Origin of the sequence: Heyndrickxia shackletonii (assembly GCF_001420715.1) — a bacterium.
Classification (GTDB): domain Bacteria; phylum Bacillota; class Bacilli; order Bacillales; family Bacillaceae_C; genus Margalitia; species Margalitia shackletonii.
In genome coordinates this window covers 2,501,527-2,559,197 of record NZ_LJJC01000004.1, presented here as the reverse complement: position 1 = coordinate 2,559,197, position 57,671 = coordinate 2,501,527, and the positions used below count along the sequence as shown (strand labels likewise).

Annotated in this window: 53 protein-coding genes, 4 pseudogenes and 1 riboswitch (2 of these 58 only partly in view); of the genes and pseudogenes, 43 read left to right on the top strand and 14 right to left on the bottom strand. The window is 35.3% G+C overall.

All coding sequences use genetic code 11. The features are described 5' to 3' along the window. The 15 genes and pseudogenes from AN964_RS12155 to AN964_RS12100 form a co-directional block, all read left to right on the top strand. Positions 1-590: the 3' portion of a metallophosphoesterase family protein gene (locus AN964_RS12155; RefSeq protein ID WP_055739932.1), read on the top strand. 133 nt of this gene lie to the left of the window's left edge; only the last 590 of its 723 coding nucleotides appear in the window; its start codon lies off the left edge, out of view; its stop codon occupies positions 588-590. A gap of 397 nt (positions 591-987) precedes the next feature. Then, positions 988-1,086, top strand: a complete 99-nt coding sequence (locus AN964_RS25545; RefSeq protein ID WP_083489328.1) for a putative holin-like toxin — start codon at positions 988-990, stop codon at positions 1,084-1,086. A 308-nt stretch (positions 1,087-1,394) separates the two neighbouring features. Next, positions 1,395-4,546: pseudogene (locus AN964_RS12150) on the top strand (DEAD/DEAH box helicase). A 240-nt stretch (positions 4,547-4,786) separates the two neighbouring features. Beyond that, the gene (locus AN964_RS12145) at positions 4,787-6,211 is read left to right on the top strand and encodes an ApeA N-terminal domain 1-containing protein (RefSeq protein WP_055739931.1); all 1,425 of its coding nucleotides are present in this window, start codon (positions 4,787-4,789) and stop codon (positions 6,209-6,211) included. Between the two features lie 33 nt (positions 6,212-6,244). Then, entirely contained in the window at positions 6,245-6,376 is a 132-nt protein-coding gene (locus AN964_RS27280; RefSeq protein ID WP_268888332.1) for a hypothetical protein, read from the top strand. Positions 6,377-6,712: 336 nt separating this feature from the next. After that, on the top strand, positions 6,713-7,402 hold the full coding sequence (locus AN964_RS12140) for a nuclease-related domain-containing protein (protein ID WP_055739930.1): 690 nt from the start codon (positions 6,713-6,715) through the stop codon (positions 7,400-7,402). Between the two features lie 200 nt (positions 7,403-7,602). Beyond that, positions 7,603-7,677, top strand: a complete 75-nt coding sequence (locus AN964_RS27490; protein ID WP_220096211.1) for a putative holin-like toxin — start codon at positions 7,603-7,605, stop codon at positions 7,675-7,677. A gap of 257 nt (positions 7,678-7,934) precedes the next feature. Next, positions 7,935-9,449: a BglG family transcription antiterminator gene (locus AN964_RS12135; RefSeq protein WP_055739929.1), complete on the top strand. Its 1,515-nt coding sequence runs from the start codon at positions 7,935-7,937 to the stop codon at positions 9,447-9,449. 22 nt (positions 9,450-9,471) lie between these two features. Next, positions 9,472-9,945, top strand: coding sequence for a PTS sugar transporter subunit IIA (locus tag AN964_RS12130; RefSeq protein ID WP_152982421.1), 474 nt, complete (start codon positions 9,472-9,474; stop codon positions 9,943-9,945). 11 nt (positions 9,946-9,956) lie between these two features. Then, positions 9,957-10,274, top strand: coding sequence for a PTS fructose transporter subunit IIB (locus AN964_RS12125; RefSeq protein WP_055739927.1), 318 nt, complete (start codon positions 9,957-9,959; stop codon positions 10,272-10,274). 12 nt (positions 10,275-10,286) lie between these two features. Continuing rightward, a complete protein-coding gene (locus AN964_RS12120) occupies positions 10,287-11,381 on the top strand; it encodes a PTS fructose transporter subunit IIC (protein ID WP_055739926.1) in 1,095 nt (364 codons plus the stop codon). Between the two features lie 27 nt (positions 11,382-11,408). Continuing rightward, positions 11,409-12,260, top strand: a complete 852-nt coding sequence (locus AN964_RS12115) for a class II fructose-bisphosphate aldolase (protein ID WP_055739925.1) — start codon at positions 11,409-11,411, stop codon at positions 12,258-12,260. A 26-nt stretch (positions 12,261-12,286) separates the two neighbouring features. Continuing rightward, entirely contained in the window at positions 12,287-13,201 is a 915-nt protein-coding gene (locus AN964_RS12110; protein WP_055739924.1) for a ketose-bisphosphate aldolase, read from the top strand. A gap of 863 nt (positions 13,202-14,064) precedes the next feature. After that, entirely contained in the window at positions 14,065-14,553 is a 489-nt protein-coding gene (locus AN964_RS12105) for a hypothetical protein (protein WP_055739923.1), read from the top strand. A 2-nt stretch (positions 14,554-14,555) separates the two neighbouring features. Continuing rightward, positions 14,556-15,191: a DUF6518 family protein gene (locus tag AN964_RS12100; protein WP_055739922.1), complete on the top strand. Its 636-nt coding sequence runs from the start codon at positions 14,556-14,558 to the stop codon at positions 15,189-15,191. Positions 15,192-15,655: 464 nt separating this feature from the next. On the opposite strand, the pseudogene AN964_RS12095 reads toward AN964_RS12100, so the two are convergent. Further along, positions 15,656-15,874: pseudogene (locus tag AN964_RS12095) on the bottom strand (recombinase family protein); the annotation flags it as partial. A gap of 3 nt (positions 15,875-15,877) precedes the next feature. Between AN964_RS12095 and AN964_RS26935 the strand changes: the two are divergent. Both AN964_RS26935 and AN964_RS12090 read left to right on the top strand, forming a co-directional pair. After that, entirely contained in the window at positions 15,878-15,976 is a 99-nt protein-coding gene (locus AN964_RS26935; protein ID WP_220096208.1) for an IS110 family transposase, read from the top strand. A gap of 701 nt (positions 15,977-16,677) precedes the next feature. Next, positions 16,678-20,328 carry a S8 family serine peptidase gene (locus AN964_RS12090; protein WP_055739921.1) on the top strand — a complete coding sequence of 1,217 codons (3,651 nt, stop codon included), beginning with the start codon at positions 16,678-16,680 and terminating at the stop codon, positions 20,326-20,328. A gap of 50 nt (positions 20,329-20,378) precedes the next feature. Here AN964_RS12090 and AN964_RS12085 read toward each other — a convergent pair whose 3' ends face one another. Both AN964_RS12085 and AN964_RS27060 read right to left on the bottom strand, forming a co-directional pair. Then, complete coding sequence (locus AN964_RS12085; RefSeq protein ID WP_055741230.1) at positions 20,379-20,753, bottom strand: protease inhibitor I9 family protein; 375 nt, start codon at positions 20,751-20,753, stop codon at positions 20,379-20,381. Between the two features lie 342 nt (positions 20,754-21,095). After that, positions 21,096-21,205, bottom strand: a pseudogene (locus AN964_RS27060) (S-ribosylhomocysteine lyase); the annotation flags it as partial. 817 nt (positions 21,206-22,022) lie between these two features. On the opposite strand from AN964_RS27060, the gene AN964_RS12080 reads away from it, so the two are divergent. The 3 genes from AN964_RS12080 (at position 22,023) to AN964_RS26040 (ending at position 23,995) form a co-directional block, all read left to right on the top strand. Further along, on the top strand, positions 22,023-22,739 hold the full coding sequence (locus tag AN964_RS12080; RefSeq protein WP_055739920.1) for a hypothetical protein: 717 nt from the start codon (positions 22,023-22,025) through the stop codon (positions 22,737-22,739). Between the two features lie 317 nt (positions 22,740-23,056). Beyond that, on the top strand, positions 23,057-23,749 hold the full coding sequence (locus tag AN964_RS12075) for a DUF2726 domain-containing protein (protein ID WP_055739919.1): 693 nt from the start codon (positions 23,057-23,059) through the stop codon (positions 23,747-23,749). A 57-nt stretch (positions 23,750-23,806) separates the two neighbouring features. After that, on the top strand, positions 23,807-23,995 hold the full coding sequence (locus AN964_RS26040; RefSeq protein WP_152982380.1) for a hypothetical protein: 189 nt from the start codon (positions 23,807-23,809) through the stop codon (positions 23,993-23,995). 232 nt (positions 23,996-24,227) lie between these two features. Here the strand turns inward: AN964_RS26040 and AN964_RS12070 are convergent, their stop codons facing one another. Next, on the bottom strand, positions 24,228-25,049 hold the full coding sequence (locus tag AN964_RS12070; protein ID WP_055739918.1) for a DUF3888 domain-containing protein: 822 nt from the start codon (positions 25,047-25,049) through the stop codon (positions 24,228-24,230). A gap of 188 nt (positions 25,050-25,237) precedes the next feature. On the opposite strand from AN964_RS12070, the gene AN964_RS12065 reads away from it, so the two are divergent. Next, a complete protein-coding gene (locus AN964_RS12065) occupies positions 25,238-26,710 on the top strand; it encodes a protein adenylyltransferase SelO (RefSeq protein ID WP_055739917.1) in 1,473 nt (490 codons plus the stop codon). A 584-nt stretch (positions 26,711-27,294) separates the two neighbouring features. Next, positions 27,295-27,693 (top strand): hypothetical protein, encoded by a 399-nt coding sequence (locus AN964_RS12060; protein ID WP_055739916.1) that lies wholly within the window; start codon positions 27,295-27,297, stop codon positions 27,691-27,693. Positions 27,694-28,071: 378 nt separating this feature from the next. On the opposite strand, the gene AN964_RS26035 is transcribed toward AN964_RS12060, so the two are convergent. After that, positions 28,072-28,365, bottom strand: coding sequence for a hypothetical protein (locus AN964_RS26035; protein ID WP_152982379.1), 294 nt, complete (start codon positions 28,363-28,365; stop codon positions 28,072-28,074). 408 nt (positions 28,366-28,773) lie between these two features. On the opposite strand from AN964_RS26035, the gene AN964_RS12055 reads away from it, so the two are divergent. The 5 genes from AN964_RS12055 to AN964_RS12035 all read left to right on the top strand — a co-directional run bounded on the left by AN964_RS12055 (position 28,774) and on the right by AN964_RS12035 (position 34,265). Then, positions 28,774-29,475 (top strand): response regulator transcription factor, encoded by a 702-nt coding sequence (locus AN964_RS12055; protein WP_055739915.1) that lies wholly within the window; start codon positions 28,774-28,776, stop codon positions 29,473-29,475. Next, on the top strand, positions 29,459-30,958 hold the full coding sequence (locus AN964_RS12050) for a HAMP domain-containing sensor histidine kinase (RefSeq protein ID WP_055739914.1): 1,500 nt from the start codon (positions 29,459-29,461) through the stop codon (positions 30,956-30,958). Before AN964_RS12055 ends, AN964_RS12050 begins: the two co-directional genes overlap by 17 nt. Positions 30,959-31,186: 228 nt before the next feature. Next, positions 31,187-31,549, top strand: a complete 363-nt coding sequence (locus tag AN964_RS12045) for a YxeA family protein (RefSeq protein WP_055739913.1) — start codon at positions 31,187-31,189, stop codon at positions 31,547-31,549. 94 nt (positions 31,550-31,643) lie between these two features. Next, complete coding sequence (locus AN964_RS12040) at positions 31,644-32,405, top strand: ABC transporter ATP-binding protein (RefSeq protein ID WP_055739912.1); 762 nt, start codon at positions 31,644-31,646, stop codon at positions 32,403-32,405. A gap of 15 nt (positions 32,406-32,420) precedes the next feature. Continuing rightward, positions 32,421-34,265 carry an FtsX-like permease family protein gene (locus AN964_RS12035; protein WP_055739911.1) on the top strand — a complete coding sequence of 615 codons (1,845 nt, stop codon included), beginning with the start codon at positions 32,421-32,423 and terminating at the stop codon, positions 34,263-34,265. 273 nt (positions 34,266-34,538) lie between these two features. Here the strand turns inward: AN964_RS12035 and AN964_RS12030 are convergent, their stop codons facing one another. Beyond that, positions 34,539-34,934 carry a (deoxy)nucleoside triphosphate pyrophosphohydrolase gene (locus AN964_RS12030; protein WP_055739910.1) on the bottom strand — a complete coding sequence of 132 codons (396 nt, stop codon included), beginning with the start codon at positions 34,932-34,934 and terminating at the stop codon, positions 34,539-34,541. A gap of 284 nt (positions 34,935-35,218) precedes the next feature. On the opposite strand from AN964_RS12030, the gene AN964_RS12025 reads away from it, so the two are divergent. Then, positions 35,219-36,313, top strand: coding sequence for an NADH-dependent flavin oxidoreductase (locus AN964_RS12025; protein ID WP_055739909.1), 1,095 nt, complete (start codon positions 35,219-35,221; stop codon positions 36,311-36,313). Positions 36,314-36,467: 154 nt separating this feature from the next. On the opposite strand, the gene AN964_RS12020 is transcribed toward AN964_RS12025, so the two are convergent. After that, complete coding sequence (locus AN964_RS12020) at positions 36,468-37,706, bottom strand: Bcr/CflA family multidrug efflux MFS transporter (protein WP_055739908.1); 1,239 nt, start codon at positions 37,704-37,706, stop codon at positions 36,468-36,470. Between the two features lie 554 nt (positions 37,707-38,260). Here AN964_RS12020 and AN964_RS26365 point away from each other — a divergent pair. Continuing rightward, entirely contained in the window at positions 38,261-38,398 is a 138-nt protein-coding gene (locus AN964_RS26365; RefSeq protein ID WP_161809242.1) for a hypothetical protein, read from the top strand. A gap of 678 nt (positions 38,399-39,076) precedes the next feature. Here AN964_RS26365 and AN964_RS12015 read toward each other — a convergent pair. Next, complete coding sequence (locus AN964_RS12015) at positions 39,077-39,553, bottom strand: hypothetical protein (RefSeq protein ID WP_055739907.1); 477 nt, start codon at positions 39,551-39,553, stop codon at positions 39,077-39,079. 652 nt (positions 39,554-40,205) lie between these two features. Between AN964_RS12015 and AN964_RS12010 the strand changes: the two genes are divergently transcribed. The 9 genes from AN964_RS12010 (at position 40,206) to folE (ending at position 48,181) form a co-directional block, all read left to right on the top strand. Next, positions 40,206-40,898, top strand: a complete 693-nt coding sequence (locus AN964_RS12010; protein ID WP_055739906.1) for a response regulator transcription factor — start codon at positions 40,206-40,208, stop codon at positions 40,896-40,898. Continuing rightward, the gene (locus AN964_RS12005) at positions 40,895-42,364 is read left to right on the top strand and encodes a sensor histidine kinase (RefSeq protein ID WP_055739905.1); all 1,470 of its coding nucleotides are present in this window, start codon (positions 40,895-40,897) and stop codon (positions 42,362-42,364) included. The genes AN964_RS12010 and AN964_RS12005 overlap by 4 nt, the downstream gene beginning before the upstream one ends. A gap of 46 nt (positions 42,365-42,410) precedes the next feature. Next, positions 42,411-43,475, top strand: a complete 1,065-nt coding sequence (locus tag AN964_RS12000; protein ID WP_055739904.1) for a TolB family protein — start codon at positions 42,411-42,413, stop codon at positions 43,473-43,475. 188 nt (positions 43,476-43,663) lie between these two features. Beyond that, on the top strand, positions 43,664-44,470 hold the full coding sequence (locus tag AN964_RS11995; protein WP_055739903.1) for a M15 family metallopeptidase: 807 nt from the start codon (positions 43,664-43,666) through the stop codon (positions 44,468-44,470). A 425-nt stretch (positions 44,471-44,895) separates the two neighbouring features. Further along, on the top strand, positions 44,896-45,492 hold the full coding sequence (locus AN964_RS11990) for a GNAT family N-acetyltransferase (protein ID WP_235950569.1): 597 nt from the start codon (positions 44,896-44,898) through the stop codon (positions 45,490-45,492). Between the two features lie 157 nt (positions 45,493-45,649). Further along, positions 45,650-45,692, top strand: a riboswitch (PreQ1 riboswitch). Between the two features lie 52 nt (positions 45,693-45,744). After that, positions 45,745-46,401, top strand: a complete 657-nt coding sequence (queC, locus tag AN964_RS11985) for a 7-cyano-7-deazaguanine synthase QueC (RefSeq protein WP_055739902.1) — start codon at positions 45,745-45,747, stop codon at positions 46,399-46,401. A 21-nt stretch (positions 46,402-46,422) separates the two neighbouring features. Beyond that, positions 46,423-46,863, top strand: a complete 441-nt coding sequence (gene queD, locus AN964_RS11980) for a 6-carboxytetrahydropterin synthase QueD (RefSeq protein ID WP_055739901.1) — start codon at positions 46,423-46,425, stop codon at positions 46,861-46,863. Further along, positions 46,856-47,575 (top strand): 7-carboxy-7-deazaguanine synthase QueE, encoded by a 720-nt coding sequence (gene queE, locus AN964_RS11975; protein ID WP_055739900.1) that lies wholly within the window; start codon positions 46,856-46,858, stop codon positions 47,573-47,575. Before queD ends, queE begins: the two co-directional genes overlap by 8 nt. 3 nt (positions 47,576-47,578) lie before the next feature. After that, positions 47,579-48,181: a GTP cyclohydrolase I gene (gene folE / locus AN964_RS11970; RefSeq protein ID WP_055739899.1), complete on the top strand. Its 603-nt coding sequence runs from the start codon at positions 47,579-47,581 to the stop codon at positions 48,179-48,181. Positions 48,182-48,570: 389 nt separating this feature from the next. Here folE and AN964_RS11965 read toward each other — a convergent pair whose 3' ends face one another. Further along, positions 48,571-48,864 carry a hypothetical protein gene (locus AN964_RS11965; protein WP_055739898.1) on the bottom strand — a complete coding sequence of 98 codons (294 nt, stop codon included), beginning with the start codon at positions 48,862-48,864 and terminating at the stop codon, positions 48,571-48,573. A gap of 62 nt (positions 48,865-48,926) precedes the next feature. Between AN964_RS11965 and AN964_RS11960 the strand changes: the two genes are divergently transcribed. From AN964_RS11960 to AN964_RS11945, 4 genes and pseudogenes are all read left to right on the top strand, one after another. After that, positions 48,927-49,493: a CGNR zinc finger domain-containing protein gene (locus AN964_RS11960; protein ID WP_235950570.1), complete on the top strand. Its 567-nt coding sequence runs from the start codon at positions 48,927-48,929 to the stop codon at positions 49,491-49,493. Between the two features lie 32 nt (positions 49,494-49,525). Further along, on the top strand, positions 49,526-49,816 hold the full coding sequence (locus AN964_RS11955) for a hypothetical protein (RefSeq protein ID WP_152982377.1): 291 nt from the start codon (positions 49,526-49,528) through the stop codon (positions 49,814-49,816). A 293-nt stretch (positions 49,817-50,109) separates the two neighbouring features. Next, a complete protein-coding gene (locus AN964_RS11950) occupies positions 50,110-50,604 on the top strand; it encodes a hypothetical protein (RefSeq protein WP_055739895.1) in 495 nt (164 codons plus the stop codon). A gap of 334 nt (positions 50,605-50,938) precedes the next feature. Next, positions 50,939-51,562 (top strand): annotated as a pseudogene (locus AN964_RS11945) (TerD family protein); the annotation flags it as partial. Between the two features lie 260 nt (positions 51,563-51,822). On the opposite strand, the gene AN964_RS11940 reads toward AN964_RS11945, so the two are convergent. The 3 genes from AN964_RS11940 to AN964_RS11930 form a co-directional block, all read right to left on the bottom strand. After that, the gene (locus AN964_RS11940; RefSeq protein WP_055739893.1) at positions 51,823-52,287 is read right to left on the bottom strand and encodes a DUF2269 family protein; all 465 of its coding nucleotides are present in this window, start codon (positions 52,285-52,287) and stop codon (positions 51,823-51,825) included. Next, positions 52,287-53,009 (bottom strand): NAD(P)-dependent oxidoreductase, encoded by a 723-nt coding sequence (locus AN964_RS11935; protein ID WP_055739892.1) that lies wholly within the window; start codon positions 53,007-53,009, stop codon positions 52,287-52,289. Before AN964_RS11935 ends, AN964_RS11940 begins: the two co-directional genes overlap by 1 nt. A 300-nt stretch (positions 53,010-53,309) precedes the next feature. Next, positions 53,310-53,642, bottom strand: a complete 333-nt coding sequence (locus AN964_RS11930) for a winged helix-turn-helix transcriptional regulator (protein WP_055739891.1) — start codon at positions 53,640-53,642, stop codon at positions 53,310-53,312. Positions 53,643-54,172: 530 nt separating this feature from the next. On the opposite strand from AN964_RS11930, the gene AN964_RS11925 reads away from it, so the two are divergent. Next, positions 54,173-54,955: an ABC transporter substrate-binding protein gene (locus AN964_RS11925; RefSeq protein WP_152982376.1), complete on the top strand. Its 783-nt coding sequence runs from the start codon at positions 54,173-54,175 to the stop codon at positions 54,953-54,955. Positions 54,956-55,768: 813 nt separating this feature from the next. Here AN964_RS11925 and AN964_RS11920 read toward each other — a convergent pair. Continuing rightward, positions 55,769-56,452: an ABC transporter permease gene (locus AN964_RS11920; RefSeq protein WP_055739890.1), complete on the bottom strand. Its 684-nt coding sequence runs from the start codon at positions 56,450-56,452 to the stop codon at positions 55,769-55,771. A gap of 913 nt (positions 56,453-57,365) precedes the next feature. Then, positions 57,366-57,671, bottom strand: partial view of an osmoprotectant ABC transporter substrate-binding protein gene (locus AN964_RS11915; RefSeq protein ID WP_055739889.1) — the final stretch only. It continues 606 nt past the right edge of the window; only the last 306 of its 912 coding nucleotides appear in the window; the start codon falls outside the window, past its right edge; its stop codon occupies positions 57,366-57,368.

The window sequence follows — 57,671 nt, the reverse complement described above, 5'->3', positions numbered from 1 at the left end:
GATCGGAATGTATTGAACTAGTTAAAAAGCATTGTGATAAAGTCATTCGTGGGAATTGGGATGTGTTTATCCAAGAGGAGACAGATAATGAAATTGTTAAGTGGTTTCAAAACCAGCTAACGGAGGAAGATTTTAACTACTTAGCTTCCTTGCCTTTTTATATAGAATTTGAGTTAAACGGAAAGCTAATTCGTTGCTTTCATGCTTCGCCGAGGAGTGTCTTTGAGCGAATTGCACCTGAGTATCATCCAAAAGAAAAGTGTTTGTCTCTATTTGAGAATAGTGAAGAAACGGAATCCCTTCACTCGAAACGTACTCCAGATATTGTGTTTTATGGCGATATTCACATGACTTTATTAAGAAGTTATGAAACTGGTATCCTTTGCAATGTAGGAAGTGTGGGTTTAGATTTAATTGATGCTACGTATGTTATTGTTGATGGTTCGTATGGCACTAATTCGATTAACTTTGTGCGGGTTCCATATGATAGGAAAGCAGAGCTTAGAGCTGCAAGGGAACTAGGAATGGTAGGTTATGAAGAATACTATAAAGAGATTATGTACGATCAATTTATGGAAATGAAAAAGTAATGATGGGCAAAGTAGTGGAAATGATGAATAATACCAAACAGTGGTTTCTAAAGGGGTATTCTCCTAACTAATTATTTAAACAAGAAAAGGATGCATTACGTCTATTACCTAAAGAGAAGAACAACCTTATAAACATGAAAACGAAAAAGAAAATAGGAAGAAATGATCCATGTGGAAGTGGTGAAAAATTCAAGAAATACTGTGGAAAATTGAGATGGTTCTCCCAATTTTATATTTGAAAACGATGTAATTTTGGTTGCTGAATAAACGGCTAATACATAATCCTCGTAACGTAATTTTAATAATTATTTTTCGTACGAACATTTGTGCCATAATTAATTTAGCACAGCTTGCAGGGTGGCAGTAGTCACTTCCCAAAGAAGGGAGGTGATTGCTGATGATCACTGTTTACGAAACGTTATCCCTGATGATCATGTTTGGATCATTCATCGTAACTGTGATTGCAGTCGTTATTTCTCTTGTTAAACGGAAATAACCCACCCTGCCTCTGCCATGGTTGGGGTGAGTTATTCCTAGCCTCGGGATACTGCACTTCTTGCAGTAAGCTGTACTGGGAACATTGGTTGCACCCAATGTTCCTTTTTATTATATTCTGTTAATTTTAAGTATATACAAACTATAGGGTGTTATCAAATGAATTGTTCTTAACAAGGATACAACAAGTATGTTGAATTATGGATATGCTTTTTATTCTATTTCCCTTTCACAATATAGTCTGTTAATTTTAATATATAGTACATTTTGTTTAAAAAATATTTTCCCATAGTATAAGAGGTGACCCAAGTGCTCAAACAAGGTATATACGAAGAAATCATCACGCACAAATTAAAGACAGAACTTGAAAAAATACATAATGAGTCATTCGAAATCGGAAAGGAAAAGTTGGATGTAGAGGAAGCAAGGAAAATGCTATCCAGTTATATTTCCCATGTTACACGGAGAGCTTTGAAGTTTGTAAGGGATAATGAAAAGGATGATAAAGTTGCATTGTTAAATCAAATTAACCTCTGCAATGAATTTATCACGATTTTAAGTGAAACTTTTGGTGACCAGGAGTTTGAGGCGCTAAAAATATCTGAAGAGGCAGAAGTTTTGACTTCTATCTATTCAAAAATCAATACGACCGCAAGTATTCAAAAAACCCCTGTCATTAGACCTGTTACACCTATTTCCCAAAGTTCTCTTTTTACAGGGTCCAATTATGAACCGAATATGCTTGGTGAATTGAAAAAGGAGATTGTTAGTTCGGATGCAATGGATATGCTTGTTTCTTTTATAAAATGGAGCGGATTAAGATGTATTATCGAAGAGTTAAAAACCTTTACGGATAAAGGTGGAAAACTCCGGGTAATTACGACTTCCTATATGGAGGCAACCGATTTGAAAGCGATTCAAGAACTTAGTAGTCTCTCTAATACGCAGGTGAAGATTTCCTATGACGTGGAAAGAACTCGCCTTCATGCAAAAGCATATCTCTTTAAAAGAGAGACAGGTTTTAGCACGGCTTACATAGGATCATCCAATTTATCTAATCCAGCTTTAACTTCTGGCTTGGAATGGAACTTGAAAGTAACAGAGAAAGATTCGTTCGATATTATCAAAAAGTTTGAAACAACTTTTGAAAGTTATTGGAACGATCGTGAGTTTAAAAAATATGATCCTACTAATAAAGAAGACCATCAAATGTTAAAAACAGCTTTATCAAAATCAAAGCATCAAAATGAAAACATTATCCATTTTGCTTTTGATATCCAGCCATATTTTTATCAAAAAGAGATGTTAGAAAAGCTGCAAGTAGAGCGGGATATTTATGGTAGAACGAAGAACTTGTTAGTAGCCGCGACTGGTGTTGGGAAAACAGTTATTTCGGCATTTGATTATCGGCGATTTAAACGAGAGCATCAACGTCAAGCACGACTATTATTTGTTGCACATCGCGAGGAAATTTTAAAACAAAGCTTAGATACTTTTCGTGCTATTTTAAAAGATTTTAATTTCGGGGATCTTTTAGTAGGTAATCACGAACCCAATTCATTGGATCATTTATTTGTAAGTATACAAAGCTTTAATAGTAAAAAATTGTACGAAATACAACTAGTGATTTTTATGATTTTATCATTATTGATGAGTTTCATCATGCTGCAGCGGATTCTTATCAAAAGTTATTGGATCACTATAAACCTCAAATATTATTGGGTTTGACGGCAACGCCAGAACGAATGGACGGTAAAAATATACTATCGTATTTTGATGAGACGATTGCTGCGGAAATGAGGTTAACAGAAGCTATTAACCAAAAACTACTAAGTCCTTTCCAATATTTTTGTGTCAGTGATGTTGTTGATCTATCTAAGTTAAAGTGGAGTAGAAGGGGATATGAAATTAGAGAATTGGAAAATGTCTATACTTCTAATACATTAAGAAGCAATAATATTATTAAAAGTGTCTATAAATATGTGACAGATATTAATCAAGTAAAAGGGCTTGGATTCTGTGTTTCAATTGATCATGCTAAGTATATGGCTGCTTTTTTTAATGAATCTGGAATACCTTCTGTTGCGTTGTACGGAAATGTAAATGCAACAATGAGAGCGGAAGCTCAGGAAAAGCTTGTGACGGGTGAGATTAAATTCATTTTTGTAGTGGATCTTTACAATGAAGGAATTGATATTCCGGAAGTTAATACGATTCTGTTTCTACGACCAACCGAAAGTTTAACCGTCTTTTTACAGCAGCTTGGACGAGGGCTCCGGTTACATGATGGGAAGGAATGTTTAACCGTATTGGATTTTGTTGGACAAGCACATCAAAATTATAATTTTGAAGAGAAATTTAAAGCATTAATTGGGAAAACAAAACACTCTGTACAGTACTATGTTGAGAACGGGTTTTTTAATTTACCTAAAGGGTGTTTTGTTCAACTGGAAAAGCTTGCTAAGGATTATATCCTGCGAAATTTTAGAAGCAGTGCAAATACGAAAAGTAATCTTATAGCCAAAATGAAGTATTTTACGGAGGATACTGGTAAATCGTTAACCTTATCGACCTTTTTACATCATTACCATCTATCCTTATATGATTTTTATGGAAAAAACGGGGACCGAAGTTTTAGTAGAATGTTAGTAGAGGCGGGGATTAGCCAGGATTTCGAATGTGATAATGAAAAATTTATCACAAGTCGGCTTCCATCGTTATTTCATATAAATTCTCCAACATTCATTTGTTTTATGCTTTCCTATTTGAAACAAGGGGAGATAAACGGTCATGAAGAAACTTTAATGCTTTCCATGTTATATTATACTTTTTACAAGTCTTATCCTGAAAAAGAAGGGCTATCTTCTATTGAGGATGGGATTCAAAACATTATTTCTGTACCTGAGTTTAAAGCAGAAATTATGGCGATTCTCGAATACTTATATCAGTCTATTGAAACAATGGAGATCCAAAATGATTTTTCATTTCCATGCCCCTTACAAGTACATTGTAAGTATACAACCTCGCAAATAATGGCTGCATTTGATTATTATAACGAGGAGAAAACTCCAGCTTTTCGAGAAGGAGTAAAGCACTTCGAGGATAAAAATGTCGATATATTCTTTATTACATTGAATAAATCAGATAAAGAATTTTCTCCATCAACCTTATATGATGATTATGCGATAAACGAACGGTTATTTCATTGGCAAACGCAGAGTAGAGTATCAGAAACTAGTGAAACGGCCAAGCGATATATTCAACATCGCAAAAGAGAACATCAAATCGCATTATTCGTTAGGGAGTATAAAAAGGAAAATGGGTATACCTCGCCATTTGTGTTCTTAGGAACAGCTGATTACTTGAAACATTCTGGGAATAAGCCGATGAGTTTTATATGGAAGTTGAGAGAGGAAATGCCGTCGTATTTGGTGCCAAGGGCAAATAAAAATATTTTGTAATAATGGATAAATCATTCGAATAGACCGTATGTTTCGTTTGTTATTATATGAATAGCTACATAAGCAGGGAGGGCGGTGGCACCTGATTCTTGTTTCTTGTCTTTTGATCATGTTACAGCAAGGAAGGTGCTAGAGAAGACATTGATGTACTGGTTTTGATAAATATAGCAACTCAATAAATCTAGTTCAGCTTTTTAAGGAATACAAAATTTAATCAACGCTATTTGTGGTGGTGAAAAAATGAAAGTAAATTTATCGGCAACGGGTTTTTGGAAGATTAACAATATAGGAAAGAAATATACAGGGGACTTATATTTAAATGAAGATGAAGGTGGCATAGTATTATATATTCGTATACCTAATAATGGTCCTTTCATGAGTTACTTAGAACTTCCACTAGAAATTCCTTTTATTACTGGTTCTACAATTAATGGTACTGAAATTACTATTGTCAACTGCTCAAGGATAAGTACTGAAAGTAGGCTAGGATCAGAAGAAGTATTTGGATATAAAGCTCAATTCATGTTTAATGGCGTAAATTTCAATGAAGAAGAAGATATCAAATTTTCTAAAATGACAATAAGCATACCAGGAATAATTCAATGGGGTGATGTATCAAACTATGTAAAACCTGATTTGGACAAAAAAGAAGATTCTCTTATAGGTTTAAAGATTGTAAAGCCGGTTGAAATATACTCAAATGAAGCCTACAGTATATCCTACTATTTGGACTTTAGTGATCCATTTTATCTCATGAAAGAAGAGATAACATTAAAGCAAACGCCTTATTTTATAATTGAAGCTCAATCTATACAAACAATAGAATGGTTTATACAAATAGCCAACCAAATGAAAAGACTTATAGAGATAGCTATGGGTGTCCCTTTAAGCTATAGCTCGATGATTGTTGAGAGTCCCGAAATTTATTATGAATTTGAAGATAACGAGAAACATATTCGACCGTTAGAAGTTATTCACGCTTATAAACAAGCTGTAAACAGTGAAAATAGCACTAAGCGGTTAATGAAACATGATTACCTTTTTAGCCTGAGTGAACTAAGACAAGCAAATTTCTCACAATGGCAAGAAGTAGCAACTATAATGGAACCTATAATAGAACTCTATATTGACAGTTTATACAATCAAAATTTGTCAGTTAGTCGGCATTTTTTGAACATGGTACAAGCATTGGAAACCTACCATTCTCGAAGAATTGCTTATTCTCTTCATGATTATAAAAAAAGAGTAGAAAAGTTATTAGAAGTGAGACCTGAAGCCTTTCGCGAACAAGATAGGGAATTCTTATTGGATGGTTGCAGAGACTTTGTTATATTAAGAAGTCGTTTGGCCGATTTATTACTAGCAGACTATAGATTCATCTTTCATACGGGAGACTTCAAATTAGTAGAATTCCCTCAGTTAATTGCTAAAACAAGGAATTACTACACACACTATAATCAAAAGCAAGAAGATAAAGCTCTTAACGGTGAAGATTTAATAACTGCTTTCCATATCCTACGGAACATATTAGAATTCTATTTACTTAAAGAATTAGGATTTGATGAAGAATTTATCCATGAAAGAACTAGAGAAAGGATAAAACCAATTATAACTAGTAATGCTATAAGAAAAGCTGATAAGGGAAAAATAATCAATAATTCCTAGCGTCCCTTTTACGTGTATTGATCTAGAGAAGTAATGATAAACGAAGAAGATAGACTATTAAACTTTTGTATATGGGTCGAGGAAGAGAATTTAAATTATGATGAACTCGTTCGCTGGGTCATTGATATTATTGATAAGCAATTAGAAAGTAAAAGAATCAGTTAAAACAAACAGCCATTGGATTTGCAACATTCCAATGGCTATTTATTGTTTGATCTTTACTAACTATTGGCTCTCTTTCCTTGCGCTTACTGGCTCAAACGTCCGCAAACTTTGGCTCGAAACTCCGCACAGATAGCTCACACCTACTGCAATACTCAAATGTTCATAAACAAAAAGTATTACCCTAAAAAAATGGAGAATCCTCACTTGAGTCGTTTATTAAGATTTATATAAGTAAGTTTTGCTATCAAATAAGAATAGAGTAGCAAAGATGAAGGATTTCTCAGAAAAATGGTGAATTTTGTAATATAATGAAATGAAAATTCAGGGGGAGAATTGATGCTGCTACTTGATCTATTATTAATACTTTGTTTAATAGCATTATTTATTATTATTCCATTTTTACAATACCAACAAAGTAACTATCGAAAGGAAACAAATTTTTCTTTTTTGAAAGTGTATTTGGATAAGGGTCTTTTGGGAGAATATTTTACTTATAAAATACTCCAAAAGATACCCGGGAATCACAAGACTGTTGTGAATGCCTACTTGCCAAATAAAAGAGGTGGCACAACAGAGATTGATCTTGTATTCATTCATGAAACAGGGGTATATGTAATTGAATCGAAGAATTATAGTGGTTGGATATTTGGAAAGGAAAATGACCGTAATTGGTGTCAGATGTTACCTAATAAACCAAAGAGCTATTTCTATAATCCTGTAAAGCAAAATCAAACGCACATAAACGCATTAAAAAAAGAATTTCCTTCTATAATAGATAAAAATATAATTTCACTTATAGTCTTTAGTAATCGCTGTCAGTTAAAAAAGGTTTCGGTGGATATTGAAAATGTTCGTATAATAAAGCGGGATCAGTTAGGTGGATTACTAAAAAGGTTTAATGCTAAGTCTCCTAAAATACTCAATCATGAATCTATTTGTAATATTTATAGTAAATTAAAAGAATTTACAAATGTGTCTCAAGAGGATAAAAAGAAGCATATAGAGCACGTTAGCCAATATAAGTAATATGAAGTTCAAAGAAATTCAAGAATTATAGTTGACCAGTAAAATATATCATAATAATCGATATATCATTCATAAAAACGTAAGTTCCTACTAGGGTACTTGGTATTATGATTATAGCTACATATAAAGGGAGGGAGGTGGCACCTGTTATAGTTACTTCTCTTGTGATTACGTCATAGCAAGGAACGGTGGTGCCGTTAATGACAATCTTTGAGGCACTGGTATTGATGATCAGTTTTGCAACTTTGATTGTTATGATGATAAAAGAAAAGTAACCCTCCCTGTCGGTTAATAGGTAGTGAGGGTTACTTTTGCCCCGTTAGCCACCGCACTTCTTGCGGAGTAGCTACTGGAACGCTGATGTTGCAGCATCGGCGTTCTTTTTTATTGTTTTTTATAATTATTAGATAAACGTAGTAATACATCTCATAAATCACTTTAATAAGGACATTAAAATTTACTGAAAATTGTAATTGTGAGTGCGCTTTCACGGAGATAATATAAAGTTAAAGAAAAGAGGTGAATAGTGAGAATGACTATCATAAACGACTTAAATGAACGGCAAAACCAGATTATAGAAATGTTACTAAATAATAGTGATTACGTTACTGCTTCTGATTTATCTGTTCAATTGTCTGTTTCGACTAAAACGATTTATCGGGACATGCAAAGAATATCTAAATATTTAAAAGAATACACGCTCACGAAAAAAGAAAACCTCGGATACCTACTGACTAAACCAAATGCCGGCGTTGAAGGAAAAGAACAAATAATTATTAACGGTACTAAAGAAAGACGCCTTAATTTATTACTACATCTATTGTCGATTTCACCTATGAAAACATCTATTCAAAAGTTATCAGAAAGATATTTTGTAAGCCAAAGTTCTATCATTAATGATTTTAAGTATATTGAGTCAAATTTAGAAGAATACAGTCTTAGGTTACTAAAACTTAATAGCGGTACTTTTATTCATGGACACCAACTTTGGATAAATAGATTATTATCCGTTATCGTACAAAGTTTCTTAAAACAATCTGGAGATCCATTTAGCGAATATCACATACCAAAGTTTATTGAAGAAGTTAGAAATAATTATAAAAGGCTACACGAAATTAAAATATTTCTCCATGATATTCAAGAGGAACATGAAATACTTCTAGACCAACAATTCTATTTAACTTTATTTTGTAGCTTACTCTCTATTATTGAAAAGCACCTAAATTATTCAAACATACAACACGAAGAATCATTTGAATCTTTAAATGAGCAATCTAAAACATATCAAGTTACGTATGAATTAGTAAAAAAAGTAGAGTCATTTTACTCCATTAAATTAGAAAAATATGAATTCAATAAGATTTATTATATTTTAAAGGCTTATAATCTCAATTCTAGATTTCTGTTAGAGCAAGATACAGAAGAAATCATGAATGAAAAGATAAAAATACTTTCAAAACAATTGGTAAAAGCAGTATCAGAAAAGATTGATTATAACTTAGAAGGAGAAGAATTATTAAAGGTTCAGTTAACTTTCCATCTTCACTCCATGGTATATCGCTTAAACCATAATATTTATATTGTAAATCCTATTTTAGAGTCTATTAAAACGAAATTTCGTAGTGCCTTTCAAATAGTGAAACAATGTGTATATGAAGTAAATGAAGATGGAAAATTTGTAAACAATTTCACTGATGAAGAAATTGGATATATCACTTTATACTTTCAAATTTCAATAGAAGAAAGACTTTCAGAAAAAATTCCTGTTTTAATTGAGTGTACTAGTGGAATTGGAACTTCACATCTATTAAGTAAAAAAATAAAGAAAACCTTCCCAAACATTGAGGTTAAAAAAATCGTCGCTCAGCATCGAATCAATAAAAACGACTATGATGATATTGAACTTATCATCTCAACCGTAAAAATAAAAAGCATAATAGATAAACCTACAATTTTGGTTAGTCCTATTTTAAATGATGAAGATAAACAGAAAATAGATCAGTTTATTGGCAATTATTATAAGAGAAAAAGAGCAGAAGTATGTTGAAAGGAAGATCTTGAGAATGAATATACGATTGGAAGATTTAGAAATAAGTAAAGTCATAACAGAGGACTTAATCGATTTAAACTTAAAGGCCACTTCTAAATTGGAAGTTATAGAAGAAATGACACATTTATTGTATAGGAATCATTGTATTGATAGTGAGAAAGGCTTCATTAAGGATGTGTTGTATCGCGAGAGTCAAGGTGTAACAGGACTTGAAAAAGGCATAGCGATTCCACATGGAAAATCAGAGAGTGTGATCAAAACCTCATTGGTTATTGGTCGTACAAAACAGCCATTGGAATGGGAATCCCTAGATGGAAACCCAATCGATATTATTTTTCTATTTGCTGTTAAGACTTCTGATTCAACTACAGTCCATATTAAATTATTACAAAAGGTTGCAACTTTATTAGCAGATGATGAAGTTATTCAGAGTCTACAAAGTGTCAAAACAAAGCAAGAATTAATTAAACTATTGTCAAAAAACTATGATTAGGAGGAAATAGTATGAATATTGTTGGAATTTCTGCCTGTACAGCTGGTATTGCACATACTTATATTGCAAAAGAAAAATTAGTCAAAGTGGGGCAAGAATTAGGACACACAGTGAGTATTGAAACACAAGGGACAATTGGAATTGAGAATGAATTAACAAAGGAAGAAATTGCTGCTGCTGATTTAGTCATTATTGCAGCAGATATTAAGGTAAGTGGAAAGGAGAGATTTCGAGGTAAAAGAATAATTGAAATTCCAACAAATATCGCTATTAAAGCACCTAAACAATTATTTAAAAAAATCGAAGAAGAATTAAATAGTGGCAAATAAGGAGGAGCTGGTATGTTAAAAAGGCTGCAAATAAAAAAGCATGCATTAACTGCTATTTCGTATATGTTACCTCTAGTTGTAGCATCGGGTTTGCTTATTGCAATTGGAAACTTAACGGGCGGAACAGTTATTGAAAATTATAAAGAGAGCTTCTCCATACCATCAGCACTTGTCTCCCTTGGAGTTTTAGGTATGGGTCTATTGGCACCAGTCATTTCTGGTGCAATTGCTTACTCTATTGCTGACCGTCCGGGTATTGCACCGGGTTTATTAATGGGTTTGATTGCAAATACAATAGGTGCAGGGTTTTTAGGGGGAATGTTAGGTGGCTTTATTGTAGGATATTTCGTTTCATTTCTTAAAAACCATTTAAAAGTTCCAAAATGGGCGGAAGGTTTAATGCCAATGATGATTATCCCGCTTATTTCTAGTTTGATAGTAGGATTGTTAATGTTTTTTGTTTTAGGTGTTCCGATAGTTTGGGCAACGGAAAGATTGACCTCTTTCTTAACTAATATGCAAGGATCTATGAAATTCGTCTTTGGTGCAATTTTAGGTGGAATGGCCGCATTTGATTTTGGAGGACCTGTAAATAAAGTAGCTTCATTATTTGCAGATGGCCTATTACTAGAAGGGGTCTATGAACCTGAAGCTGTAAAAATACTTGCCTCAATGGTTCCTCCGTTCGGTGTAACAATTTCATGGATTTTGGCAAAATCGTTTCGGAAGAAGAGATATACCAAGAAAGAAGAAGATAATATTAAAATTGCATTTCCAATGGGTATTTGTATGATTACTGAAGGTGTCATTCCAATCGCTGCCGTTGATTTACTTCGTGTCGTAGCCTCTTGTACTATTGGAGCAGCTGTTGGTGGAGGCTTATCTATGATGTGGGGCGTGGGTTCACCAGTTCCATCAGGAGGAATGTTTATTGTCCCAGCCATGAATCATCCATTGTTATTCACTTTAGCCTTATTTATTGGTTCTGTTGTCACAGGAATAATGCTATTTTTATGGAAAAAAGAGCCGGTTGAAAGTGATGTGGATAGTTATTCATTTGATGAAGAGGAAGAGGAAATGGATTTATCCGGTATAAGAATTTCATAATCAAATAGACTGCATGGGGGATGTAAAATGTATGTTTCTATGAAAGGAATGCTTGAACGAGCAAATAAAGGTAAATATGCGGTGATGGCTATTAATTGTTTTAATCTTGAAACGGCTAAAGCTGTAATACAAGCGGCTCAAGAACTAAGGGCACCAATTATCATCGATTTATTGCAAGAGCATTTAAAGGAGCATTTGGGAAGTCATTTATTAACAAAACCTATTATTCAAATGGCAATTGAATCCAGTGTTGAGGTAGCTATAAATTTGGATCATGGTCAAGATATTGGCTTTGTTAAGAGATGTTTACAAGATGGTTTCTCAAGTGTCATGATGGATGCCTCTGCTTATCCAATTGAAGAAAATATCAAAATAACTAGAAATATGGTGGAATTTGCCCAAACATACAACGCAAGTGTAGAGGCAGAGATAGGGAACATTGGAGCAGCAAGAAATATCATGACAAGCGATAATATGTATACAGACCCTGAACTTGCCATTGTCTTTGTTAAAAAAACTGGTGTCGATGCTTTAGCTATTTCATATGGTTCAAGTCACGGTAACTATCCTGACGGCTTTGTACCTTCATTTCGATTTGATATCCTAGAAAAAATAAAGCGTGAAACAAACATTCCATTGGTATTGCATGGAGGATCTGGCTGTGGTGAAGAAAATATTAGAAAGTCTATTGAATTAGGCATTAATAAGATTAATGTAGGCTCTGATTTTATGAAAGCACAGGTTATGGATATTCAGCATCATCTAGATATGGAACCAACAATTAATTATTTTGATTTGATACACAGTACAGTAGATGCAGGTAAAGAAGCGGTTAAATATTATATCGAACTTTCAAAATCAACTGGTAAATCTCTATAAAAATAAAAGAAAGAAGTGTTTTTATAATGTTATTAACTATGAAGCAATTATTGAAAGTAGCAAATGAAAATAAATTTGCAGTAGGGGCATTTAACGTCGCTGATAGTTCATTTTTAAGAGCAGTTGTTGAAGAAGCAGAGAGTTCCAATTCTCCAGCAATAATAGCAATCCATCCATCTGAATTAGAATTTTTGACGGATGAATTTTTTTCATATGTAAGGCACCGTGTGTATGAAAGTCATGTGCCATTTGTTATTCATTTGGATCACGGTGGTTCTATTGAGGATGTATTAAGAGCTATTCGGTGCGGTTTTACTTCAGTAATGATTGACGGTTCGTTACTTCCATATAAAGAAAATGTGGAATTAACAAAGAAAGCAGCTGAAATTGCTCATGCGGTAGGGGTGTCGATTGAAGGCGAGTTAGGTACCATTGGAAGCACAGGAAACTCAGTTGAAGGTGGGGTTACTGAGGTTACATATACAAACCCTGCGGAAGCAAAAGACTTTGTGGAGCGAACAGGTGTAGATTCATTAGCAGTTGCAATCGGAACAGCTCATGGGATATATCCAAAGAATATCAAACCACAATTACAAATGGATATTTTAGAAGAAATTAATAAGCTTGTAAGTATTCCATTAGTACTACATGGGGGTTCCTCTAACCCGGACAGTGAAGTTGCTCAGTCCATAACACTTGGAGTAAGTAAAATAAATATTTCTAGTGATATGAAATATGCTTATTTTGCAAAGGCTCGGGATATTCTTAGCACTACTGAGTATTGGGATCCAAATGTAATTTATCCAGATTGTATTATGGCTGCACGTAAAGTGATTAACCAAAAAATGAACCTATTCAATTCTGTAGGTAAAGCAAAATTATATGAAAAAGCTTCGAGAAAACAAGAAGATTTGGTTACAACTAGTGGCTTATACAAGTAAAATTTTTGGTGAGACTGAACGGGTAATTTTGTTATCCGTTCAGTACTCTTTATAAGGATCAATTTATTTAAATGAACATGCGTATTATCATGATTAATTCGTTTTAGATATAGTAGAGATATCAGAATGCCCTGCCCATTCTTTTACAAAATGGTACATTAATTTCAATTAAAATGGTAATATACGTATGCGGTAACCAATGGGGAGTAACTTTTTCATTTTTCTTTGCAAGATTGACTGCTTCTTTTACAATTTTGTATAGCGCTTGATTGTTATAATCATAAAAGAAAAGTAAACCTCCCTGTCGGTTAATAGGTAGTATACTGCACCCCAAAAGTTAGAGTAAATATCTAACCTTTGGGGTGTTTATTTATGGCTAAATATAGTAAGAAATTTAAACTGATGGTAGTTAGAGAATATCAAGAAGGAAAACTTGGATATAAGCTCTTTTAACGGCTAAATAGGCCATGAGATTGTACAGGTATACGATGCATCCTTTGTTGATACTTCTTTTTATACCAAGGACTTGTTTGAAGGTAAGGAAGATGACGGAAAAATATTTAAAGTTATGCGATTGCCTACAAGTAAGTTTCAAAGCGGTGAATTACGACTTGTTCCTGAAGGCCTTTTGGAATTGATCAAACAGAACAACGGAATTGTTAAGTAATTAGAAGGAACGGAAATCTTTAGTTAAAAATATTAATTTATTCCGTTATCGGGCGTTTTAACGGAATAAAAGATGTACCACAATAGGGCCATTTTGTTGGATAAATATTTTGTTGGTACTTCGATTTTATGAGAAATTTTCATTCGCTTAGTGGAAGAAATAATAAGAAAAAGCTATATATCGGAGGAGGATCTTCTTGAAAAATAAACGCCTTATTCTCTTTTGTTCTGTTGCTTTCCTATTTATCATTACCCCCATTATTTATTTTGGTCTGAAATATAATGGAACAAACAAAACGTTAACCCCACAACAAGCTATTGAAGAATATAAAAAAGAGGCTGCATCTATTAAATTGGCCCCAGGATGGCAATGGCCAGATAAACCGCCTATCCCTTCTGAAGAATCAGATGGAAGTAAAATTGGATTTGGAAAAGGACATGGAAAAATTCGGGCTGATATGTATTGGTTTTGTTCTTGGGTTGATCGCTCTATAGACTCAAAATTAAACGAAAGTGAACATCAAGAGGCTCTTGAAAATGCCTTTACCGTTCATTCAAAGTATTTCTATACTAGTTCTCTTACCCCCGATTCTAAACTGGGTTCTGATCAAATGCTTCAAAATGCTAAGCATGGGAATATGGATGAAATGAAACAATATTTTGAGCTTAACTGTAAGGGACAATAAAAATGAACTATTATCGGACATCATTACCGACTCTATTATTTATTGTTTTTCTTATAGGCGCTTGTTTGGGTGTTTTTGCTCAATTAATATGGCAGTTGCCTGACCCCCTAATGACACTAGGAGGTTCGACCGCACCTTGGGTGATGGTAGGTTACTTTCTTGCGGCTTTCATATCAAAAGAAGAAAAAAAGCCTAGGAAGGCAATAGTTATAGGAATCATTTCTATCTATGTTTATCTTATTACGTGGCTCTTTTTCTATTATTTCTTATTCATTTTACAAAAAAATTTACCTATTGAAGCAGGTTGGCGACAAACCGTACCTTGGCTAATTGCTGCTCTCCCAATTTCCCCTGTCCTCGGTGTAATTGCGGCTATGACACATAAGCCGGGAATATTCGGAGATACATGTCTCGTTGCACCAATCGCTTGGTTACTGCCAGAGGCACTTAAAATTGAAAGAATCGGGCAAGGCGGCTGGTTGGAGCATTCCGTTGTTGTGATTCCTGTAATCGTTTTGGTCACACTAATGATTCGTATGGAGAAATCGGGACGTAGGGTGTATGCGATCACATTACTAGTAGTAGCTATTATGCTGGCGTTATTGGGCGTTGCCTGTATCCAGTCATTCGGAGTCTAATTCCCGATTAACAATATAAAGACATTTATTTCTTCGTTCTAGAAAAGGGAGCTATTGCGGGAACAAAAAGCAGTCGTTTTTTTTACTAGGCAGATCCGAATTTTTCTAAAAATGATTGGATGTAAATATTAAGAAACCCAGCTAATCTTCTCATGTGAAGATAGCTTGGTTTTTAAAGTTGGATGCGCAAAATAACACTTAAAACCAAAGCAAATTATCTCCTGAAGAGACACACAGCGTATCTTTACTGCTAAACTTATGGTCAGAAGCAAGTTAACCACAACATTTGAACCGAAAGGGCAATGATCCGATGAAATCTTCCTCAACAGGGCTATGTATGTCTTATGACATTCGCGTTGCTCGTTACGCTGATGTGTCCACTACCTTAGCCTTGCTCAGTAATCAACGGCTTCGAGAGCAAGCCTCCTTCTGTTGACTGCTCTATATAAAGAACCTTGAGATATTCAAGTAGCTGAGACTATCTCCTTTATAGAATATTCTTCACTATCATACATCCGCAGCGCAAAAGCAAGCTTTTCTTTATCCAACTTGGGTCTACCTAATGATCTCCCACGTCTTTTACTTGCTTCAAGTCCTTCCTTTACTCTTTCAACAATATGGTTTCTTTCTAATTTAGCAATGACACACATCATTTGGAACATGGCTTTGCCCGTAGAGGTTCTTCTTTGGCAGGACTTACACCACAAAACATTGAAAGTGCCGAAAAGAAAAAATCAGTTCGTATTTCACGAGCCGGTGTTTACATCAAGCCATTACTGGTTTAATGTGCCAATGCGGTTATTCGGAGTAAGACGTGTCCTTACTTCAAAATCGGATATGACCAAATCAAGAAACGAAGAGGACACAAAAAGGCAATTATTGCAGTTGCACATAAACTTAGCGTTTGTATTTACCATATGCTCGATAAAAATGAGCTATTTAACGAGGAGCTATATAATATTGAATCATAAGCAAAAACCAACCTATATTTCACAGAACACAGAAGAAATGGCTATACGATACCTGGAAACCCTAGGCTATCAAATCCTCGATAAGCGTAAACATACTTGATACTTTAACTCTAATTTTTAAAATCTGCTTATCAGTAGTTTTATTTTGTTATGCCTATTTATACGTATGACGATAATCAGTGCACTTTCAAACTACTAACTAACTAAAGTCCTATTAATAGATTTGATAAATGAATTAATATTAGGACAATTTAATCAATTTGGTATATTCAGATTTACGTGACGATCGAAAAAGGATAAATTTATTTCATATAGGTGGATATTTCCTATATTGTACTTTTTTATAAAAAAAGGGGGGTAGGTTCGAAACTTATAAATTCTGGGCATAATGCTATTTTTTACTCTCTTTAACTAGAAGATATTATTTTTCTATTAATATAATTCTACGAAAAGTCGGAGTATGAACGTAGCTTATATGAATTATGTCGCAAAACTAAAACATTGGGGGGAAGAATGTGAAAAGTTTTAAGAAAACAAAGAGAATCGTATTTAGTATGCTTGTGCTCTTATTAGCCTTCTCCAACGCATTTTTAGGTGTTAGAGGGGCAAAGGCTGAAGAGAACCATTCATCAGAATTAATAACATCATTGACAAAGTCGTTAGATTTCAAGAAAGTTCCATCTTCTTCTAATGAAACAGACACCTATAAAGATAGTGATAAAGTTCGAGTTATTGTTGAGCTTAAGGAGAAACCTGCAATAGAAACTGCTACTAAACAGGGAGTTCGATATAAAGATTTATCAGAATCTAAAAAAGATTCCCTACAGACAGTAGTAGTGAAAGAACAAAATAATTTTCTTTCTACATTAAAAAGCAAAAAAATAAATCTTTCTATTAAAAATAAATTTACAACTGTAATAAATGGTGTAAGTGGAACAATTGAATATGGTGAAATTAAAGAGCTAGAAAAGCTTCCAAATGTATCAGGTGTTTATCTTGTCAACGAATATGAAGCACCGGTAACACCAAATATGGTGACTAGTAAAGATCAAGTAGGGGCAAGAGAGGCTTGGCAATCACTAGATTTCAAAGGTGAGGGGATGATTGTCGGAATTATCGATTCCGGAATTGACTCAACTCATAAAGATATGATGCTATCGGAAGGAACAAAGCCAAAAATAACAGAAGCATCTCTTTTAGAAGCAAAGTCTAAAGCGAAAGCAGATGAATTACCAGGTAAATACTACACTGCAAAAGTACCGTATGGGTATAACTATTTCGATAAAAATGATGATATTATCGATACCAATCCTAAATTATCCATGCATGGTATGCATGTAGCTGGTACAGTAGCGGCAAACGGTGATGAGGACAATGGCGGTATAAAAGGGATAGCTCCAGAAGCACAATTATTGGCACTTAAAGTCTTTGGGAATAATCCTGAAATATCTACAACAAGCGGAGATGTTTATATTAAAGCGATTGACGACGCCATTATATTAGGTGCCGATGTGTTAAACATGAGTTTAGGTTCTACTGCTGGGTTTGTCGATCCAAATGGCCCTGAACAAATGGCGATTAAAAGAGCGGTAAATAATGGGGTAGTCATGTCCATTTCTGCGGGAAATTCTAATAATTTTGCCGGTAGTTTTGGTAATCCGCTAGCTTCAAACCCTGATATTGGAGTCGTTGGTTCACCAAGTGTAACAAAAGAATCCATTTCTGTGGCTTCTCTTGAAAATACTCATATGATGGTAGATGGATTGACATATGCGATTGATGGTGATGTAAAAGCATCTCTAGGATTTTTATCAGCAAGTCAAACACATCCAAATGATGTCGAGAAAAAATCATTTCAGATTTTAGCGGCAGGACTAGGTAATCCAGGAGAATTTGAAGGACAAGATTTTAAAGGTAAGTATGCATTGGTTCAACGTGGCGATATAGGTTTTGTGGACAAAGCATTGAATGCACAAAAAGCAGGAGCAGCAGGTATCATTATTTACAATAACCAAAGTGGTATCGTGAGTATGGCATCTGACCCGGCTATTACTATACCGCAGTTATTTCTTCAACAAATGGATGGCGGGAAATTAAAAGAAGCCATTGATGCAAAGAAAAAGGTTGAAATTACGTTTACAGGCAAAAAAAGTGAAATGGTGAATCCTAGTGCAGGACAAATGAGTGATTTTACTTCATGGGGATTAACACCAAATTTAGATTTTAAACCAGAAATTACAGCTCCTGGTGGTCAAATCTATTCAACATTAAATAATAATAAGTATGGAATAAAAAGTGGAACATCTATGGCAGCACCGCACGTTTCAGGAGGCTCAGCCCTTGTATTACAAAGAGTGCAAAAAGACTTCCCTGACTTAGATGGTGCTGACAAAGTAAATAGAGCAAAGCTACTGATGATGAATTCAGCCATTCCGGTAAAGGACCGAGCTGATAGATATTATTCTCCACGAAGACAAGGTGCCGGCTTAATGAAGCTGGATGCTGCTGTAGAAACACCAGTATATGTAACGAATAAAGGAACAGATCAAGGAAAAGTAGCACTTAAAGAAATTAGTGCAAACACGGTTTCCTTTACACTAGCGGCAACAAACTTTAGTGATAGGGATGTTACGTATCATGTAGATACAAAACCATTAACAGATGCCGTGACAAATGGCAAAAATCAATTAAGTACACAAGTAATTAAAGATGCAGATGTAAAAATTGATAAACCTGTGTTAACAATCCCAAGCCATGAGTCTGTGGATGTTACAATAACAATTGACCTGTCCAAAGCAGATGCTGCATTATCTGCATTAATGGTAAATGGTTATTTTGTAGAGGGGTTTGTCACATTTACAACTGATGAAGAATCAGGAATACCTAACCTATCTATTCCATATGTAGGATTTAAAGGGGATTGGAATAAAGCTCCGATTCTTGACCCAATGATTTACGATAAGGGATCATTCTATGGAGCCGCAGGGATGATTAATGGATCTACACAATATTTAGGCCAAAATCCAGTAACTAAGACTTTTAATAAAAATAAAATTGCGATTTCTCCAAATGAAGGCAACTCGAATGATAAAGTTGCTCCTGTACTAACTTTCTTAAGAAATAGTACTGTTGTGGAGTACAGTATTTTAGACGCACAAAATAATGAAATTCGTAATTTGTATAAACAGAATTTCAAAAGAAAGAATTATTATGATACTTCTGTTCAAGGCACTAACAATATGTATAATTATAATCTGAAAAATACAGCTTGGGACGGCAAAAATCAAAGCAACCAAGTGGTTCCAGATGGCCAATACTTCTATCAAATTAAAACACAAGTAGATTACCCAGGAAAAGAACCACAAGTAGTAAAAGTACCAGTGATTGTGGATACGAAAGCTCCTGAAATTAGTTATTTAGCTTATAATCCGGAGACTAGTTCTCTTTTATTTAATGCTAGTGACAAAGATGGCAGTGGAATCAACTATTTTACAGTTCTTGTAGATGGTAAGGAAATTGGCTCAATAGCAGCGACCGATGCTACTTCATATACTGTAACAATCCCTGATTTAATCGGTAAAATGGTTAAGATCATAGCTACTGACTATGCAGGGAATGTAACGGAAAAAGAGCTTAAAATTGAAGAAGAACAACAAGAACCACCAAGTAAAAAAGCACCTAAAGCACCAGGTGTAAATCCAGTTTCAGACAATGACACAACAGTAACAGGTACAGCAGAAAAAGGTTCTACCATCGAAGTGTTTGATAAAAAAGTGAATTTAGGATCAGATGTTACAGCTAAAAACGGCACATTTAGCGTAACAATTAGCAAACAAAATGCTGGAACAAAACTAACGGTTACAGCAAGAAATACGGCGGGTGTAAGTAAGGAAACGAAAGTCACAGTTATAGATAAAACTGCACCATCAGCACCAAAAGTTGATCCTGTATCTGAAAAGGATAAAAAAGTAACAGGTACAGCAGAGGCAGACTCAACAGTAACGATTTATAATGATAAAACGGAACTTGGCTTCGGAAAAGCAGACAAACATGGCAACTTTAGTATTCCAATTAAAACGCAAAAAGACGGAACAACATTAACAGTTACAGCAACAGACAAAGCAGGAAATATTAGTGAATCTACTAAACTAACCGTTCAAAAATAATAAACGGGACGAAGGAACAGGGACAGGGAGAGGTGCCTGTCCCCTTGTCCTTACATTGGTTTTAGTGGTGGATCAAGATGGTACTCTTGATTTGCGTAAATTGCGTCTATTTCTTTAGATTGCAGCAATGTTTTTATTGCAGTCCCTGGCAGCTTCATGGAAACTCCGTTAAATGCAGTTGTATAGGTGTAAGTGATAGAATAAGATATCTGGTTTTGATCTAATAGTCTTTTTAAATCTTCCTGAAAACGTGAATGACTCTCTTCTACATCTTTTTGAGCTTGTTCTAATGTTAAAGGAACACCCTTTGCTTCTGCTAATGCAACAGCCGCTTTGGCTGGTTTTGTTTTAAAGTGAATAATAATTGAAACTGTTTTTTCACTATTCATATTAATCTTTGGGTCAATGTATAAAGCTGATGTCATCACTTCTTCCCCCTCGCTTTTATGCCTCAACGTTACATCCTTATGATCTTGAAGATTGGATACTCCACACCCTGCTAGTAATAAAGGAAAAATGAACAATAAAAAATGGTACCTTCTTCTTTCCACAGCTATAATATCCTTTCTTATATAGGATAATTATAGGCTTTCCCTTTTTTATTATTATAAAATATATACTTTGGAAAGTGACAGGATTCCTGCAAGGGTTAATAAATTGAATATAATTACTTATAAGGAAAGAAATTTTAAGTATCCTTCCATTTATTCAAAATCATAGAGTCCATCGTTATGTGTGTTGATTACTTTGAAAATAATCCGTTCCTATTAATCTACAAAAATTTCTTTCCACTCATCTTTTTAGCAAGTAATTCGCGGGCGAGCTCTTGTGCGCCTTCAAGACAGTGACTAGCTGCCCAACCACATTGCACCTCGTTTCAAGAAATAATTCCTCGAAGCACGAGGTCCTCTCCAAACCGGTTTTCACGAATATTTTGGCGTATCGGAGGGTTTTCAATATAAAAAGGACCTTCCTAAGCTTGACTAGTAAGCACACATTTATTTGTATCCTTAAAGCTGTAGCTTAATGTCAGGAAAGTGTTATATTGTTGGTGGAAAATAAATTTTGTTGGGGCAACTGACAATTCTTATTTTGATTTTGTGGATAATGTGTGATTCGCGTGTTTTGCGGAATTTGTGGGTATTGTCGATTTTGCAGCTTAAATTGATTATAGAACATGGATCAACTCTTCTCGGATTAAATTGTTAATATATCATATGACCTCACTTTCTTCTTAGAATACTTAGTTTGGTATGTAAAAAAGGATAAACCAGAATTTAAGTACATTTTTTGCTCATTTATGTTCTTATTGTTAGTGATTGAAAAAATAGATGTAATATTTAAAATAAGCGGAGAATTTCCGGCTAAACTGTAGAATACAGTTTGGTTCGGGGTATATAAGCGGAAAATTTCCGATTAAGCAAAGGAAAATTACCTATTTTCACGTTTTTCGAGTCAATAGTCGGAATTCTTCCGTCTATTTAAGCCATTTTCAGTGCTATTTTCAAATTAAGAGGAAATTTTCCGCTTATTGATCAAACTCGCTTTAGCGTTTAATGAACTACTTTATAAATTATCAGTAAATTAAAATCACATTATTATCAGAAATAATCACTCCTTTTAATTGAGAATTGTTATCAATTATTGTATAGTAGATTGTAACAACACATATAATGGAGTAAGGAGAATAAATAATGCAAATTTACTGGACTAAAATAAATAAGATTATGGAAGAAACGTCTGAGGTTAAAACGTACCTACTCGACTGTCCGGAAGACTTTACATGGGAAGAAGGTTCCCACACCCACTTCGCACTGGAAGGTTTTAATGCCGGAGATAAACCAAACCGCAGCCTGATTCGTCATATGTCCATCTCTACTTTACCGCATGAAAATGCAATCGGTATTACAACACGTATCAGAGAGCAGTGCTCTGAGTTTAAATCGATTTTAAGAAATCTTGAAGTCGGCAATGAAGTTGCCATATTTAAAACTCATTCGAATGTACCGCTTAAAAGAGAAGACAAAAATATTTACCTGCTGTCATCAGGTGTCGGCCTGGCAACTTTCAGACCGCTTGTAATTGAATATTTTGAACGTGCTGACAACGTCAATCAAATTCATTCCCTGAACATCGATTCATCAAAAGATTTCTTATTCACTAATATTTTTAAATCCGCACCTGAGAAGAAGTTCACGGCACAGTTCGTCGATAACCGTAAAGACTACTATGAAGAAGTGAAAAATCTTGCTGCAGATAAGGATGGAATCTTCTATGTTGTCGGCAGCGACGAATTCCTCATGCAGAACATTGAAGTACTTCGTGAGCAGGGCATCAAGCCAGAACAGATTATGCTCGACAAACATGAAAAACAACTGCCTGAGTTTCTATCATTTGATTTGTCCATTTAAGCGAGACAAAATATGTTCTTGAGATATTCCTTTAACGGCCGCAAATGTAGGAAAAATCATAGATAGTTAATGATTAAACTTTTAGAGATAGTAGATCTATTACTCTATCATATATTATGAAAATCCCTTCTGTATCTTTACATCTCAGAAGGGATTTTTATAATCCGATACTCCCATGCTGATGAGACTTTTTATCGAAAAATTTGTAAAAATAAACCTTAATTTGTAGTATAATGTAATTAATGCTTGTATTATGCATTGATTATCTGAATGATTGCTAGAATCCTAATAATAATGAGAGCAAATGGAGGTAATTCATGGCTACCGACAATCCAGGATGTTTAGGCTTTTTGTTCCGAATATTCGGAATTACAAAAAGCGACAAAAATAAAGAAGAAAAATTTCCGTATAAATTAAGAGACGACTTTTTATCGCCGTCTGAATTATCCTTTTTTAACATTCTATCTCAGGTCATTCCAAACCAATTCATTATTTGTCCTAAAGTTTCTTTGCAAGATATATTTTTTGTAAATGAAAAGGATAAAAGCAGCTATTATTCCTATTTAAATAAGATTAGTAGAAAACACGTGGATTTCCTCATTTGCTCGGCTAAAACGCTGCAACCCGTTTGTGGAATCGAATTAGATGACCGTTCTCATGGAAGGGAGGACCGGGTAAAACGAGATGAGTTTGTGAATCAATTATTTAAAACGGCAAAACTAAGTCTCATTAGGTTTACGAATAAAAAGAGTTACACACTTTCCGAAGTAGAAGAAAAACTCCATTCAATTATCTTTCATCATGAAGCAACGGATATAAAAGAAACTCCAATAGAGGAACAATTCAACATGAATCAAACTCCATTATGTCCAAAATGCCAAGCGCCTTTCGTTTTGCGAACGGTAAAAAGCGGATCCAATAAAGGGAAACAGTTTTATGGATGTACGAATTTTCCTCGGTGTAGGGAGATTGCATACATAAACGATGATCAAATTCATACTATAAAGTAAAACAAAGGATCATCCGTATGCTTTTCCAAAAAAATATACTAGACAGGGAGTTTTTCAATGTTTAAGTATTTTATTAACGGTTTAATATGCTTGTTACTAGGATCACAGCTATACTATTTAGCTAAAGGGCTATCCGTAACAGTTTTGCCTGCGCAACTCCTAATAATATTCGGTGTTTTATTGATGATAGGCTCCTTTATTTACTCGGCAAGACAGTCATCAAAGGAAAAAGATTCGGCTAACTAGCAGGATTTTTCCATTTAGCAAAAGAGTGTTTTATCTAAATAGAAAAGCTAACTAAGGAATATATCTTGCACAATATTAGGAGTAACGCAAATACAAAAGGAATCTTAAAACGAAGATGAAATTGAGAGAGGAAATGCCCTACTATATAGTCAGAGGGCAAAAACATCATTTAATATGGAAGAGTCTAATAATCAGTTGTTATTCAACAAAAGATGTTCATTCAGCGACTTGTTTACCGCTCATTCTGTTTAATAATGTCCTGCCAATGCGGAGGAAGTTCATGTGTTTCAAGATGTTCAAATTTCTTTAATTTAATTTGACTAGGAATGATGGTTGGTGCGATTTCAAAAGTCAATCTGTCTTTTCCTACTGAAATATGTGGTCCAACCACGGGGGTAGCTTCTAATGTGATGAAAAAATGAAAGGTACGGTATCCACCAATTCTTTCTATTTTTACGATTTCAATTTGGTAAGGGTAGACCGACGGTGAGTAATTTAAATATTTAGAGTAATAATGGTTCACTGCTTTATCTATTTCCCGACCTAATAAGATCATTAATATATCATGGACCATCATTTCCTTCGTATCTTGAGGGGGCGTCGTACTTTCATGTTTCCACCCTGTCAGAAGCCAGTCAAAAAACTCAACTGATTTCAATCGAGTCTTTTGATTATGGTGGGTAAGGATGACATCCCCATCTACCAGTGCACAAAATTTTGTTTGATGTTGCACATGGCAGTCATATGCGGTTTCTACTATAGCAACATCGCCGTTTTTCATTTTCATTTTTAATATAGCAATCGGAGTTTTTCTATTATCTAATTCCTTTGTTTTCTTTACTGGGGTTGCTGTGTTAATCCACTCCACCACTTTTTGGATTACGAATGCTTCCATACCATCATTTTCATGGAAAGTTCGTGTTTCTCCAGAAGTGCGATTTATTTGCATCGAAGCAACATCCTCCCACTTCATTAAGACATTATTTGCCTTTACAAATGGAATCGGAAGGAAAATTCCTATAAATACCATGAATACTATTATGAACTTTTTCATTACCTTTTCACAACCATTGCAGTGCTCAATTGCTTGTCATTATTTTACCTCCATTGTAAATCTTGATGATTTCCATTATTTTGTAATATAGAAGAAAATAATATAAAATATCAAAGTATGAATGTTTTCATTACGGGTAGTAGTTAAAAGTAGCATATACTAAGTCAAAAAGTAGTAAAGGAGATCCAATGACAAACAACAACACATCAACCAACACAGGATGGAACTTTGACAATAGTTATGCTCGTCTTCCGAAACTATTTTATAGTGCGATGAATCTTAATCCTGTACGATCACCCAAAATGATCATCTTCAATTCTCCATTAGCAGCAACACTTGGATTGAATGAAGAGGCATTGAATAGTCAGGAAGGAGTAGAAGTACTTGCTGGTAATCGGGTTCCAGAGGGCGCATTGCCGATTGCTCAGGCTTATGCAGGTCATCAATTTGAACACTTTACCATACTGGGAGACGGGCGAGCGCTCTTACTTGGAGAACAGATTACTCCTCATGGCGAGCGGGTGGATATACAACTGAAGGGTTCGGGAAGAACACCTTATTCCCGCGGAGGAGATGGCAGGGCAGCACTTGGTCCAATGCTGCGTGAGTATATTATAAGTGAAGCCATGTTTGCATTGGGTATTCCGACTACTCGAAGCCTAGCGGTGGTGACAACCGGTGAGTCGATTATCCGTGACACTGTACTGACGGGTGCCATCATGACACGTGTTGCGGCAAGCCATTTGCGTGTGGGCACCTTTCAATATGCTTTAAGTCGGGGAACGGTTAATGATTTACGAGCTTTGGCTGATTATACGATAGAGCGGCATTTTCCGGAGATAGTTGCTGGTCAGAATAGATATTTATCGTTGTTAAAGGAAGTAATTAGGCGACAGGCGGAACTGATTTCCAAATGGCAGCTGGTTGGTTTTATTCATGGAGTGATGAATACGGATAACATGACCATTAGTGGGGAAACGATTGATTATGGACCTTGTGCTTTTATGGATACTTATGACCTGGCAACGGTATTCAGTTCGATTGACATTCAAGGCCGTTATGCCTATGGGAATCAACCTTATATGGCTGCATGGAATCTCGCAAGATTTGCGGAAACGCTCATACCTCTGTTACATGATGATGAGAAAGAAGCTCTCAAACTTGCCCAGGATGCCATTTCGGATTTTAGTAAATTGTACCAATCCTATTGGCTCACGGGAATGAGAGCGAAACTAGGGTTATTTAACCAAGAGGGGGACGATGAAAGTCTTATTGGAGACCTCCTCACTTTGATGGAAAAGCATAAAGCGGACTATACGAATACTTTCCTTGCACTAACGTTTGATCGGAAGGAAGATACTGATCTTTTTGGTAACAAAGAATTCGAACAGTGGTTTGCGCGCTGGCAGTCCCGACTGAAAAGGCAGGAGGAAACAAAAGCCTCCTCACTAGAGTTGATGCGTAACTCTAATCCAGCTGTCATTCCGCGCAACCATCGGGTTGAGGAAGCATTAGAAGCTGCAGAACATGGAGATTATAGTGTGATGAAAAAGCTTCTTGATGTTTTGGCAAATCCATACGCACACACGGCGGAACAGGTTGAATATGCTAAATTGCCCGAACCATCGTCTTGTCCATACAAAACCTTTTGTGGTACTTGATGTTAGCCATCAAGTGCTTTTTTTCTTAGGTGGCATAAACAACACCGCCATCCTTTTTAGTGCATGGACGATTTCTCTGGTTCGCTTTTACGGGTGTAAAACCAGCGAGAAGATAGAAATCATCCACTCACTTGCGCTATTTATTCCGGTTCCAAATTTGTGAATACATAGAATCGACATGGTATTTTTTCGAAAGGCTTTGTTATAACTCACCGTATATTTCACTGTGATAAAGATAAACGGAAAAATTCCGTTTAAATTGGGAAATACCCACATTTCCCTATAAATAAAAGGAATTTTTCCGCTTATCTTATCCAAATCATTGAATTTTGTCTTATTTTGAGAAGTTAACCGGAAATACTCCGCTTATATCGGCCTCTTAAGCCTTCACTATCTACATTAGTCGGAAATACTCCGCCTATTAATTTCTCATACATATACGCAAATCAACAATGAATAGTAACAAAGCCTTTCGAAAAAAAGGATTTTAACACATAAATAACAAATATACATATAAGAAATAAAAACCTTCTAATTATGGATGGAGTTGAAGGAAAATCAAACTTAAAACAGGGATAATATTAGTGTTAATTGCAATTGCTTTGGTTCTATTTTTTAGTTTCCATGAAATTCTAAGTTTGTGTAATAAAATTTATGTTCATAAGACTAAGGAAGAGTCAACTGTTACAAAAATCTTAACGAAGGATGAATTTCTGCAGCTTAAAGAAAAGCAAGAGGCTATATACGCTGGTAGTTATGATAAATGGTATAGATGGAAAACCCAATGGCTATCCAATGAAGTGAAACAGGCAACAGGGACTATATTGGAGGATTATTATTTTTTGAGGGAGCACCCAGAATACGATTCAGCAAAAATTAAATATAAAGTAACGAAGTACAAAGAGGATGGAAAAACAGTTAAGTATATTAGTAATAGTAAAATCATTCAAGTTCATTCAAAAAACGGTTGGAAAAATAAATGAAACACGGTGGCGGTTCTCCCGTATCCAAATTCGTGAAGAGACATGCACCCGTGTTTCTTATTGATAAACAACTTCTACAGATTTCATATTTAGAGTCATACACAACTCCAATGGCCCTGTGAGCAATTCGACGTGAAAAGCACGCGATTTTTCTCATTAAAAAGGATAAATTTATTAAATGCCCCCCTATGAAGCATCTCTTCCCATCTATCTTTTTCTGCATGGACGTGTTTCCTTTCCGTTAGGTATAACATGAAAATACTCTCGAATCTTTTGTTGATATTTACTTTAACTCGAGACAGTCGGATATCTAATGAAGTTTCTTGTGATAAGCTTAAGCAGTCTCGAATATGTTCAATAGCCTCTATCGGTATGGAGTCACTTTACGGGAATTATCCTAATTTCTGAAATGTTTTCAGCAGCACCATGGCCCTCAGCAAAAATTCTGATCCCCTTGTAAAAGAATGAACAAATTGGGGTTCTTCTGTTGTTGGAGAATAGACTTGATGTAATTCTTTTTACGTGGGTTACGTTTAATTGAGGATACACTGTTCGCTCAATCGATGCCATAACACAAACTCCCTTTATTTTAAGATGTTTAGAATGTTTACTTTTGTAAATATCGGGAAAGAGTAGCCCTCTAATTCCAGTCCTTTCAACAATTTCTTTCACATGAACTCATTTAAAGTCTTTCACCTCTATATAAAAATGTATCATAAACGGTAGTTATAGATTTTAAGTAATGTTTTGAAATATTAAGAGAGTTATTAAATCGTTCAAAATAAAAAAACTCAAAAACTTTCATTTTTGAGAATATCCACTCCACCCCCTTAAGAAAAACTTAAGAAACGACCCCTAATTATTTTAAGAAATACTATTTAAACTATATGCTAGCTTACACAATATAGATGGGGATAGGAATGGCAAAGAAGTACGGGCTTTATTTTGGTGGTATAGTTGTTATAATAATTATTTATTCTATTTATTTAAAGATGAAAAATAAACATATTTGTTTAGAGGGCAATCAATAAGAACATCATTTTTAAGTATCTATTATAGTTAATAAATGGGGGATTTATAATGAATAAAGAAACAATACTCGTTGTGGACGATGAAAAGGAAATTCGAGATTTCATTACTATCTATTTAAGAAATGAGGGGTATGAAGTCTTACAGGCGAGGGATGGAGAAGAAGGCTTAGAACTATTAAAGACAAATGAAGTACATTTAATTTTACTTGATATAATGATGCCAAAAATAGATGGTATCCATATGTGTATGAAAGTAAGAGAAATAGCAGAAATGCCTATTATTATGTTATCCGCAAAAACACAAGATATGGACAAGATATTGGGATTAACGACTGGGGCAGATGATTATGTCACCAAACCTTTTAATCCATTAGAACTAATAGCTCGAATCAAATCACAGCTCCGCAGGTTTACAAAAATGAGTGGAGGCTTTGAAAAAAACGAAAACGAAATCGAGATTGGTGATATTCAAATTAATGTCTCCACACATGAAGTAAAAGTTGGTGGAAAGCAAAAAAATTTAACACCTAGAGAGTTTTCTATTCTAGAACTGCTTGCTCGAAACCGTGGTATTGTTTTCAGTGCTGACCAAATTTACGAAAGAGTATGGAATGAACAGGCTTTTCAATCTGATAATACGGTGATGGTTCATATTCGAAAAATACGTGAAAAAATAGAGGAAAATCCAAGAAAACCACGTTATATAAAAACCGTTTGGGGAGTAGGATATAAAATTGAAAAAGATAGTTAAACCCATTGTATTTATAAAACGACTCATTCAAATAATGAGAACTAGCATCCAAAAAAGTATTAGAATTCAGTTAATTACAACGTTTGTTTTTTGCGTATTCTTAGGATTTTTAGTTACAAGGGTAACAACACCATTATTTGAAGACATGAATAAAAGGGCTATAATCGATTACAGTAGTAGTATGGAACAGATTAACATGGAAGCTAAATCAACAGCAGAAACAACGGCTGAAGAAAATTCAATTGTTGCCATTAATAATATGATTGAAGATGAAAATCAACGTTTAAAAAATGGACAAAATGCATTGAAAGTACTTGTTACTGATGAAACAGGCAAGGTTTTATATAAAACAAAACAAGCGCAGGAAGTTCAAATTAATTTACATGATATGATGAGCAATGTCATGTCATTTGCAATTAACGCACCAGCCGGTAAGGGAGAGGTAGAGTTGTCGCGAAGAGAGTTTATAACGTTTTATCCTGTGACGATTAAAGGGAAAAACTTATATCTTTTCGTAAGCGGAATTCCTGAAGGGGATGTAAGTTATGAGACGAAAAAAGGACCTTTTCCATTTATAATTGGATTTTTGGTGTTTATTTTTACTTTCTTTTATATAACTAAGCGAAAGATGAAGCAGATTGAAGCAATGGCCAGAGGTGTAAAAGAAATTGCAAAAGGGAACTTGGCATATCGTATAGAAATGAAAGGTCAGGATGAAATTGCTTCCTTAACAGGTAATATTAATCATATGGCTGAAGAACTAATGGTGAAAATTGAAAAGGAAAGAAAAGTAGAAAAGCAAAAAAATCAATTGATTACAAACGTATCACATGATTTGCGAACACCATTAACATCCATAATGGGTTATTTGAGCTTGTTACGAGATGGGAAATATGAAAATAATCAACAACATAATGAATATATAAAAATTGCTTATTCAAAGTCCGAACAGCTTCAGAATTTAATAGAAGATTTATTTGAATATACAAAGCTTACTGATGAAAATTTCGTATTAGATTTACAAGAAGTATGTATAAATAAACTCCTAGACCAATTAATCGAAGAATTAGTACCTCAAATAGAAGAACGCAGTCTTACCATTGAAAAAAAATTCTCAGACGAGGATCTATATGCTGTCGTTGATTCTGAGCAAACGGTTCGACTGTTTGACAATTTATTGATGAATGCCATTAAATATAGTAAAGATAACGGAGAAATACTTGTCTCGCTTGAAAAACAACCAAATAACCTTAAAATATCCGTCGCAAATTATAGTGAGGAGTTCACCAAGGAAGAATTGGAGAACTTATTTGAACGTTTCTATAAAAAAGATCAATCAAGGAGTAGAGTAGAGGAAGGTTCTGGACTCGGTCTTGCGATTGCAAAAAGTATTGTAGAACTACAAGGAGGAGAAATTCAGGCAGAATATGAAGATGGAGTAATTCGATTTATCATTTTACTCCCGATTTTAGGTGAAAACTAATTATTATTGAAACAGATTGTGATTATACAAACTTAAGAATAAGTTTTAGAACTCTTATTTTGCAAGAGTTCTTTTTTTATTCTAGCGATATTGGTCATTTCTATTAGTTTGTTAAGAAAACCTTAAGAAGCTTCTCAGATTTTTATTAAGAAATGCTCCTTATACTTAGGGTTAGGTTATATAGTTTCGTTGAAATCCTGAAGATTATCAGTATAGGAGGAAAAAGAAATGAAAAAGTTATTACTTGGAGTTATAGTGCTAATTATTATTGGAGCAGGAATATCAACATATATCGGAAAGGAATATAGAGATAGATTTAATCCACTTGTTAAAGAAAAGGATGTATATGCACTTCTACAAGGCGAAGGAAAACCAAATCCTGATTTCCCGCAACGATATATGTTCATGTTAAACGGTGTGGATGAATTAGGAAAAGAAGATGAGATAAAAGTAACAACTTCTGATAAGGACTTTCCGAAAAACACTTTTATAAAAGTACATGTAAAAGGAAAATATGTTTTCGAATATGAGATTGTAAAAGAAAAGGATGTTCCTGAAAAGGTAAAAGAAAAACTACAAAAACAAAAATAACATAGAAACTACTTTAGGATTTCTGTAACTACTATATAACAAGCTATATAGGTATTCATAAAGAAACAAAAGACACGATAGGTAGGAGATATACATGAACAAACCAGTTGTAAATGTGAAAAATGTGAAAAAAGTTTATGGGAAAAAAGGGGAGAATCAATCTCATGCATTAAAGGGATTAACGTTCTCCATTCAAGAGGGGGAATTTGTTGGAATAATGGGACCATCTGGTTCAGGGAAAACCACATTATTAAATGTAATTTCAACACTTGATAAAGCTACAGACGGCATGATTGAAATAGCAGGTACGGAAATTTCTAAGATGAAGCAAAATGAATTATCCGACTTTCGTGCTCAAAAGTTGGGCTTCATCTTCCAAGACTTTAACTTGCTTGAGAATTTATCCATTTATGAAAATATTGCATTGCCACTTTCACTTCGGGGTACTTCTTCAAGAAAGATTAGCCAAAAGGTCGAGAAGGTAGCAGATATGTTAGGGATCTCCGCAATTCTTCAAAAATACCCTTCGGAAGTTTCAGGTGGACAAAAACAACGTTCCGCAGCAGCACGTGCGCTGGTACATGAACCAGCTATTATTCTCGGGGACGAGCCAACAGGTGCGCTTGATTCTAAAAATGCAACGAGTCTTTTAGAAGCAATGAAAAATTTAAATGAAAAACAAGATATTTCCATTATGTTGGTTACTCATGATCCATATAGTGCTAGTTATTGCCAGCGTATTTTATTCATTCAAGACGGAAAATTGTATAAAGAAATTCACCGTGGTAGTACGCGTGAGGCTTTCTATAAAGAAATTCTGGATGTGCTTGCATACATAGATATACATAAAGAATAGGAAAGGGAGTTCAGCATGTTATTTAAGCTTTCCATGTCAGGACTAAAAAGTAAGTTGAAAGATTACGTCGTCTTACTTATAGGTCTTGTTATGTCGATTTCAATTTTTTACATGTTTCAAACACTTGCATTGAATAAAGCTTTTCTTGAAGCAAATTCGACAATTAAGTCCATTGGATTCGTTTTTCAAACCGGTTCAGTCTTACTAGCAATTATCACTTTCTTCTATATTTTATATGCAAACTCTTTTTTATTATCTCTTCGGCAAAAAGAGTTTGGAATGTATATGATGTTAGGAGCAAAAAAAAATAAGATTACATTGATTATGTTTATAGAGACTATTGTTATCGGAATAGCATCTATAATATTTGGTATTATAGTAGGAATAGGACTTGCACAAGGAATAGGAAAATTGCTTATGAAGCAACTTAATTTTACAGTAAGTGGTTATCAAGGCTTTTATGTACCATCAATGGTAATGACTTGTCTGTTCTTTTTCTCTCTATTTATATTATCCGCCGTTATCAATAGTGTTAAATTATCACGTATCTCGGTTTTGCAGCTTGTTCACGCAGATACTCAAAAAGATAGTGTGGTAATAAAAGGAAAAGCGAGTGGGGTTGTAGCATTCTTTTCAATAATTTTATTAGGGATTGGCTATGCATCCATGATGAATCTGGATAAACTACGAGAATCAGGTATTATGATTTCAATGCTTACGGCAACAGCAGGAACATATATGTTATTTACTTCTGTTTTGCCGTTAATTATAAAAAAACTAAAAGGTAATAAGAAGTATAGGGAAAAAGGCATTAATGCTTTTACATTTGCTCAATTAAACTTCCGTATTAATCATTTGACGAAAGTACTTGCAACAGTAGCAATGTTAGTTGCACTTGGTGCTGGTGCAATATCAGGGGGGTTGGCCTTCAAAAATAATGTAATAAAATCTACGGAACGAATGGAAATATATGATACAGTGATTTACAATCCAACAGCGGAAGAGATGAAAATCCTAAATAGTATTCCTTTTATTGAAAAAAATAAGTATCGTTATAAAGTAGATGATAGGTTTGTATATTATTTAAAAGAAGATCTTGAGAAATATCGCCCACTAATTCATGAAGAGAATAAAAAAGGCTATACAGGTAAGGTAAAACGTGTTACTGAAAACCTTCCAGTAGGAGCTGTTTCAAGTGATAGTCAAAATAATAAAAAGATACTCCCAGATGAATGGGCTTCTGCTTTAAGATCTATTCAGCCTAGCTACCTAAATTACTTTGATAAAGGGTTAAAAATAGTAGATTTAAAAACCTATATTGACATACGAGGTAATAAAGGAATTGTATTTTTCGGGAAAACGGATGATTTTGCTTCACATATAAAAGAATGGAAAAGAATTGACGAATTACAACTAGTTAAATATAAAAATTTAAAAGCTGATGATATGTTAAGTAAATATGAAATATATAATGGATTTTATACTGTTGCCTGTGGGACAGTATTTATGGGCCTCTTTTTAGGCATAGCTTTTTTAGCAATGATGGCCAGTTGTTTAATGTTTAAAATTCTATCCGGTGCAACGAAAGATATTACACGATATGAAATGCTTCGTAAAATAGGTGTTCGCAGTGAGTTATTAACGAAGTCTATTTATAAAGAATTATTTTTAGTTTTTTTATTTCCAGCCATTGTAGGCATTATTCACGTCTTAATTGGGATGAATATGTTCAGATATTTGGTAATTGACCCGTATTTCCGTATTTGGGTACCGATTGTCATATTCATCATCATTTATATGATATATTACTTTATTACAGTTCAATTATATAAGAGAATTGTTCTACCGAATGAAGAGTAAAAAGAGATTCGATGGTTAATAGGAGGAAATGACAAACCATATCCTCCCTACACCACCGAAAGTATAGTTCCGTATACAAAATATGGGTGTTTCAATTGGCTTGAATGTAATTGTTCAAGTCTAGAAGTTTACGCTTACAACCCTTGGTTTAGCTAGTCGAACCGAAAGTTTTTGTAATAGTGCTTTTTGGCGTTTAAGTGCAGTATTGGGCCAATAACACCCATTTAGATGGAAAGCTGGGGGTAGAAAAGGAGGTTGCCTACTTGTTTCAAGTTAAATTCCTTCCATCAATAGTTCAACCGCTGGAACATCCGCCGGAGCCCATTTCAAGGAATCAAGATTTTCTCTTTTAAGCCAAATAAGTGTAGAGTGCTCTTTTGGTATAGGAGTTCCTTCTACAATCTTGCATTTAATAGAGATTAAGTTAATGTTAAAGGTCTCATATTCGTGAAAAATGTCATTATGTATTTCATGCGTTTCAATTTTACAGGTTAATTCTTCCTTAATTTCTCTAACCAGGGCAGTATAAATATCTTCATCCTTCTCAACCTTACCCCCAGGAAATTCCCATCTATTTGGATGATCCATTTTTGGAGAACGAAGTGCACAAAGAATTTCATTTTTGTCATTTTCTATAATGGCTGCTACAACTTTGATTGTTTTTTTCATATTTCCTCCAATCCTTTAATCATGAAATGGCATTTCCTTGTGCAATATTATACATATATTTCTTTTCAAAATACAAAATGGCTAAAGCAATAAAAAAAGGAAAATATATGTTAAGTGAATTAGAATACAACATGGGCAAAAAATAGTAAAATCGCATTGTTATTCCTGTATAGTGAAATCGCCGATTGTGTTTATTTGCTCTTTAAAATTAACTTAGCATGCAAAGCAAAAAAATTGACCAATAAATCTCATTTGTTTACTATGAATTTCGAGGAGTGAAGAAAATGACAAATTATTTAACACCATTTAAATTTCATAACGGCGTCGAGCTACGCAATCGCTATGTGATGGCACCGATGACTACGTATTCTGCTAATCCAGACGATACGGCATCAAATGAAGAATTAGCGTATTATGAAGAGCGTTCCTATGGAGTAGGGGCAGTAATTACGGCATGTACATATGTAATCGCAAACGGTAAAGGATTCCCGGGACAATTTGCGGGGCATACAGATGATTATATGGACAGTTTACGAAGTGTGGCACAAGCGATTCATAAAGGTGGCGCTAAAGCGATTTTACAAATTTATCACGGTGGTCGCCAATCACCTCGTGAACTTGTGCCAAATGGCGATGTTGTTAGTGCTAGTGATACGATAGCGGCAGATGGGGGAAAGGCGCGCGCTTTAACGGTGGAAGAGATTCAAGAAATCGTGAAAGCATTTGGTGAAACAACGCGGCGTGCCATTGAAGCAGGCTATGATGGCGTTGAAATACATGGTGCAAATACATATTTACTGCAACAATTTTTCTCTGGTTTCACAAACAAACGTACAGATGAATACGGTGGTACACTCGAAAAACGAATGCGCTTCCCATTAGAAGTAGTGGCAGAAGTGAATCGCGTAAAGCAACAATACGCAGATGATTCCTTTATCGTAGGCTATCGGTTCAGCCCTGAAGAGCCCGAGGAAGATGGTATTACGCTCGATGATACGGTTCAACTTGTAGATCGTTTAGCGAAAGAGCCACTCGATTATTTACACATTTCACAGATGGATTTCCGTTCAATAGCACGACGTTATGAAGGGGAGAAAGAAAATCGTATTAAAATTATAAAGCGTGTCATTGATGGTCGCATACCGCTTATTGGTGTAGGCTCCATTTATTCGAAAAAAGATGCATTAGAAGCGATGGAAACAGGTGCAGAACTACTAGCATTGGGACGAGAATTATTAATTGAGCCGCATTGGGTAGAAAAAATTGCGGCAGGGGAAGAAGTCATTACTGAAATGGATATGACACGAGAGAATGTCATTCCTAGTCCGTTGATGCGCATGATGCAATCAAATCCTGGCTGGGTACCTGGCGTTAAATAGTACACAAAAGAGGGTTGTCTTTAAATAGCAACACCCCAGAAGTTAGAGTGAAAAACCTAACTTCTGGGGTGTTTTTAAATGGATTGAAAATTCAATTAGAATAGGTGAGAGCTCAAATAAACGGTTACTAACAAAACGTTGCCCAAAAGCACTCCTAATGCAAACTTGTTTCCGTTTCCGTAGATTTCGCCCTTTGTACCCTAATTGTAGCTCTCCTAACTAACACAAAATAGGAAAGGAACGCCAGAATGCTTGAACCGAAGATGGTGATTCCCATTGGAACGCCTGTATTTGATCCGGCGATTCCAACGAGCGGAGCAGATAACGAGCCGAGTACAAATGGCAATAAGCCCAATAATGCGGAGGCACTGCCAGCAATATGTCCTTGTGACTCAATGGCTAATGCAAAAGACGTTGTTCCAATAATACTAATTGATAGGACAAAAAAGAAAATAGGGATAGCGACGGCAATGATTGGTGCTTTTAAAAGAAGGGCGATTAGTAAACACGCTCCCGCTAAGTTAGAGATTCCTAACCCAATCTTTAAGAATGTTCGCTCCGATATTCTGTCTGTAAAGCGCCCAACCGACTGACTCCCAATGATTAATGCTAAACCGTTCACTCCAAATAATAAGCTGAACTGTTGAGGAGTGACATGGTAAATATTTTGATAGACAAATGGAATACCAGATACATAGGCAAAAATTCCGGCAGTGGTAAATCCTTGCGTGAATGCGTATCCCATGAACTCTCGATCCTTGAATAAAGAACCAAAATTGCCCAGAAGTTGAGGCAAGTTACTTGGAACACGTTTTTCTACTGGCAACGTTTCTTTAAGTTTCAATGAAACCGTGAAGATTAAGATGGCGCCAATACAAGCCAAAACAATAAAAACTCCATTCCATTTGGTAAAAGAAAGGATGATTCCTCCGGCAACCGGTGCAACGATAGGGCCTAAGTTACCGACTAACACCATTAGAGTAAAAAACTTGGTTAGTTCCTTACCGCTAAAGAGGTCTCTGACGACAGCTCTGGAAACCACAAGACCGCCCGCTGCAGCAAAACCTTGGATAAAACGAGCCACAATAAGGAAATAGATGTTAGGTGCAAACGAGCAAGTCAAGGAAGCTAATAAGTATAAGCAAAGAAAAAATAGCAATGGTTTGCGGCGGCCTTTGACATCGCTCAACGGGCCAATAAATAATTGTCCCGCCCCAAGTCCTAATAAACATGCAGTTAAACTAATTTGTACCAGTGAAGCAGTTGTATGAAAATCTTTTACAATAGTAGGGAAGGACGGCAAATACGTATCTATTGTAAAAGGTCCTAAAAGTCCAAGTGATCCTAAAAGAATTGCAAGTTGTATTCGTTGTTTTCCACTAGGTGTATTCAATTTTTCCTCACCTTTCGATTAAATTTCTTTTTACACTAGTATCGTTCCTACAGTAATTTCAACAATCCCCCCATTCGAAATCAATCTTCCTTTGACCTAACACAAAATTTCGAAATCCGAAATTACGTAATTTTCATTATAACCTGATTTCATTTGCGGGTAAACATTAAAATATGCTCAGACAACCATATTTAAAATATACATACATAATTGGGAACAATTTTATAAAATTGCCTCTGCTAAATGTTTATATTTGCTAATCGTCCAAATTCTTAATATAATTTGAATAGGAACAAATGTTTGTAGGTGATTAAAACGATTAGCAACTTGTTAAAGTATTTGAAAAAACACTTGCTTTTATAAATGAATATGGAGTTGTGCTATAAGAATAAGGATGGGGACTACATTTAGTTTGGGTTCGTCTTGAGTTTTTATTTACTTATCAACACTTTAAAAATTACAAAAAATAAATAAAATATCTAAGAACATATTTCAAAATCCATCATATACTGCTTTCTGTGAGTAATTTTATGTATATGGGGGTAAGAAGAAAAATGAAAGATATTCAGTTGAAAATATCAAGGGAAAACGCGAGCAAGGATGGGAAAAATGGTTATAAGATTATAGAGGTGAAAGTATCGGATCCAACAGAAAGTTTATTTTCAGTAGTTACTCCGATAAAAAAGCAATAGGTGAAATAAAAAACTATCTTTCAGGTAAGTGTACATAGAAAGATGGTTTATTCGAAGTGTGTTGGTTATTCTATTATTTTCGCAAATGAAGATTTTGCATGTTTATCATGAAAAAGCACAAAACTTTTTTAAGCTTGTGCTGAATTTACCTGCGTAAAAAATAGAATTACTTGGTCTTAAGTGCCTGATTTCTACTATATTATGATAGTGGGGATTAGGCACTTTTGTTGTGCATAATTATAATTTAAATATAGAAAATAAACCAGAACGTATGTTTCTGTTGGGAATTATGATATTCTATAATTAGCTACATAAGCAGGGAGGGCGGTGGCACCTATTTCTTGTTCCGTGGTCATTTCACAACAAGAAAGGAGGTGTTGCCGATGACAATCTTCGAGGCACTGGTTTTGATGATCAGTTTTGCTGCATTGATTGTCATGATCATAGAAGAAAAGTAGCCCTCCCTGTGTGCTAAGGTGTAGGGTTACTCTTGCCTTTAGCCACCGCACTTCTTGCGGAGTAGCTGACTGAACGCTGATGTTACAGCATCGGCGTTCTTTTTTAGTGTATTCTTGTACTTATTATAATATGCGAATAATTAAAATGAAAGTGTTTCATCTTTTCTATTAGTATTGTTCAATCGATACAAAATAGTAACTGCCCATTTCTACTAAACGTTTATCCACCTATGCGGTAACTATAGGAACCCTGTTCTTTATAAATTTTCTCTTCAAATGTTTTACACCAGTTTCTTACTTCATCAATATTATTCGTTTCCAGTACTTTCGTATCCCATGGAATCTTTAAAGAGTTCTTTATATTCCATATTTCTTCACTAAATAATAAATAGTATGGCTCCTTTTCCTTCGAATAATTGGTATTTGTAATTAATTCATCCCAATCGTTATCCCATTTGTCCTGATTCCTATCTATTCTGCAAAATATTTGCCCCGGCTGCAGAAAGGGATATGTTTCAGCAAGTTCCCACAACTTTTCATCTGCTTCATCAAACAAATCTTCGTCTTCATTCTCCATTACAACATAAGTGTATATGTGATATTTCTTCTGCTTTGGATCTTCCCTTTTCTTTTTCGTCGAACTTATAACTATGATGACTACAATTAGTACTGCTAATCCTAGAATTAAATAAAACATTTTGTCACTCCTAACTATAGATTTTATATATGTCTTCGATAAATTCCTTATATTTCCTGCTTTTTAACAAAAACTATGCTACTGGAAAAGTATTAACATACATGAATACTTGGCACTTCAATTAGGGTACGGAAACGATTTGAGGATGGAGGGGCCACTATGGAAAATAACAGGGGAATTTGACGGAACCTATCATTTTGATAGGGTTTTATTTTATTATAAAGATAGAATAATATAATTTGTAGGGAGTGACATGAATTGCCAAGTATTCAGGATACTATATACCCAGGTTTTAGTTGATGGAGAAAGACTTAGAAGAAGTGTACACCCCAACTCGAATGAGCACAGTCTAAGTCTAAAGGAACCATACAGAATCTAGCATTACTGGTATTAAATAAAACTGTCCAAAAGCTTGGATTCTTATCCGTATGTTTGATGTTCCTAAAGCGATTGTCACAAATGTTGTGAAAAAATCAAGTTTGCCTTTGAAAACGAATAGTGAAAAGAGAACGACCAAACGTAATTTTCACTTTATTCGGAATTATCTTCAACTTCGCCAATTTGAGACCTAATTAATATATACAACCTACATAATGGAATAGTCATTCATTATGGTGCCAATAAAAATTCTATAGAAGAGCGAGAGAGACCATTGAAAAAGAAAATATTAATAGTAGATGATGAACAAAGCATTGTGGACGCAGTTGCCTATTCCTTTCGTAGGGAAGGGTATGTGGTCGAAACTGCAAATGACGGGGAAGAAGCTCTTAGACTAGTAGAGTCTTTTCAACCAAATCTTATCATTCTGGATGTAATGATGCCGAAGTTATCAGGGTATGATGTGTGTCGCAAACTGGAGAATCGGAAGGGTATCGGAATTATACTTTTAACGGTTAAGGATGATATTGTCGATAAAGTACTGGGACTTGAACTAGGGGCAGACGATTATGTAACAAAGCCATTTGACTTACGTGAATTATTAGCTAGAAGTAAAGCGCTCATAAGGCGAATGGATGGCCGAGATACTAACATTGTTCAAGAGGAAATTATTGTTCGTAATATTCAATTGAACCTATTTCAGCGAACACTGTATGTAGACAATAATCTTGTTAAGTTAACTCCAAAGGAATTTGATTTATTGGTACTGTTATTCACTAATCTTGAACGAGTATACTCAAGAGAAGATCTTCTAAATATTGTTTGGGGGATGGATTATATAGGGGGGACGAGAACTGTCGATATTCATATACAGCGTCTTCGAAAAAAGATAAATGATTTAGAACAGATTGTACTTCAAACCGTTTATGGTGTGGGTTATAAAGCTTCCTCTGGAGTAAAAAAATGAGAGTAAGTCTTAAACTAAAAATCAGTTTAGCATTGGCCATTATCCTCTTGTTAACTGTGGGAGTACTTAGTAAGTTTGTGCTACATGGAATTGAAAGATATCAGATTCAAACGGTGGAGAAACACCTTTTACAACAAAGTGAAATGGCCCAACGATATATAAGTCAAAATTATTTAACCGAGGATGAGAGAATTCCACCAGGGAATTTTATGCATCAAAGAGGGCAGCGTCTTGCGATGTATCTTTCTATGCTTAGTGGAATGGAGGTTGTTTTGTACGATTCAAAGGGTAGTCTAGTTGGTAATTCGATGCCACTCAGTAATGAAGCGAAAGGTGTTTCGGACACTCTTCATTATGCTATTCAAGGTAAAATAGCCTACCAGACTCTAGGAAATTCACTCACCTATTTTTCACCGCTCCAAATAGAAAATAAAATGATGTGTATCATTGAATTCCACTATTCTCTTAAAAACAACCATGATTTTTTAAATATTACGAAGCATTTATTTTTAACAGTGGGTATTATTGTGTTTATTGTTGGATTTGTTGTTGGCTATATTTATTTTTATAAAATTGCCTTAATCATCTCTAAACTTCAAATAGCATCAAACCATATCCATTCAGGTCATTTTTTGGATAAACCTCCAGTCGTAAGAAGAGATGAATTAGGGGAACTAAGTCAGGACATTTTCAATATGAGCAATTCTATTAAACAAAACTTGAACAATATGAACTTGGAGAAGCAGAAGCTAGAACTCGCTGTTCAAAAGCTCCAGGTATTGGAGCAACAGCAGAAACAATTTATTGGAAATATAAGTCATGAATTTAAAACACCTTTAACATCCATTAAAGCATACGTTGATTTGCTCAGTATGTACCCGGATGATCCAATGTTGATTGAGGATGCTGTTCAGAATATTAGTAAGCAGACGGATCGTCTTTATGAAATGGTTGAAAAAGTACTGCGTCTTTCCGCGTTGGAGAAATATGATTTTGAGCAGCAATCACAGCCAATCGAGATGAAAGATATTTTGACAGACATATGTAACAGTATGCGTGGGAAAGCTGCAAAGTATAATTTGAAGATTCATACTAAATTAGTTTCTGCCGTTATATGGGCAGATAGAGAGAACTTAATTCATATTTTCGTTAATTTAATCGATAATGCTATAAAGTATAATGAACTGAATGGTACTATTTGGATAGATTCTTTTGTGGATAATGATTTCCTCATCATCGATGTAAAAAATACTGGAAATATGGTTTCAAAAGATCTGCAGAAGAAAATATTCGACCCTTTCTTTACAGTAAATATGGAGCGCTCCCGCGAATTTAGTGGAACTGGCCTTGGACTAACTATTGTAAGAAAATTAACGGAAAAACAAAACGGGACCGTTATACTTCATAGATCCGATAGACAAGGAACGGTATTTCGACTACGTTTTCCTATATATCATGCCTTGTAATGGGAGTTGGCGATGTCCATTTAAAAGTACAAAAGGAGATTTATCCGTGAATTTTTTTAAATTAATGAAAGTGTTCATAGTAACTTCAATCCCTATGTTGATTATGACTGCGTGTGATCAACAAAATAGTAGTACCAGGAAAATGATTGAGAAGGATGGAAAAACTATTATGATATTACAGCCTCCTAAACAGCAGGAAAATATTGCCGTGAGCCATATTGAAAATATAGATGATACACTAGCCACTCAATTCTTTTCAGAGACTAAAATTATCCTTAATACACCTAAGAACTTAGGAGCGAATAGTTCTGAAAGCAGCCTTTACATCTATGATATGAATACGAAAACCAAAACACTATTGAAATCCGAATTCAAGTTGCAAAACTATTCATTATTGTCCCCCGACAAAAAACACCTTTTCTTATTCATGGATGACGGTGAACGTATGGTTCGTTATATAATGGATATCCAAACTAAAAAAACAATAAGCCTTGGCAATTCTGATATGGTTAATAATGTCCAATGGTTGGATCATTCACATGTCATATTTAGTACACTTAATGGAGATATCCTAAAAGCAGATTTAGACGGTAATGTAATGAAAATCACTTCAACGAAAGACGCCATCTTATCCATTGGGATATCCAATAAAAAAATTTATTTTGTTGACATCAACTATCATTTATTTTCTGTTGACGGCAATAGCAAGCCATTTCTGATCAAGAATCATATCTCTAGTGTGATTCCATCACCTGATGGTTCTCAATTAGCATTGGTACAAAGAACGAATGATACAACTGAAGAGTTAATCCTTACTGATTTAAAGGGGCGTAACCCCATAAAACTTGCAAGCGGTATTGGAATCTTGGGTACTAACTGGGCTCCAAATGGAAGAAAAATTGCTTTTAATCTATTTTCCGAAGATAACAGTAAGAGGGGCCTATATGTGGTAGACACTTTAACAGGTGAAATGAATCCTATACTCTTGAATGTCCAATATCCTAAATACAATATTCGTATTCCTGTAAGCTGGAGCGAATCCAATAAGAAGATTATGATTACAACATTTGATCAAAACAAAATGATTACGAATATCATCTCACTTAAATAAAATTAGAAGGGCTACTTAGTAGCTCTTTTTTGAAATTCTCGATTCCTCAACTCAAAAGTTTACAAGTTGGAAACAATTTTTTTGCATTCTTGCAATAACTAAGTGAAAAATAGAAACATTAAACAATTATTTTTTATCATGTGGTCTTTAGAAAAGACTTCATTACACTTTGCTTAGGAGGCAACTACATGATAAAAAAAATAGTTACAATGGTACTGTTCACGCTGATTCTAATTATTTCAGGCTGTTCCGGAAATGCACAAAACAAACAACAAAAACAACTTACAGATAATATAGGCAAAAAGGAACAACCATCTCATAGTAACGAGAGTCAACTAGAAACCCCTACAATAAAAGTGGATACTAATGCTACACAATCAGAACCGGGATTACTTACTGTCGCTGATCCTGAAAGTATCACCGTTCTTGTAGACAAAAAATATGCATTTCCGCAAGGTTATGAACCGAAAGATCTCGTTTACCCAAATGTTCCATTTATTTTTAATGAAAAAATAGAAAAAAGAATGATGAGAGCAGAAGCGGCGAAGTATCTTGAAAAAATGTTCCATGCGGCTAATGAACAAAATATACCTCTAGCAGGTGTTTCAGCCTATCGTTCTTATCAAACTCAAACAACCATATTCAATAATTATGTTAAAAAGGATGGAATTGAAAAAGCAAAAACATATAGCGCTGTTCCTGGAACAAGCGAACATCAATCAGGATTAACCATTGACGTTAGCGGATTGGATGGATCTTGTGCAGCAGAAGACTGTTTTGCAAATACAAAAGAGGCAACCTGGCTTAAGAATAACGCCCATAATTATGGATTTATCATTCGCTATCCAAAAAACAAAGAAAAAATTACTGGCTATCAATATGAACCTTGGCATATTCGTTATGTTGGAGTTAATTTAGCCACTGAGTTATTTAAGCAAGATTTAACACTAGAAGAATATTATCATGTTGCACCTGTGAACTCAGACGGAAAATAATAACGTCCATCTTAAAAAATATAAAATTCTTCTAAAAATATGTATTTTATATAATGAGGGAGAAATGAATGAATAAAATTTGGGATGATGAATGATGAGCTCCTATTGTAAAATGTACCCTGTAGAGTAGACACGTAAAAAAGCCTACTCTACAGGGTATTTTTATATACAATGAATGAAACGGGGATAGGAATACAAATTTATAAGTAAAAAATTCTTTACAGATAAAGAGATAAAAATTCTTTCTAATAATCAGTATGTAAAAATCAGTTGCTATGAAAGGAAATTTATTTAACCTAGGGTTGTTTATTTTTTACTGGGAATAAAGAAATACCTAAAAAGCTTTTCAGTGTTTATCCTACATGGCCTAACAACAGCATAGCTGTCATGTTGAAAAATTCCTATAATAGTTAGTATAGGAAAAAATGGTTGAAATATCTACGCTGTATATTTTAGACGATATGAATCTTAAAAAACTAAACAAGGAAGTGATTATTATAAAGCTGGATGGAAAAAATGTAATTCTTTCAAGAGTTACTCCGGATGATTTGGATTTTATTTGTGAACTAGAATGCAATAAAGATATTTGGTTATTTGAAGAATATATTGAATCAGATATGAATGTCGTTAGAGAAAAGTACCTACAGAAGATGAATACTCCGTATAGTTATGATTTTATTGTCAAAAGCACCATAGAGGGAGAAGTTAAACCAATTGGACTAGCCCAAATATGGTGTTATGTAGAGCATAGAAAGAGTTGGGAGATTGGTTTTGCAATTCTTCCAATTTACCAAGGAAATGGTTTTGGGTATGAAGCAACGAAACTTTTAATAGGGTTTGCATTCGAAAGATTACAAGCTCATAAAGTAGTTGGAATGTGTAATTGTAACAATCTTAAATCTGTAAAATTAATGGAGAGATTGGGCATGAGAAGAGAGGGAACATTTCAAGAAGAATTGTTCTGGAATAACCAATGGCATGATCAACATTTTTATTCAATACTAGATAGAGAGTATCAATAATATTGTGAGCATTTCAAAGTAGGCATCAACTTTTACAAAGTATTCACATATTGGAAAACAAGCGCTACCTCTTGGCATTAGTAACCGTTTTCCATATGCAAAAATGGTAAACATCCTGTATAATCAAAATGTCAACTAAATAAAAAATCCGCATAACGCGGTAGAGGTTCTAGCTACCCTCTTAAAAAAACTAAGGGAAACAGGACTGCTTTCGTTAGTAGTCCTGTTTTTCTGTTCAAAGGAGAGTTTAAGATGAAGAAAAAAGAAAAAGCGGTTGTTGTCTTTAGCGGCGGCCAGGATAGTACCACTTGTTTATTTTGGGCGAAGGAACGATTTGAAGAAGTTGTTGCAGTAACCTTCGATTATAATCAGAGGCACAAGTTGGAAATTGAATGTGCCAAAAATATTACGAATCAGCTTGGTGTCAAACACCATATTTTAGATATGTCCTTATTAAATCAATTGGCTCCAAATGCTTTAACCAGAGACGATATCCAGGTAAAAGATGGGGAGAACGGAAGTCTGCCATCTACCTTTGTTCCTGGAAGAAATCTGTTGTTTATGTCCTTTGCAGGTGTATTAGCTAGTCAAGTGGGGGCTAAACATATTGTAACTGGAGTCTGTGAAACTGATTTTAGCGGATATCCCGATTGCCGAGATATTTTTGTGAAGTCTTTGAATGTTACTTTAAATCTTTCGATGGATCAGGATTTTGTAATTCATACCCCGCTAATGTGGTTGGATAAATGTGAAACTTGGAAACTAGCAGATGAACTTGATGCTTTTGATTTTGTACGTGAAAAAACTTTAACTTGCTATAACGGGATCATAGCGGATGGGTGTGGAGAGTGTCCTGCCTGTAAGCTAAGAAAAAATGGTCTAGAAGAATACTTGAAAATAAGAAAATAACCGTTTTAGGAGATGACCAGCATGTTACAGCAATTTTACCCACAACCAGCTCCACATCCATATCGTTTTGAATTAAATAAAGATATGAATTTCTCAACTGCTCATTTTATCTCTAACGAAAAGGCAGGGAAGTGTTCTTTTACTCATGGGCACACCTATTTTGTTAATTTAACGATTGCCGGGGATGAACTGGATGAAATGGGGATGTTAGTGAATTTTAGTGATTTAAAGAAATTAGTGCACGGGAGATATGATCATCAGCTGTTAAATGATTTTCCTGAATTTGAAAAGTTGACTCCTTCAACAGAGGTAGTTGCCCAAACCATCTATGAATTGGTTGCGAATTATTTAGATACTTTATCTAATAAACCTATTTGTCTACAAGTGTTAGTCCGGGAAACACCTACATCTTACGTAATATATAGACCCCAATTTAACGAAGGGAACGAAAAACATGAGTAGCAGTAAAATTCCTGTTATTGAAATATTTGGTCCCACGATTCAAGGAGAAGGAATGGTAATAGGCAGAAAAACCATGTTTGTTCGGACGGCAGGCTGTGATTTTCGATGTGTTTGGTGTGATTCTGCTTTTACATGGGATGGGTCTGAAAAAGATAATATTAGATTACTAACTCCATCGGAAATTTTTCACGAACTAAAGCAGCTTGGAAATCAAAATTTTAATCACGTGACAATCAGTGGAGGAAATCCCGCTTTAATCGGAAAACCGATGATGGAATTCATTGAACTATTACATGAGCACGATATAAAAGTAGGATTAGAAACACAAGGAAGCCGTTGGCAAGATTGGTTTCGGTCAGTGGATGATTTAACGATTAGCCCGAAACCTCCTAGCAGCGGGATGAATACGGACTTTGATGTATTAGATAGTATTATAGAAAATTTAGCAGGAAAAAGAATCAGTCTAAAAGTAGTTGTCTTTAATGATGAGGATTTTGATTATGCCAGAATGGTCCATAAACGATATGATGCTATTGATTTTTATTTATCGGTAGGGAATAAAGATCCTTATGAATCAGGTGATATTTCATCACGATTACTTATGTCTCTTGATTGGTTATGGAGTAAAGTGATGGAAGATCCTGAAATGAATGGTGTACGAGCTTTACCGCAACTACACGCATTAGTTTGGGCAAATAAGCGGGGTGTTTAAACGATGAACCACGTATATACGGTTGAAAATAAAGAGATTGATGTAGAAATAAAAAAGCAAAAAATTTCACAGCATTTTGCTAGTATTATAGAGGAACTTGGATTAGATTTAAATGATCCCTCTATTAAAGACACGCCAGAAAGAGTAGCTAAAATGCTTGTAAATGAAACATGTAATGGATTATTTTCCAATCCGCCTAATATTACAACATTCCCATTAGATAAAAATACATCAAGAGAGCTTGTAGTAATAGAAAATATTCCTTTTAGCTCTTTATGCGAGCATCATTTTCAGCCTTTTGTTGGAACGGCAACCATTGCCTATCTTCCAAATGATAGAGTAATGGGACTATCCAAAGGGGCAAGAGTTTTGGATTATTTCGCTTCCCGACCACAAATTCAAGAACGACTTACAAATGAAGTGGCAGCATATTTGTATGAGCAATTAAATGCTAAAGGGGTATTTGTTATGATTAAAGCGGAACATTTCTGTATGAAAGTTCGCGGGGTAAAAAAACATCAGTCCGCTACAATTACAACTGCTAGTCTTGGAGACATTGATAAGAAAGATGTCCTTTCTTCTATTCAACTAGCTAAGATGAAGTAGCTTTCGCACAGACTTTTATGCTTCAACTTTAGTAGAATGACTCGTTCCCTATAACGTTGAAAAATATGTTTAAGTTCAGGGATAGATAAATGAGAATAAATTTCAGACCTATTGAACACTCAAGTATTAGAGTTCAATAGGTCAGTTTTTTGCACTTATGTGGTACAGAAACGATTCACGGATTGAGAGGCCACGGAGATTTAATTTACTGCTGCTTCCTGAAAAGAATCTATGTTAATTTATATTAGATTTGACTTTAATATGGATGTGCGAACCCCATCAGTGTGGGGTTGATTATATATATAGGACAGATTGCCCCAAAATCGACAAGTGCACCTTTACGTCTACAAGTACCGATACGCAGTAAATGATCAAACTTTATGTCAAAACTACACCTTGACTACTTTTAACATTTGTCGAATGGCTCCTAGATGATAGGCTGAATGAGCCAAAGAAGATAACAGTTCATTGGCCAGTGGTTCATTCCATTCTATAACGTCAATCGATTCCAACAGTGTTAAGTATTCATTTCGCAATCCTTCCTGAATTCGGTTCCATTGCTGTTCATCTACAGAATGAATTTCCCAACTCTTTCCCCAATCCATTTTCGGTTGTTTCCCATTTTTTAAGATTTCATTGGTACCCCACATGTGATAGCGGACATGATCCGTATGTGCAGCCAATGTTTTTAAATATCTGAAAAAACCTGTATGTTGATAGCACGCAAAATCGAGTAGGAGATGATTTGGATTTTGCCAATACAGTAAGTTGGCACGATAGCAGTGAGAAATCACAGGAGTTACTCACGAGTTACGAGAAGCTGGTAAACTGGAGTTTGCATGCTAATATCCTTACCAAACAACAATCGCTTTCACTACTAAAAAAAGCAGAAAATCAACCTTCTAAGGCAGAAGAGGTTCTCCAACAAGCTATTGAGCTGCGGGAAGCGATTTTCCAAATTTTTAGTCTAGTATCAAACGATGAAACACCAGCCTCTAAAGATCTTTCCATTTTTAATGAAGCCTTAGCCAATGCTTACGGGATGATGCGAATAGTGCCTGGTGAAAATAAATTTTCATTGGAATTTTTGAATGGTGAAGAAAGATTAGACGGAATGCTTCCACCGATTGTTCAATCTGCTATAGACATTCTTACTTCTGAAAAAGAACTAAGCAGGGTGAAAAAGTGTGAAGGGTATCCGTGTGGTTGGCTTTTTTTCGATACAAGCCGCAATCGCAGCAGACGTTGGTGTTCGATGGCAGACTGCGGGAATCGAGCAAAAGCAAAGCGATTTTATCATAATAAAAAATAATAGCTCCTAATACGGAGTTATTTTTGCTTAAAATGGCACAATGCCAACATCTTTTCAAACATCCACAAACGGGCACTTTTCCTAGTAAAGAAAGTGTCCTTTTCTTTGTGTTTCAAGTATGTAACTCAACACGACCAAAGCCAGTGGTAGTCTTTCTTCAGATAACGTATCAATTGATATTGCTGGCTCTAAAGTTTGGAACAGATTCACCAACAAGTGCAATGGCATTTGTGTATGCCGATATTGAATGGATTCAGTTTTTTGATGAACAAGCTGTTGATAAAATTCTCCGCACGAATGCACTTAAATGGTGTTTCAAATAATTGACTGTGCTACATTTAAAATGGAAAAGTATAGCATATAAATGAATATACAGAATGTAAAATTGTTGATAGTTTGTATTATGATGGGAGGTTAATAGCAATCTGAAAAGGATATGGACTTTCAGAAAGTGGTTAAAAATATTTAGTCGAGCAGTGAATGTAAATAAAGCTGAAACAAAAATTACGAAACAGTCAAAAGGGTACTTGTAAGCAGCAACATAGAGCCAGCAGTTCGATGATCGAAATATATGATAAAAATCTCAAGGATGAAACGAAAGGAGTTGGTAATAAATATGAAAAGATTTAAGTGGTTAGCATTCGGGTTATGTATAGTAATTTTACTATCATTATATCTTTATCAGAATTACATATATTATAAGATTCCCTTCAATCCTATTAAGGAGTACGCATCCGAATCCTTAGTAGACTTTCATATTACAAAAAATCTCCCTAATGGTGAACCAGTCAATGGAAAATGCCATGAATCGAAAACGTTGGGCTTAGTTTTGGAATACTTTAGCAATCTAAAATTAATACCTTTAAAGGATAATGATAAACTAACATTATCTCCTAATAAAGGAAATGGAACCTATTTAACAGGGATGTTAGAGTTTAAACAGTCAACAAAGATATTTATCTCAGATATATATATAGATAACCCTACTGTCCTTTATATTGGTTCTACTACACATGGGTTCAAGGGAACAGGATATTATAAAATTGTAGATTCTAAGTTTGATTATAACTATATTTTTGATTTGATTGGTGATAATGAAACTGTTGAATAACAATGAAGGTGCTATTAGGTAGTCTCATTAGACCTTTTTGCTTAATATTGAATGGACTAACTTATCTTTTCCCAGAATCTTAACCTGTCAAGTAATATTCCATAGGGGTCAGTCAGGCAGCGTTTTATCGAAAATGATGGGAGATGGAAGTAAAAGATACGTAATAAGGAATTGGAAATTTTACGCATGTGGCCCCTCAATCCTCAAATCGTCTCTGCATCCCCATATGAATCCTCATCCTTTTCTTCAGCAAAATTCGCTATAATCATTCCATATTTACCATTAATTGATATAATGAAAATATAGTATATATGAAAAGGTGGAGCGACCGTTGGTAAATTTAAGTAAAGTCGAATTAACAAAAAAAGGGCAGTCTATTAATCTTACAAAAAGCAATACGCAATCTATTGGTGAAATTCTCGTTAATCTAAATTGGAATCAGCAAACGAAAAATTCAGGGGGCTTCTTTTCTGCATTGTTCGGAAAAGGGAATGCAGGTGTCGATCTGGATTTAGGTTGTTTATATGAGTTAAAAAATGGTGAAAAGGGATGCGTGCAGGCACTTGGAAATTCATTCGGTTCTTTCCGTGGTGTTCCCTATATGGAGCTTGACGGGGATGATCGGACAGGGGCAGTTTCAGGTGGAGAAAACTTACGAATTAATGGGAATAAAATTCAAGATATTAAAAGAGTTCTAGTGTATTCGTTTATCTATGAAGGAGTAGCGAACTGGTCGCAGGCGGATGGAATCGTAACGATTAAGTATCCTTCTGGTCCTGACATCGAGGTAAAATTGGACGAACACCGTAATGGTAAAATCATGTGTGCGATTGCCATGATTGAAAATGTTAAAAACGAAACTTTTAAAGTACAGCGTTTGGTGGAATACTTCAATGGCCATCAAGATATGGACCGAGCATATGGCTGGGGTATGAAGTGGGTTGCCGGCAGAAAATAAAGGGTAGAAAAGATGCTTTTCCAAGAATGGATTAAGCATCTTTTTGTTACTATCTCCTTATTGCAAAGGCATATCAAACCCTAAATATATTGTTACACATTATTCCTTTTTGTTAAAGGAAGACGAACTTAGTCCTATTTATATTACCTCTTTACCACGGGGCTCGTTTGTCATCTATCGAGAAGGGATAAATTTGAAAAAATGTCTTCCTTCATTATCATAGAGATGCGTTAGTGATTAAATCGTTCCAGTCGGTATCTTTAGAATGGCTTAACGACCATAAGCACCAATATGGCAATCATCAGCAGTTGTGCCGCCGTCTCGATTGGTACGAGCTTTTTCATCAATAGTCCGAACTCGGCGGGTATTTCATTACCTTGGTCTTGACTTTCAGATACAATCTTTATGATCTTTTTCATACGCGGCTCAATCAATCCGTCGATCATGACGACCATGAGCAACGATAAAAGGAAGGATAGATTTAGCCACATTTGAGATAATCCCATCTTGGTTACGATCATAAGCCAAACCCCTGTTATGATAAGTACGGTTCCGCCAATTTTAGGTATTATGGCAAGCTTGGTTGTTATACCAAAAGCAAAGTGAAGCTGACCAACGGTTCTAGCGGATCTTCGAATGATGGGCGTCACGAAAGCTGGACCAATTATGGCAATCGAAGCCAAAATATGCAAAACGAGCAGTAATAGTAAGCCAAACAAACCGATTATCTCCCTTCTCCTCGATAGGCAAGACCGACCCTTTTTCTTTTAAACGATCCTCCGAGCTCTATATGGTCCAGCATACATTTCGCGACATCATCATAAGCAACATCCAGCTCTTGTAATCGGCTGAACAAGTGATGGGTTATTTCTGCCTCGGAATATTCCTTGATCTTCTCCGGAATCGGAATAGGCAAGGTTTCCGTTGTTACATGCAGATGAACCGGAACTGGATGCTTTATCGAATCACTCATTGTTCCCGGACACATAATGGACCAATCCAGTTGTGTCTGCTGAAGCCGTTCGAAATTCCGGTTGTGATTTTTATACTCAGGAGGGAAGCCGGGTAAATTGTTGCCTATAAGATCAGTATATGGAATACCAAGCAGTCCGGCTCCTCCCATGATCCATACCCGCCCAGAGAAACTAGGTTGGAATTCACATTGGGTTATAATGTTATCGACGATACGAACAAACTCTTCTCCCTGGCCCGCATGGCCGGCTGCAATAATAGCTGCGTCTTGGTGCGCGAGCGCCTCACCGACACTGACCGGGTCCATTATATCGTCCACGATCACATTTACATATTGTGCGGAATGTTCATCTAGTTGATCAAACAGCTTCTTAGAATTTCGCACAAATGCGGTCATTTCATGCCCCATTTTTAACCCTTGCGCCAACACTCTTTTTCCTGTATTCCCCGTCGCTCCAAAAACAATAATTTTCATTGTTCTTTCCTCCCTTAAATGGATCCTAATATTTGGTTAGCTCAAGCTTAGCATCGTCTTTATATTCTGTTAAGAACCCACTTTAAAGTAAGGAACTTACTTTAAAGTAAGCATGACTGAAATGGGGAGACTTAAATGTTCACGCAGAGGACGGGAAATTTCTAAAGATTAATTAGCTTAATCCCGAAAATTATTTCACAACAGGGTGCCCACGGTAGGAAAACAAAAACTGCCCGGTAATCCCCGTGGCAGCTTTTGTCTTGAGTGTTTGAATTTGTGTACAAGTTCATTGAACCAGCTTTAAGACGCTGGTTCTTCATATTTCCGCTTATTATGATTTTCTCCCCAAGCACACATGACTTCTGCTACAGGGATCAATGTTTTGCCGTATTCACTGAGGGAATATTCAACTTTTGGAGGGATGGTAGGGTAGATTGTTCTATCGACTATTCCTTCTCGTTCCAAATCTCGGAGATGTTGTGAAAGCATTTTTTGTGAAACATCAGGTATAAGCTTTTCCAGATCGCTAAATCGCTTATTGGATTCAATCAAATGCCATAAAATCATGGGCTTCCATTTACCACCTAAAACATGAATGAGAGTCTCAACAGGACATTCACGCTGATGAATCATTGATAAATCATCCCCTTACTTTAATCTAAAGTAAACACTTTTCAAAATTTTACAAAAGATTTGCGATCAAGTCAATCAATTGAAACTAAAAAAGGATTGTAGAAGGCTTTGATAACGTGCTGTTAGTTCCATATACCAATATAATAAACGCTCAGAGCTTTTATGCCCTAAGCAACTTTAATGTCAATTATTGTATATCTTGTTTATTCGAAAGCTAATTTATTATTTATCCCGCAAATTAGCAATTTTGGGCTTCAAAACGGTACCCGTTATCATAATCAACCTTTATTTTAAACATAGTAAATTTTTCCTTTACAGTTAGATAGGTTAAATTATAATATATTTTTAAAATGTGACAATAGAATATGGAATCAACATAGAATTTAGTAATTCCTTCAGGAGTTATTTTAGAGTAAACAGATTTCCGTCAGTTCAATGCCAATCTGTGAAGCTTTAAGGCTGAGGGTATATCAAAAAAATTTATTTTCCGATGCTGGCGCATGGAGCAAATGGTAAAGGAGTTCTTATTATTGCTAAAAAAAATAGAAGATCATCTTGGTAGATTAATTGAATTCGAGTATCCGCCAAAGAGAATAATCTCGCTTTGTCCGGGAATCACGGACACTTTATTTTCTTTACAACTTGAAAACGAAATAATTGGCAGAACGAAATATTGCATCCATCCTAATGATAAGGTAAAAACTGTGGCTACTGTTGGAGGCACTAAAAAGATTAAGATGGATATCATTCATAAGTTAAAACCGGATTTAATATTTGCGGAAAAGGAAGAAAATACAAAAGAAATGGTTGAAGAATTAGAAGAATTCTTTCCAGTGTATGTAGCGGAAGTGCAGTCTATTAAGGATGCTTACCGCATGATTCATGATGTTGGAGTGGTGACAAATCCAGAAAAATTAGCGGAACAATTAGTAACCACTATTAAAGCCAAATTTCATAAACTCCCGCAGGCTCATGGAAAAAGAGCCGCTTATGTAATATGGAGAAAGCCATACATGGTTGTTGGGAAAGAAACATATATCCATTCATTACTGGAAAAAATTGGCTTTATTAATCCGTTTACTGAACTCAACGGGAGATACCCAGTTGTTAGTAGAGAAGATTTCCAAAATGCAAAGCTCGACTATTTACTATTGGCTACGGAACCATTTCCATTTCAAGAAAAACATAAATTAGAGTTTGCCGAATTTCTTCCTAACATAGAGCAAATCATTGTTGATGGAGAAATGTTCTGGTATGGTCCGAGAATGCTTGAGGCTACGGAGTATTTTAAAGATATATTAGGGGACTTATAGCTGCTGATACTAAAAGAAACCCCTTCATGCTATTACGGGTTTATTTTAGCGGTGCAAACATTATATAGCAAAACGTACTTGAATTCAGAGTGCGTTTTTTATTGATTTATCAACATTTTGCCGAATTTTAAATGCTAATCGTTTGCTAATGGTATGAAATAGAATTTTTTGTGGTTTAGTATGTGGGGTATTTTGTAATTACAGAGATTGTTGATTTGATTTAAATGGGTAACCACGGCTGGATTAGCGGGGCAGAGGAGACAGAACCCACAAATGCTCCCCACGACGCATCTAAATGAGTTTACTTGTTTTTTTTGAAACATAAGAAGATTTATCCTTAATCGAGTAATCAGTGATATTTAAAATAAGCGGATTTTTTCCGGTTAAACCGCAGAAAAGAACTCGGTTCGAGGTATATAGGCGGAGATTTTCCGATTAAGCAAAGCAAAATTACCGATTTTCATGTTTTTTGCAGTCAATAGTCGGAATCCTTCCGTCTATTTAACCTATTTTCAATGCTATTTCCTCATTAAGAGAAATTTTTCCGCTTATTTATTTAGTGAAAAAAGAAAATTTCCTCATATGACTAGGTTGGCCGGTTTTTTAACAAGCCCAAATTGGGAAAATGAATTTAGTTTTGGATTAGGAACCTTACTGGATGGGTTTACAGTAAGGTTAAGTGGTGAGAATAAACTATCATGAGCTTTGTCATCGGGGTTTTCGTGAAATTTAAAATAAAATAACGGCAGACTATGACTTAAAAATAAAGTCATAGTCTGCCGTAGTTTTATAAAAGTTTAATGACTACTTTGTTTAAGCAGCTTCCTTTAACTCCACATTCTCTTCTTTTTTCTTCTTTTTAACTGGAGACAGACTTCGTTCTAACCATCCCATAATAAAGTCAGCACCAACTGCCATTACTGCGGTAGGGATAGCACCGGCAAGAATTATTGGGGTTCCATTTGTTACGTTTGTTCCGCGGACAATGATGTCACCAAGACCGCCGGCTCCTACAAAGGTTCCGATAGTTGCAATCCCAATTGCGATAACCAGCGCATTTCTTAGACCTGCCATAATAACGGAAAGCGCTAGGGGGAGTTCTACCATTCTTAACACTTGAAATTTTGTCATTCCCATTGCCTTACCTGACTCTAATAAGAAGTGATCGACATTCACGATCCCAGTGTACGTATTTTTTAGAATTGGTAATAGGGAATATAGGAATAGGGAGAGGACAACCGTGTTTGTTCCTAATCCCATCACTAGCATTAGCACGGACACCATCGCCAGGGCAGGAATGGTTTGAATGATATTTGCCAATGATAAAAGCCATGCACTTAATTTATGATAGCGCGCCATTACGATGCCGAGTGGAATTGCTACAATGGCTGCGAATAACACTCCGTATGCTGACATGAGAAAGTGGCGGTAAAATTGTTCCCAAACGTAACTTCCGTTTTGAATATAATAATTAACAATTCCGTTTAGTGTGGCCATACAAGCACCTCTCTCTCAGAAAATAAGATTGTTTAATTTTTTTACCAAATTTGCTTCGGACTAGCGCAAGCAACATCCGTTAGCGAATTTCTATGTCTTCGGATAAGGATAGGAGCTTCAGATCGTAATGTAATTCGTTATATTGTTCCTGTTATTCCATGTCAGCCTCGGTATTGGGCACGATTCTCCTAGTATTGTTCCTGTTATTCCATGTCGGCCTCCGTACTGGGCACGATTCCACGGGTATTGTTACCATTTTTCCTCATCAGCCACCATATTGGGCACGATTCTCCTGGTATTGTTCCCGTTATTCCATGTCCGCCTCGGTATTGGGCACGATACCTCGAGTATTGTTCCCGTTATTCCATGTCCGCCTCGGTATTGGGCACGATTCCACGGGTATTGTTACCATTTTTCCATGTCCGCCACCATACTGGGCACGATTCTCCTGGTATTGTTCCTGTTATTCCATGTCAACCTCCGTATTGGGGACGATTCCACGGGTATTGTTACCATTTCTCCATGTCCGCCTCGGTACTGGGCACGATTCTCCTGGTATTGTTCCTGTTATTCCATGTCCGCCTCGGTATTGGGCACGATTCCACGGGTATTGTTACCATTTTTCCTCATCAGCCACCATATTGGGCACGATTCTCCTGGTATTGTTCCCGTTATTCCATGTCGGCCGCGGTACTGGGCGCGATTCTCCTGGAATTGTTCCTGTTATTCCATGTCAGCCTCGGTATTGGGCACGATTCCACGGGTATTGTTACCATTTTTCCATGTCCGCCTCCGTACTGGGAACGATTCCGTCCGTATTATTCCTTTTTATCCTCAGCCACTGTCCTTCCTATATCTCGCCTAAACATACTATATCCGGTACGCTAGCGCGGTTTCACTTTACCCGCTTTTCTTACTCAAAGTAATGATTTTTCTCCAAAAATTCCTTCGCAACAGTAGAAGGTTCCTTCATTTTTCCATCGCTTTCATAGTTTAATTGTTGCATTTTTTCCGTACTAATTTTTCCAACCAATTTCTGTAAAACCTTTTTAAGCTCAGGATGTTGTTTTAATACATCATTTCTTGCGACTGGTGAAGCATCATAAGGAGGGAAGAAATGCTTATCATCTTCCAGAACCTTTAATTTGTACGCGTTGATTCTTCCATCTGTTGTATAGGCTAATACGACATCCATTTTCCCGCTTTGGACGGCTTTATA

What these genes read in the sequence shown, in the direction of transcription:
- AN964_RS25545 (WP_083489328.1), top strand. Translation starts at nt 988, where the DNA reads ATGATCACTGTTTACGAAACGTTATCCCTGATGATCATGTTTGGATCA.
- AN964_RS12145 (WP_055739931.1), top strand. Translation starts at nt 4,787, where the DNA reads ATGAAAGTAAATTTATCGGCAACGGGTTTTTGGAAGATTAACAATATA.
- AN964_RS27280 (WP_268888332.1), top strand. Translation starts at nt 6,245, where the DNA reads ATGATAAACGAAGAAGATAGACTATTAAACTTTTGTATATGGGTCGAG.
- AN964_RS12140 (WP_055739930.1), top strand. Translation starts at nt 6,713, where the DNA reads ATGCTGCTACTTGATCTATTATTAATACTTTGTTTAATAGCATTATTT.
- AN964_RS12135 (WP_055739929.1), top strand. Translation starts at nt 7,935, where the DNA reads ATGACTATCATAAACGACTTAAATGAACGGCAAAACCAGATTATAGAA.
- AN964_RS12125 (WP_055739927.1), top strand. Translation starts at nt 9,957, where the DNA reads ATGAATATTGTTGGAATTTCTGCCTGTACAGCTGGTATTGCACATACT.
- AN964_RS12120 (WP_055739926.1), top strand. Translation starts at nt 10,287, where the DNA reads ATGTTAAAAAGGCTGCAAATAAAAAAGCATGCATTAACTGCTATTTCG.
- AN964_RS12115 (WP_055739925.1), top strand. Translation starts at nt 11,409, where the DNA reads ATGTATGTTTCTATGAAAGGAATGCTTGAACGAGCAAATAAAGGTAAA.
- AN964_RS12110 (WP_055739924.1), top strand. Translation starts at nt 12,287, where the DNA reads ATGTTATTAACTATGAAGCAATTATTGAAAGTAGCAAATGAAAATAAA.
- AN964_RS12100 (WP_055739922.1), top strand. Translation starts at nt 14,556, where the DNA reads ATGAACTATTATCGGACATCATTACCGACTCTATTATTTATTGTTTTT.
- AN964_RS12085 (WP_055741230.1), bottom strand. Translation starts at nt 20,753, where the DNA reads ATGACATCAGCTTTATACATTGACCCAAAGATTAATATGAATAGTGAA.
- AN964_RS12080 (WP_055739920.1), top strand. Translation starts at nt 22,023, where the DNA reads ATGCAAATTTACTGGACTAAAATAAATAAGATTATGGAAGAAACGTCT.
- AN964_RS12075 (WP_055739919.1), top strand. Translation starts at nt 23,057, where the DNA reads ATGGCTACCGACAATCCAGGATGTTTAGGCTTTTTGTTCCGAATATTC.
- AN964_RS26040 (WP_152982380.1), top strand. Translation starts at nt 23,807, where the DNA reads ATGTTTAAGTATTTTATTAACGGTTTAATATGCTTGTTACTAGGATCA.
- AN964_RS12070 (WP_055739918.1), bottom strand. Translation starts at nt 25,049, where the DNA reads ATGAAAAAGTTCATAATAGTATTCATGGTATTTATAGGAATTTTCCTT.
- AN964_RS12065 (WP_055739917.1), top strand. Translation starts at nt 25,238, where the DNA reads ATGACAAACAACAACACATCAACCAACACAGGATGGAACTTTGACAAT.
- AN964_RS12055 (WP_055739915.1), top strand. Translation starts at nt 28,774, where the DNA reads ATGAATAAAGAAACAATACTCGTTGTGGACGATGAAAAGGAAATTCGA.
- AN964_RS12045 (WP_055739913.1), top strand. Translation starts at nt 31,187, where the DNA reads ATGAAAAAGTTATTACTTGGAGTTATAGTGCTAATTATTATTGGAGCA.
- AN964_RS12040 (WP_055739912.1), top strand. Translation starts at nt 31,644, where the DNA reads ATGAACAAACCAGTTGTAAATGTGAAAAATGTGAAAAAAGTTTATGGG.
- AN964_RS12035 (WP_055739911.1), top strand. Translation starts at nt 32,421, where the DNA reads ATGTTATTTAAGCTTTCCATGTCAGGACTAAAAAGTAAGTTGAAAGAT.
- AN964_RS12030 (WP_055739910.1), bottom strand. Translation starts at nt 34,934, where the DNA reads ATGAAAAAAACAATCAAAGTTGTAGCAGCCATTATAGAAAATGACAAA.
- AN964_RS12025 (WP_055739909.1), top strand. Translation starts at nt 35,219, where the DNA reads ATGACAAATTATTTAACACCATTTAAATTTCATAACGGCGTCGAGCTA.
- AN964_RS26365 (WP_161809242.1), top strand. Translation starts at nt 38,261, where the DNA reads ATGAAAGATATTCAGTTGAAAATATCAAGGGAAAACGCGAGCAAGGAT.
- AN964_RS12015 (WP_055739907.1), bottom strand. Translation starts at nt 39,553, where the DNA reads ATGTTTTATTTAATTCTAGGATTAGCAGTACTAATTGTAGTCATCATA.
- AN964_RS12005 (WP_055739905.1), top strand. Translation starts at nt 40,895, where the DNA reads ATGAGAGTAAGTCTTAAACTAAAAATCAGTTTAGCATTGGCCATTATC.
- AN964_RS11995 (WP_055739903.1), top strand. Translation starts at nt 43,664, where the DNA reads ATGATAAAAAAAATAGTTACAATGGTACTGTTCACGCTGATTCTAATT.
- AN964_RS11990 (WP_235950569.1), top strand. Translation starts at nt 44,896, where the DNA reads ATGGTTGAAATATCTACGCTGTATATTTTAGACGATATGAATCTTAAA.
- queC (WP_055739902.1), top strand. Translation starts at nt 45,745, where the DNA reads ATGAAGAAAAAAGAAAAAGCGGTTGTTGTCTTTAGCGGCGGCCAGGAT.
- queD (WP_055739901.1), top strand. Translation starts at nt 46,423, where the DNA reads ATGTTACAGCAATTTTACCCACAACCAGCTCCACATCCATATCGTTTT.
- queE (WP_055739900.1), top strand. Translation starts at nt 46,856, where the DNA reads ATGAGTAGCAGTAAAATTCCTGTTATTGAAATATTTGGTCCCACGATT.
- folE (WP_055739899.1), top strand. Translation starts at nt 47,579, where the DNA reads ATGAACCACGTATATACGGTTGAAAATAAAGAGATTGATGTAGAAATA.
- AN964_RS11955 (WP_152982377.1), top strand. Translation starts at nt 49,526, where the DNA reads ATGGCACAATGCCAACATCTTTTCAAACATCCACAAACGGGCACTTTT.
- AN964_RS11950 (WP_055739895.1), top strand. Translation starts at nt 50,110, where the DNA reads ATGAAAAGATTTAAGTGGTTAGCATTCGGGTTATGTATAGTAATTTTA.
- AN964_RS11935 (WP_055739892.1), bottom strand. Translation starts at nt 53,009, where the DNA reads ATGAAAATTATTGTTTTTGGAGCGACGGGGAATACAGGAAAAAGAGTG.
- AN964_RS11930 (WP_055739891.1), bottom strand. Translation starts at nt 53,642, where the DNA reads ATGATTCATCAGCGTGAATGTCCTGTTGAGACTCTCATTCATGTTTTA.
- AN964_RS11920 (WP_055739890.1), bottom strand. Translation starts at nt 56,452, where the DNA reads ATGGCCACACTAAACGGAATTGTTAATTATTATATTCAAAACGGAAGT.